The organism is Haloplanus sp. HW8-1, assembly GCF_023703795.1.
Lineage (GTDB): Archaea > Halobacteriota > Halobacteria > Halobacteriales > Haloferacaceae > Haloplanus > Haloplanus pelagicus.
In genome coordinates this window covers 1-57,671 of the sequence record NZ_CP098520.1, presented here as the reverse complement: position 1 = coordinate 57,671, position 57,671 = coordinate 1, and the positions used below count along the sequence as shown (strand labels likewise).

At 58.1% G+C, this 57,671-nt stretch carries 46 protein-coding genes, 11 tRNA genes and 3 pseudogenes (1 of these 60 running past the window's edge); 28 read left to right on the top strand and 32 right to left on the bottom strand.

Translation table 11 applies throughout. From position 1 onward, the window contains the following. On the top strand, positions 1 to 17 hold the end of the coding sequence (locus tag NBT82_RS19275; protein ID WP_127341293.1) for a hypothetical protein. It extends 529 nt beyond the left edge of the window; the window shows 17 of its 546 coding nt (coding positions 530-546); its start codon lies beyond the left edge, outside the window; it ends in the stop codon at positions 15 to 17. A gap of 350 nt (positions 18 to 367) precedes the next feature. On the opposite strand, the gene NBT82_RS19270 is transcribed toward NBT82_RS19275, so the two are convergent. Next, entirely contained in the window at positions 368 to 1,672 is a 1,305-nt protein-coding gene (locus NBT82_RS19270; protein WP_112077662.1) for an RNA-guided endonuclease TnpB family protein, read from the bottom strand. A gap of 44 nt (positions 1,673 to 1,716) precedes the next feature. Between NBT82_RS19270 and tnpA the strand changes: the two are divergent. Next, positions 1,717 to 2,124 (top strand): annotated as a pseudogene (gene tnpA, locus NBT82_RS19265) (IS200/IS605 family transposase). Positions 2,125 to 2,378: 254 nt separating this feature from the next. On the opposite strand, the gene NBT82_RS19260 reads toward tnpA, so the two are convergent. The 7 genes from NBT82_RS19260 to NBT82_RS19230 form a co-directional block, all read right to left on the bottom strand. Beyond that, positions 2,379 to 2,861, bottom strand: coding sequence for a hypothetical protein (locus tag NBT82_RS19260; protein WP_251331587.1), 483 nt, complete (start codon positions 2,859 to 2,861; stop codon positions 2,379 to 2,381). Continuing rightward, entirely contained in the window at positions 2,858 to 3,742 is an 885-nt protein-coding gene (locus NBT82_RS19255) for a ParA family protein (RefSeq protein ID WP_251331586.1), read from the bottom strand. Before NBT82_RS19255 ends, NBT82_RS19260 begins: the two co-directional genes overlap by 4 nt. A gap of 384 nt (positions 3,743 to 4,126) precedes the next feature. Beyond that, positions 4,127 to 5,368, bottom strand: a complete 1,242-nt coding sequence (locus tag NBT82_RS19250; RefSeq protein ID WP_251331585.1) for a tyrosine-type recombinase/integrase — start codon at positions 5,366 to 5,368, stop codon at positions 4,127 to 4,129. Positions 5,369 to 5,827: 459 nt separating this feature from the next. Further along, the gene (locus NBT82_RS19245; RefSeq protein ID WP_251331509.1) at positions 5,828 to 7,504 is read right to left on the bottom strand and encodes a transposase; all 1,677 of its coding nucleotides are present in this window, start codon (positions 7,502 to 7,504) and stop codon (positions 5,828 to 5,830) included. Positions 7,505 to 7,772: 268 nt separating this feature from the next. Continuing rightward, positions 7,773 to 10,220, bottom strand: coding sequence for a PAS domain-containing protein (locus NBT82_RS19240; protein ID WP_251331508.1), 2,448 nt, complete (start codon positions 10,218 to 10,220; stop codon positions 7,773 to 7,775). A 145-nt stretch (positions 10,221 to 10,365) separates the two neighbouring features. Then, entirely contained in the window at positions 10,366 to 11,142 is a 777-nt protein-coding gene (locus NBT82_RS19235) for a DICT sensory domain-containing protein (RefSeq protein ID WP_251331507.1), read from the bottom strand. Between the two features lie 87 nt (positions 11,143 to 11,229). Then, positions 11,230 to 12,987 carry a globin-coupled sensor protein gene (locus NBT82_RS19230; protein WP_251331506.1) on the bottom strand — a complete coding sequence of 586 codons (1,758 nt, stop codon included), beginning with the start codon at positions 12,985 to 12,987 and terminating at the stop codon, positions 11,230 to 11,232. Between the two features lie 213 nt (positions 12,988 to 13,200). Here NBT82_RS19230 and NBT82_RS19225 point away from each other — a divergent pair, with 213 nt between their 5' ends. The 6 genes from NBT82_RS19225 (at position 13,201) to NBT82_RS19200 (ending at position 22,927) form a co-directional block, all read left to right on the top strand. After that, entirely contained in the window at positions 13,201 to 15,438 is a 2,238-nt protein-coding gene (locus NBT82_RS19225) for a HAMP domain-containing methyl-accepting chemotaxis protein (RefSeq protein WP_251331505.1), read from the top strand. 4 nt (positions 15,439 to 15,442) lie between these two features. Then, on the top strand, positions 15,443 to 15,868 hold the full coding sequence (locus NBT82_RS19220; RefSeq protein WP_251331504.1) for a chemotaxis protein CheW: 426 nt from the start codon (positions 15,443 to 15,445) through the stop codon (positions 15,866 to 15,868). Beyond that, on the top strand, positions 15,865 to 17,670 hold the full coding sequence (locus NBT82_RS19215) for a PAS domain S-box protein (protein ID WP_251331503.1): 1,806 nt from the start codon (positions 15,865 to 15,867) through the stop codon (positions 17,668 to 17,670). Before NBT82_RS19220 ends, NBT82_RS19215 begins: the two co-directional genes overlap by 4 nt. A 95-nt stretch (positions 17,671 to 17,765) precedes the next feature. Continuing rightward, positions 17,766 to 19,283 carry an ATPase domain-containing protein gene (locus NBT82_RS19210; protein ID WP_251331502.1) on the top strand — a complete coding sequence of 506 codons (1,518 nt, stop codon included), beginning with the start codon at positions 17,766 to 17,768 and terminating at the stop codon, positions 19,281 to 19,283. Positions 19,284 to 19,303: 20 nt separating this feature from the next. Then, positions 19,304 to 21,502 (top strand): PAS domain S-box protein, encoded by a 2,199-nt coding sequence (locus tag NBT82_RS19205; RefSeq protein ID WP_251331501.1) that lies wholly within the window; start codon positions 19,304 to 19,306, stop codon positions 21,500 to 21,502. A gap of 3 nt (positions 21,503 to 21,505) precedes the next feature. Continuing rightward, the gene (locus NBT82_RS19200; protein WP_251331500.1) at positions 21,506 to 22,927 is read left to right on the top strand and encodes a PAS domain S-box protein; all 1,422 of its coding nucleotides are present in this window, start codon (positions 21,506 to 21,508) and stop codon (positions 22,925 to 22,927) included. A gap of 81 nt (positions 22,928 to 23,008) precedes the next feature. Here NBT82_RS19200 and NBT82_RS19195 read toward each other — a convergent pair whose 3' ends face one another. The 5 genes from NBT82_RS19195 to NBT82_RS19175 all read right to left on the bottom strand — a co-directional run bounded on the left by NBT82_RS19195 (position 23,009) and on the right by NBT82_RS19175 (position 26,714). Next, positions 23,009 to 23,506 carry a PIN domain-containing protein gene (locus NBT82_RS19195; RefSeq protein WP_251331499.1) on the bottom strand — a complete coding sequence of 166 codons (498 nt, stop codon included), beginning with the start codon at positions 23,504 to 23,506 and terminating at the stop codon, positions 23,009 to 23,011. 3 nt (positions 23,507 to 23,509) lie between these two features. Further along, positions 23,510 to 23,878, bottom strand: a complete 369-nt coding sequence (locus NBT82_RS19190; RefSeq protein WP_049934546.1) for a DUF7317 family protein — start codon at positions 23,876 to 23,878, stop codon at positions 23,510 to 23,512. 130 nt (positions 23,879 to 24,008) lie between these two features. Next, the gene (locus NBT82_RS19185) at positions 24,009 to 24,431 is read right to left on the bottom strand and encodes a PIN domain-containing protein (protein ID WP_049934543.1); all 423 of its coding nucleotides are present in this window, start codon (positions 24,429 to 24,431) and stop codon (positions 24,009 to 24,011) included. Beyond that, positions 24,428 to 24,730, bottom strand: coding sequence for an AbrB/MazE/SpoVT family DNA-binding domain-containing protein (locus tag NBT82_RS19180; RefSeq protein WP_251331498.1), 303 nt, complete (start codon positions 24,728 to 24,730; stop codon positions 24,428 to 24,430). The genes NBT82_RS19185 and NBT82_RS19180 overlap by 4 nt, the downstream gene beginning before the upstream one ends. A gap of 307 nt (positions 24,731 to 25,037) precedes the next feature. Next, complete coding sequence (locus NBT82_RS19175) at positions 25,038 to 26,714, bottom strand: transposase (RefSeq protein ID WP_251331584.1); 1,677 nt, start codon at positions 26,712 to 26,714, stop codon at positions 25,038 to 25,040. A 1,065-nt stretch (positions 26,715 to 27,779) separates the two neighbouring features. Between NBT82_RS19175 and NBT82_RS19170 the strand changes: the two genes are divergently transcribed. Beyond that, positions 27,780 to 29,696 carry a beta-CASP ribonuclease aCPSF1 gene (locus tag NBT82_RS19170; protein WP_251331583.1) on the top strand — a complete coding sequence of 639 codons (1,917 nt, stop codon included), beginning with the start codon at positions 27,780 to 27,782 and terminating at the stop codon, positions 29,694 to 29,696. Positions 29,697 to 30,184: 488 nt separating this feature from the next. Then, the gene (locus NBT82_RS19165; RefSeq protein WP_251331582.1) at positions 30,185 to 30,874 is read left to right on the top strand and encodes a DUF7504 family protein; all 690 of its coding nucleotides are present in this window, start codon (positions 30,185 to 30,187) and stop codon (positions 30,872 to 30,874) included. A 983-nt stretch (positions 30,875 to 31,857) separates the two neighbouring features. On the opposite strand, the gene NBT82_RS19160 is transcribed toward NBT82_RS19165, so the two are convergent. The 3 genes from NBT82_RS19160 to NBT82_RS20375 all read right to left on the bottom strand — a co-directional run bounded on the left by NBT82_RS19160 (position 31,858) and on the right by NBT82_RS20375 (position 33,921). Beyond that, positions 31,858 to 32,367 (bottom strand): macro domain-containing protein, encoded by a 510-nt coding sequence (locus NBT82_RS19160; RefSeq protein WP_251331581.1) that lies wholly within the window; start codon positions 32,365 to 32,367, stop codon positions 31,858 to 31,860. A 337-nt stretch (positions 32,368 to 32,704) separates the two neighbouring features. Continuing rightward, positions 32,705 to 33,628 (bottom strand): ribonuclease Z, encoded by a 924-nt coding sequence (gene rnz, locus NBT82_RS19155; RefSeq protein ID WP_251331580.1) that lies wholly within the window; start codon positions 33,626 to 33,628, stop codon positions 32,705 to 32,707. Positions 33,629 to 33,762: 134 nt separating this feature from the next. Continuing rightward, positions 33,763 to 33,921, bottom strand: a complete 159-nt coding sequence (locus NBT82_RS20375) for a DUF7563 family protein (protein ID WP_425601781.1) — start codon at positions 33,919 to 33,921, stop codon at positions 33,763 to 33,765. A gap of 290 nt (positions 33,922 to 34,211) precedes the next feature. On the opposite strand from NBT82_RS20375, the gene NBT82_RS19150 reads away from it, so the two are divergent. Continuing rightward, positions 34,212 to 34,400, top strand: a complete 189-nt coding sequence (locus NBT82_RS19150; RefSeq protein ID WP_251331579.1) for a DUF5786 family protein — start codon at positions 34,212 to 34,214, stop codon at positions 34,398 to 34,400. 347 nt (positions 34,401 to 34,747) lie between these two features. On the opposite strand, the gene NBT82_RS19145 is transcribed toward NBT82_RS19150, so the two are convergent. Further along, on the bottom strand, positions 34,748 to 35,065 hold the full coding sequence (locus NBT82_RS19145) for an RPA12/RPB9/RPC11 RNA polymerase family protein (RefSeq protein WP_251331578.1): 318 nt from the start codon (positions 35,063 to 35,065) through the stop codon (positions 34,748 to 34,750). A gap of 247 nt (positions 35,066 to 35,312) precedes the next feature. Next, positions 35,313 to 35,723, bottom strand: a complete 411-nt coding sequence (locus tag NBT82_RS19140; protein ID WP_251331577.1) for an NUDIX domain-containing protein — start codon at positions 35,721 to 35,723, stop codon at positions 35,313 to 35,315. 140 nt (positions 35,724 to 35,863) lie between these two features. Between NBT82_RS19140 and NBT82_RS19135 the strand changes: the two genes are divergently transcribed. Then, positions 35,864 to 36,106, top strand: a complete 243-nt coding sequence (locus NBT82_RS19135; RefSeq protein ID WP_049938059.1) for an amphi-Trp domain-containing protein — start codon at positions 35,864 to 35,866, stop codon at positions 36,104 to 36,106. A 62-nt stretch (positions 36,107 to 36,168) separates the two neighbouring features. Here the strand turns inward: NBT82_RS19135 and NBT82_RS19130 are convergent, their stop codons facing one another. From NBT82_RS19130 to NBT82_RS19120, 3 genes are all read right to left on the bottom strand, one after another. Then, positions 36,169 to 37,566, bottom strand: coding sequence for an FAD-dependent oxidoreductase (locus NBT82_RS19130; protein WP_251331576.1), 1,398 nt, complete (start codon positions 37,564 to 37,566; stop codon positions 36,169 to 36,171). A gap of 151 nt (positions 37,567 to 37,717) precedes the next feature. Beyond that, a complete protein-coding gene (locus NBT82_RS19125) occupies positions 37,718 to 38,953 on the bottom strand; it encodes an MFS transporter (RefSeq protein ID WP_425601785.1) in 1,236 nt (411 codons plus the stop codon). 108 nt (positions 38,954 to 39,061) lie between these two features. Beyond that, the gene (locus tag NBT82_RS19120) at positions 39,062 to 40,900 is read right to left on the bottom strand and encodes a cation:proton antiporter domain-containing protein (RefSeq protein WP_425601784.1); all 1,839 of its coding nucleotides are present in this window, start codon (positions 40,898 to 40,900) and stop codon (positions 39,062 to 39,064) included. Between the two features lie 417 nt (positions 40,901 to 41,317). Here NBT82_RS19120 and NBT82_RS19115 point away from each other — a divergent pair, with 417 nt between their 5' ends. Together NBT82_RS19115 and hisI are read left to right on the top strand one after the other, a co-directional pair. Next, positions 41,318 to 42,661 (top strand): ribonuclease J, encoded by a 1,344-nt coding sequence (locus tag NBT82_RS19115; protein ID WP_251331574.1) that lies wholly within the window; start codon positions 41,318 to 41,320, stop codon positions 42,659 to 42,661. Positions 42,662 to 42,727: 66 nt separating this feature from the next. After that, positions 42,728 to 43,104 (top strand): annotated as a pseudogene (gene hisI / locus NBT82_RS19110) (phosphoribosyl-AMP cyclohydrolase). A gap of 19 nt (positions 43,105 to 43,123) precedes the next feature. Here hisI and NBT82_RS19105 read toward each other — a convergent pair. The 8 genes and pseudogenes from NBT82_RS19105 to NBT82_RS19065 form a co-directional block, all read right to left on the bottom strand. Further along, positions 43,124 to 43,198, bottom strand: a tRNA-Met gene (locus NBT82_RS19105). 242 nt (positions 43,199 to 43,440) lie between these two features. Continuing rightward, positions 43,441 to 43,908 (bottom strand): annotated as a pseudogene (locus NBT82_RS19100) (YbhB/YbcL family Raf kinase inhibitor-like protein). Positions 43,909 to 44,547: 639 nt separating this feature from the next. Continuing rightward, on the bottom strand, positions 44,548 to 44,898 hold the full coding sequence (locus tag NBT82_RS19090) for a type II toxin-antitoxin system PemK/MazF family toxin (RefSeq protein WP_251331573.1): 351 nt from the start codon (positions 44,896 to 44,898) through the stop codon (positions 44,548 to 44,550). Then, the gene (locus NBT82_RS19085; protein WP_251331572.1) at positions 44,895 to 45,266 is read right to left on the bottom strand and encodes a MarR family transcriptional regulator; all 372 of its coding nucleotides are present in this window, start codon (positions 45,264 to 45,266) and stop codon (positions 44,895 to 44,897) included. The genes NBT82_RS19090 and NBT82_RS19085 overlap by 4 nt, the downstream gene beginning before the upstream one ends. A 190-nt stretch (positions 45,267 to 45,456) precedes the next feature. Then, positions 45,457 to 45,807, bottom strand: coding sequence for a type II toxin-antitoxin system PemK/MazF family toxin (locus tag NBT82_RS19080; RefSeq protein ID WP_251331571.1), 351 nt, complete (start codon positions 45,805 to 45,807; stop codon positions 45,457 to 45,459). Beyond that, positions 45,804 to 46,181, bottom strand: coding sequence for a MarR family transcriptional regulator (locus tag NBT82_RS19075; protein WP_251331570.1), 378 nt, complete (start codon positions 46,179 to 46,181; stop codon positions 45,804 to 45,806). Before NBT82_RS19075 ends, NBT82_RS19080 begins: the two co-directional genes overlap by 4 nt. Before the next feature lie 157 nt (positions 46,182 to 46,338). Then, complete coding sequence (locus tag NBT82_RS19070) at positions 46,339 to 46,959, bottom strand: hypothetical protein (RefSeq protein WP_251331569.1); 621 nt, start codon at positions 46,957 to 46,959, stop codon at positions 46,339 to 46,341. Positions 46,960 to 47,079: 120 nt separating this feature from the next. Further along, positions 47,080 to 48,330, bottom strand: coding sequence for an RNA-guided endonuclease InsQ/TnpB family protein (locus tag NBT82_RS19065; RefSeq protein ID WP_251331568.1), 1,251 nt, complete (start codon positions 48,328 to 48,330; stop codon positions 47,080 to 47,082). A gap of 710 nt (positions 48,331 to 49,040) precedes the next feature. Between NBT82_RS19065 and NBT82_RS19060 the strand changes: the two genes are divergently transcribed. From NBT82_RS19060 to NBT82_RS19040, 5 genes are all read left to right on the top strand, one after another. After that, a tRNA-Gln gene (locus tag NBT82_RS19060) sits at positions 49,041 to 49,116 on the top strand. A gap of 6 nt (positions 49,117 to 49,122) precedes the next feature. Then, positions 49,123 to 49,196, top strand: a tRNA-Asp gene (locus NBT82_RS19055). A 249-nt stretch (positions 49,197 to 49,445) separates the two neighbouring features. Further along, positions 49,446 to 49,518, top strand: a tRNA-Pro gene (locus tag NBT82_RS19050). A 4-nt stretch (positions 49,519 to 49,522) separates the two neighbouring features. Continuing rightward, a tRNA-Ser gene (locus NBT82_RS19045) sits at positions 49,523 to 49,609 on the top strand. A gap of 460 nt (positions 49,610 to 50,069) precedes the next feature. Continuing rightward, a tRNA-Trp gene (locus NBT82_RS19040) sits at positions 50,070 to 50,140 on the top strand. A 728-nt stretch (positions 50,141 to 50,868) separates the two neighbouring features. Here NBT82_RS19040 and NBT82_RS19035 read toward each other — a convergent pair. After that, on the bottom strand, positions 50,869 to 51,099 hold the full coding sequence (locus NBT82_RS19035; protein ID WP_251331567.1) for a hypothetical protein: 231 nt from the start codon (positions 51,097 to 51,099) through the stop codon (positions 50,869 to 50,871). 473 nt (positions 51,100 to 51,572) lie between these two features. Here NBT82_RS19035 and NBT82_RS19030 point away from each other — a divergent pair. From NBT82_RS19030 to NBT82_RS18990, 9 genes are all read left to right on the top strand, one after another. Continuing rightward, positions 51,573 to 51,699 (top strand) — tRNA-Thr (locus NBT82_RS19030). 33 nt (positions 51,700 to 51,732) lie between these two features. Further along, a tRNA-Glu gene (locus NBT82_RS19025) sits at positions 51,733 to 51,805 on the top strand. A 103-nt stretch (positions 51,806 to 51,908) separates the two neighbouring features. Further along, positions 51,909 to 51,979 (top strand) — tRNA-Met (locus tag NBT82_RS19020). Between the two features lie 12 nt (positions 51,980 to 51,991). Further along, a complete protein-coding gene (locus tag NBT82_RS19015; protein ID WP_251331566.1) occupies positions 51,992 to 52,396 on the top strand; it encodes a hypothetical protein in 405 nt (134 codons plus the stop codon). A gap of 47 nt (positions 52,397 to 52,443) precedes the next feature. Then, positions 52,444 to 52,519 (top strand) — tRNA-Glu (locus tag NBT82_RS19010). Between the two features lie 425 nt (positions 52,520 to 52,944). Next, positions 52,945 to 53,075: transfer RNA gene (locus tag NBT82_RS19005), tRNA-Arg, on the top strand. 113 nt (positions 53,076 to 53,188) lie between these two features. After that, the gene (locus NBT82_RS19000; RefSeq protein WP_251331565.1) at positions 53,189 to 54,718 is read left to right on the top strand and encodes a TROVE domain-containing protein; all 1,530 of its coding nucleotides are present in this window, start codon (positions 53,189 to 53,191) and stop codon (positions 54,716 to 54,718) included. Positions 54,719 to 54,751: 33 nt separating this feature from the next. Continuing rightward, positions 54,752 to 55,171 carry a hypothetical protein gene (locus tag NBT82_RS18995; RefSeq protein ID WP_251331564.1) on the top strand — a complete coding sequence of 140 codons (420 nt, stop codon included), beginning with the start codon at positions 54,752 to 54,754 and terminating at the stop codon, positions 55,169 to 55,171. Between the two features lie 160 nt (positions 55,172 to 55,331). After that, entirely contained in the window at positions 55,332 to 56,282 is a 951-nt protein-coding gene (locus NBT82_RS18990; protein WP_251331563.1) for a phenylalanine--tRNA ligase subunit alpha, read from the top strand. 69 nt (positions 56,283 to 56,351) lie between these two features. Here NBT82_RS18990 and NBT82_RS18985 read toward each other — a convergent pair whose 3' ends face one another. Both NBT82_RS18985 and NBT82_RS18980 read right to left on the bottom strand, forming a co-directional pair. Further along, on the bottom strand, positions 56,352 to 56,741 hold the full coding sequence (locus NBT82_RS18985; RefSeq protein ID WP_248898450.1) for a DUF8115 family protein: 390 nt from the start codon (positions 56,739 to 56,741) through the stop codon (positions 56,352 to 56,354). Then, complete coding sequence (locus NBT82_RS18980) at positions 56,734 to 57,600, bottom strand: ParA family protein (RefSeq protein ID WP_251331562.1); 867 nt, start codon at positions 57,598 to 57,600, stop codon at positions 56,734 to 56,736. Before NBT82_RS18980 ends, NBT82_RS18985 begins: the two co-directional genes overlap by 8 nt. Between the last annotated feature and the right edge of the window lie 71 nt (positions 57,601 to 57,671).

Sequence of the window (57,671 nt, the reverse complement as noted above, 5' to 3'; positions counted from 1 at the left end):
TACCAGATCTCTGTTAAATTATGCCAACAGGTTCAAAACTACGACACTTACCGGAGACGTCTGCTGCGTAGTGGCCCGTACTCCTCCAAAAGCACCGGCCACAGGGGAACACCCTCCAAGAAGTGCCTGAGTGACGAAGCCCACTCTCATTCTAACGGGAGCGAACCTGTCACTCGTCCGCGCAGACGTTCCTGACCGGGTGTCGTAGTCCTGTCGGAGTTGAATATACTGACTCACATGGTATATCCTTTGGCCCAATCGACAGCCGATAGGCTGTTCCAGGGGAGGATCGACGAGACTCAGCTGATGATTGTGGGACTCACGTAAACAGCCTCGGGCCACCGCGCCCGAGGCTTTTCTAATTCCCTCAGTCGTGCGCTAACACTCCCTGCTCGGCAAGCGAGCGGGATGAGGTTGGGCGGCTTACACGCCCCGACCCGGACAGACGCACCAACCGAACCTGCGGTTGGGTTTTGTGAGTCCGGTAATTCGATTCGTCACCGTCGAGCTTCGCCTTCTCGCGCCACGCGATGTTCACTGAGGCATTCCGGTCGGCGTGGTCTTGCGCTACATCACACTCGTCGTTCGTACACCGAAACCGCCGTCCCTGCCGACTGCCACGTTCACCACAGCACGAACACGTCTTCGAGTTGTAGTACGCGTCTACCGTATCCGTAGGAATCTCTCGCCACGTCGCCTTGTACGAGACAAACTTCTCGAACTTGTGGAACGGCAGTTTGTGCAACCGGCGGTTCATATATGTTCCGTACTTGATTTCGTCGCGGATACCGCTCATATCCTCGAACACGATAACCGGATTCGAGAACTGCTCTGCGAGCTCCACGACAGCACGGGAAAGCCGATGCAACACCCACTCGGTGAACCGCTCCTCCTTGTCACCGAGTTTCCGATGAATACTTGTCTTGCCGTGTTCCTGACAGCGTTTCGTGATCGTGTGGTAGCGTTGGCGTTCCTGCTTAACCCATCCGTAGTCGAGGACGAGTGTTCCCTTCGTCCGCATCGTCTCGCGGTCGAAGGCGGTGAGTGCGACGTTGCGCTCGTTGATGTCCACACCGACTACCGTATCGGCGGTATCGGGTTCGGGCACGTCGAACACGCGTGTAACCGTGACGTGTAAGTAATACACGCCATCGCGGTACAGGAGTTCGGCCTGCCCAACATCCACCTCGTCCGACGTGAGGGCGTCTCGCAGTTCGTCCATTGCGTCTGGTTCGCCGCGCAGGTGTCCGTTCACGTTCTTGTAGGGTTTCGGGCTGATGCGGAACTGGACGCGGTTCGTGTCGTCGTCCACGGTGAGGCGGTAGCCTTCCGTGTGCGCCATCACAAGTGGATACGCACCAGATTTGTCCGTACTCGGCGGAGTCGGCTTCCCTCCGTCAGGGTCGTCTTGGTTCTCCCACCAGTCTTTGAGTGATTGGTAGGAGTCCCATGTTTGGAGGGCTTTGCCGACGACCGCGCACTTGTTGTTCCGTAGGAAGTCGTTGCGGTCAACCCCCTTCTGTATCTCGGTGCGATTGTACCCTTGTTGTTTGAGGCGGATGGTTTGGTTGAAGATCTCGCGTGAGGCGAGGCGGGCGTTGTGAAGCCACGATCGTTCACCAGACGCTATGTGGAGGCGCGTCCGGATCGTCTTCGTGGCTTCTTCACCCATGCTTTGACAATCGTTCTAACTCATCATAAATATAGGGATTAGAGATAGAGGAGTACCGCAGTCATGCACATTCGGTTAGTTCCTGTAAGTATCATTTTGTCTGGTGTCACAAGTACCGTCACCCGGTTCTCAACGTGGTTGAAGACGATGTGCGAGAGTTGTTTGGTGAGACTTCCGACCACTTCGGGCACAAAATTCTGGCGTTGGAGATTGCAGACGACCACGTACACCTGTTCGTCTAGTGCGACCCAAAACACAGTCCAGCCGACCTCGCTCGGCAGTTCAAGTCGTACTCGGGTAAGCACTTGCTGGAGCGGTATCCCGAGATTCGGGAGTCGTATTTCTGGGGTGGCGGATTCTGGAAGGTTGGGTACTACGTGGGAACGACAGGTGCGGTGTCGGAGGAAGTGGTTGAGCGGTATATCGAAGAGACGGAACACGCGCCGGAGTGACGCGCCCCACCCCCGCCCACGATGGGGCAGGGAACTCGCGCTGCTTTTCGTTTAGAATGCCTATCGCCACCTCTACAACCCGAGATCTTGATATCGATTCGCGAAGTCTCTAACTCACTGGCCGCATAGTTGTTTGCGGTATCTACGGTATTAATCATACTAACGTTACTACCACTGTTACCAATATGAGTGTTCACACCTATATACCGAACACATAAACAAGTGATATTATTGGCCAGGAGAGAACGCTGAGATTACTCCTCAGTGTCCATACCAAGTTCGTCACGGATGAGATTGGGATTGTCTAAGATGACCCGGAAGCAGGCCATGTAGAAGTCCCAGTTCTTGTTGAGTTCTGTGTCGTGAGACTTCTTCCATTCATACTCGACGTCATCCCAGAGACCCTCAACGGCGTCGACGACCTCGGGTGAGAGGAATACGTTATTATTTACATAGACATCAGCAAGCGCTCCCAGCTCCCTATCTGGGTTCGGGTATTCGTGGGTATCAGGTCCTCCAGTCGTGCGTGACTCTTGTTCAACTGCCTGCTGAGCAGCCGATGGATCATCAGAATCCACTTCGGCTATCTCCTCAGTGTCACCCGTGGTATTTTCGGGCAACGATTCAGCGCCCGAACTCGAGCTTGGGTCCGAACCGGAGACTCCGAGCTTCTGTGCCCGCTCTGAAACATCGCTCATCTGTGCCTCAAAGTCGTCTTCAGAGGGATCGTCACTCATGCTTCCACCTCTTGGTCGGCCGCCACAGCGCGAATATCTTCGACGGTCATCGCCTTTGCCGCTTCAACATCCAATCCAAGCGTCGGTGGTGATGTCTGCTTAAGAATCAATTGAAGGAGTTCGTCGTATCGTTCGACTTCGTCGTTCCGGAGCGATTCTGGGTGAGCGTAGATTGACTGCTGGCTCTTTTTGGCCCTCGCGAACGCCGCTCGATGGTCAGTAATAACGCCCTTCTCGTCGAAAGTTTCATTGAACCACTCGACCATTCGCTTGTTCTCGTTGGTCATCTTCGTCGAGTTAACCGTCATCAGGAATGCGAGATACTGAATCTCGAGATCGTGCATCATTCCAAGGACCTCATATTGGTCGAACAACAGATCTGTCGAATGCGGCATCTCCGTCTCCGGCTCCATCGGCACGACGATCTTCTCGCCGGCCGTGACCGCGTTCTTCGCGTATGGTGAGAAATCCGGTGGGCAATCACAGACAACGTAGTGATAGTCGTCTTCAAGTCGTTCTAAGAGTCGCCCCAATCGGTTCTCGCCGGCATCAGCCGAGTCTAGGGGTGTTTTATTTCCATTATAACTCTGGTTGCTGGGGATAAGATCGAACTCTTCGTGGTCGGTGTGGATGAGGTCGTTCACATTATCCCAACTTTTCGGATCTAAAAGGATTTCATCTAGTGAGAGCGCGTTCAGGTCTTTGTAGAGGTCTCGCTTCCCAAGGTTTGCGGTGAGAGTGCCCTGTGGGTCAAGGTCGATGGCAAGCACGTTGAAGCCGCGAGCTGCAAGACCGCCCGCAATGTTCAACGAGGTGAATGTCTTGCCAGTGCCACCCTTCTGAAACGAGATGGCGAGTACTTCTGGGTAGGTGTCGGTCATAACTACCCTCAAATTGAATTCATACCGTTATAATTGTTCGTCAGACGATTACCGTTCAGAACGGTACTACCGTTAATAATGCTATTATTGATCTGCTTCTATTTCTCCAATTCGGCATTTTAACCTATGTAGGGCCTATTCTGATGCGACAATGATAACGGTAATACCGATTTTAACAGTATATGCGGTATTATCATTATCACTACTATTGTCAGTAGTACCGTTATTAGCGATATTACCGTTAAAAAGGCTATTGCTGTTAGTACTATTTGTTACACTATTTCCATTATTCACGGTAACTACATTTTGAACATTCAACATGTTAGCACTACTATGACAGACATTAAGATCGCTACCGACTGGGGCACAGTGGATCGATGAGTGCTACCCGTCGGAGTCCTGGTCGGGCACATCTTTCTGGCTAGGTCGCTGATTCTGAAACGCCGTCTCAGCCATCTGAGCGCGTTCACTCGCCTCGATATGTGAGTAGTGCTCGCGAACCACCTCCTCGGAGTTATCTAGGTGTCGTGCAGCCTCCGTGTACCCGAACTCCCGAACCATCACCTCGCCAGCTCCCCGACGAGCGCCGTGCGGCGCCAGATAGCCGTGTTTGTCGTCATCCAACTCGATGTCTGCGTCCTCTGTGAGTCGCTGCAAAATCCGCCGTGCGCTGTGGGTCGTCAACGCCGGAGGGTCGACATCGTACTCGACACAGAGTTCGATCATCGAGACGTCCCCATCGTTCACCCGCTCGCGATGCAGACTTTCAGCCTCTTTGCGCGTATAGTCCCGCTCAACGAGTTCGTCTTTGAACGTCTCGACAAGGGTGGGATACGACAGCGTCGTGAACACGGGCCAGTCGTCACTCGATGGGTTCAGTACTGACCGGAGGCGTTCGAGTGACGGGATCGCAGACGGTGGGACAGCCCTATCGCTCCATTCACCCTTCTTCCCGAGGACGGTGATTGTGTTGTCCTCGAGGGAAACGTCCGACCACCGGAGACCGTCGCGACCGCGCCGGGCGTCGGCGACATCGCCTAGGACTTCCGCGCCGCGGACGCCCGAGAAGCACAGGAGATAGACGAGCGCCCGGTCGCGACACGCTTTGATCGCCTCGTAGCGGTTCTCACCTACTTCGTCGATGGCTTCGTGTGCCTGTTCGTCGACGTACTTCAGGAGTGCCGTTCGCTGCTCGGGTGACCACGCCTGTTGGCGCTCGGTCTTACGTCCGTCGTCTTCTGGAAGTGGCTCTTTCGCCCGTGATTTTAACGCCGGATTCTCGTCGAGATATCCCTCGCGTACTGCCCATCCGCAGAACGCTGAAATGTGGGCGTAATAGTTCTGCTTCGTGCTTTCAGTCCAATCCTGTGTCCCGAGATGGCGAGCGTATTGGCGGATATCCCGGATAGTCAGCTCCTCGAATGTCGTAGGCGAACGCGGGCGCTCATGTTCGAGGAAAGTGAGAAAGCGGTCGAGTTCGCGTTTTGCATCCCTCCTGTACGTCCCGCTCTTTCCTTCCGCTCCTTTGCCCTTGTCCGTGAGGTAATCCTCGACGACGTCCGCGACCTCGACCGGCCGATCATCCTGGCCGTCCGTGTGGCCCTGGCCGTTGCCAGAAGAACTCATCTCACTCACCGCCTCCGTGGAACCGTGCTTCGAGGGCTATCTGGGCGGGAATACCTGGGATGTCGGGTGGAGTCATGGGATTCGCTTTGGTAGACGGCGGCCACCTGCTTGAAAGTACGTACTCTTATCGAACTAAGAGTACCTACTCGAATCTCGAAACTATGACTCGGTAAACGCACGATACAGAGCCACTAACGCAGAAATACCGTGTTTTAGGGATCCAGATTTAGTTAATAAACGGTATGCTGCTATATCGAAAATTTCTGCTGGGAAGTTGAGACTATACCGGGTTCAGCGGGGCTGTGATGCGTGAATTTGGCCGGGTCAGTCAACGCAGACCACCTCAAATCACTCCCCAAGCGGTCATTCCTGTCATACTTCCAATCGTATGGACGAATTTTCGCGACTTCCAACAGTGTAGCCACTCAGACGGCGCGCTAACCTAAACAGAGTGTCTCTCTACCCAATTCCAGTCTCCTTCTTCAGCAGCGTCAGCGTGTTGTCGGCTGTTACGATCGGCGAATGTTCGTACTCACCAGTCAACTCAACCTGCACGAGCAGATCGACAGCTCGCCAGATCGAGTATAACAGACAGGCGAATGCGAAGTAGAAGAACCGTAGCCCGAAATCTTTCGATGTCGTCGCCGCCATGAACCGCTTTATCGATCTGTAGCCGCTCTCAATCTCCCACCGGTAACCGTACTCCGTGAGATGCCCGCTCCCGCAATTCGTCATAAACACCGAGTACTGCCGATGGTCGTCCTGCTCGGAGTCTTCTTTCCGGCGGTAGATCAGCGTCGTTTCGTGCCATTCGTTCTTCCCGAGGTGGAGCTTTCGGTCAGTCTCGTATCGGTCTTGGTCGCGCTGAAGCAACCGCTTCGCCTGAGCCTTCTCGCTGGACTGCATCCGCTTGGGAACGACATACGACAGGCCACGCTGGCTGAGCATCTCCAGGACGTGCTGACTGTCGAACTCCCGATCCATCAACACGTTATCAACGTGTACCATCTCTTCAGCAGAATCCAAGAGGTCCTTGACGATTTCCAAGCGGGACTCTCCCTTTCGAACTGGCCGTGCGTCCAGTACAATCGGAACGGCATTCCCGACTAACTGGACGGTAGCCCACTGGTAGGCGTACTCGTCAGTTTTCTCCTTGGTGCCGATGATTTCGTCTTCGTGGCCCGTTCTATCGCCGGTGAACGGGTCAGCCTCGGTGATATCGATTGCGACGATCCCGGCTCGGAAGAACTCCTCTGTCTCCGCGACTTCGCTCAGGAGCCTGTTGACGGCCTGCCGGTACATCTCGCGAACCTGTTCAATCGAGAGGTCTCGAATCTGCTCGCGATGGGCGTGGCCCAGCGGTGTCCGTTCCCGAGTCGACTCGTAGGTGAAGCTACGAGCGCCCTCGTTCGCAGCCAGTCTCTCACGGAGTCCGAGATAGGTCTGCAAGCCCAAGTAGGCGTTCTCGTGGATCTCACAGCCGTCCCCACGGTCCAACGAAAACGCCGGGAACACGATGCGGCTGACGTGGTCGGTAATCTTCTCTGCCTGCTCCAACGTAGTTTGATCATCCGGGTCTGACTCACCGGACTCGTTCCCGTGGTATCGGGGCTTTTGTGTCGGTTCACGCGGAACCTCAACACCCGCATCCTGGGCTTTGATGAGGATCGTTCGAGCCGCCGTCTCGACAGTCTCCCTGAGGTCAATGGTAAACCGCTCGTGCCAGCTTCGCCACAGTGTCGACTGGTCTGGAATCGTCTCGAAACCGAGTTGCTCGCAGAGTTCAGGACGGGTCCCGAGGTAGTTGACGAGTGCTGTTTCGTGCTCCCACCCGTGGAGTTCTTTCAGTACAAACACCCGAAAGAGGGTGTCCATCCGGTAGCGTGGCGACCCCTCATATCGGTCGTGGGCGCTGAACCGGAAGTAGGCCAGGGGGAGTGCACAGACGAACCCCTCGACCGAGTCGTGGCTTTCGTGATCGAACCACGTCGCCGAGACTGTCCGGATATCTGATTCCAGCCCAGCGAGCGACGTTCGATCGTACAGCGGTGTCGTATCATAGACTGGCCACGCAACGTGCGGCTGGCGTGCGATCCGTCGAAAGACAACACATCGAGACTCCCGAGAAGTTGTCACTAGAAGCCTTTGACCATGACATGCTCAAAACACCATCGTGCCACTAACCTCACGGACTCATAGGTTGAATCTCCTGATGCCGGATTCGTTGACGCTGGCCCGATCGGGGAAGAAGAACGTAGACTCGAATAGGCCCTAGAAAGCACAGGGTGTAATTGGATGCCAAACGTCGAGATCCCCTGAGAACGTGTTCCAGATGCCCCCACAACGCACAATCGGGTATTCTTCTCCATGGATTTTCGCATACTAGCCAGGGAGATGATAATTATCACTGCAATCGGTCGAATAGTCTCTCAAAAAGTGTTTGCTGCGCGTTTCGTAAATGATAGGAGAAGGTCGATTGGGTCAGTGAGAGCGCGTCGGCGATCTCGGTTGCCGTACTTCGTCGCGGTGATTGGAAGTACCCACCGTACATCGCAGCTCGCAGGACCTGTTGTTGCCGGTCTGTGAGTTCGGTTTCGAAGATGTCTCCCAGGACCCGACCGACTGCGTGTGCATCCGACTTCGCAGCGGGAGTGTATTCACGTTTTGAGACCAACGTCGTTTCCGGGAACGACTCCTGAACACGTGTCACGAGCGAACAAATATCGGTACCGAGTGGCACTTCGCAGACGACCTCGGCCCGGCCGTCAGTTACCGTATCCGTCGTGACGACTGCACCCTCTGTGACGAGAGTCTGTGCCAGGGATTGTCGGTGCAGTCTGATTTCGACCTCTCCACCTGGCGGGTCCTCAGTGTGACGGATCTGTCGCACCTGGGCGGCCCAATCTCCGTTCTCCGCGATATCACCCAGAGCATCCAACGAAGCGTCCTGAACGGACGCATAGTGGACGAGCATGCCATCCGAAGCCGGAATCGTGTCCCTAATCTCGATCGTACAATCCAGCTGTTCGGAAGCGGAGATGAAAAACGACGCCGAGTCAGTGCTCTCGAACGTGAGTGTAGCCATTGTGTCGGCGTGGAGAATGCGCTCTGTCCTAAGTGAGTGAAGAACTTGCCCAATCCGCTCACCGAGCGTCGTCAGGAGTGTCTGCTCGCGGCTCCCGAACGCCTCTCCACGGTCTGTATACAGGACGAGTAGATCGTAGACGCGTCCCCTATGCTGAAGGGGAACGATAGCTCCGCCCTGGAACCCCTGGTCGAGTGTGTCTGCTCGCCACCGGTCAAACCGTGAGTCGGTTCGGTTCCTCGTAACGACCTGTATATCGCCTGTTTCAACAGCGACCTCTGCCGGAGCGACCTCTGTTTGCGATTGTATCGGGAGGGGAACAGACTCGTTGGCAGCGACAGCCCCCCTCCCCTCCAAGAGATCCGACTCGGTTGGTGCTGTGCCTGGGGTGTGTTCACTGACCCGTGCGTACTGGTATTCCCGCGTGTCCGTCAGCAACTCACAAATGGCCTGTTTGGTCTCCTCGTCTGCGGTTGCACTGTTGAGAATCTCGTTGACTGGCTGGAAAGTCTCGACGAGCTGTTCGAGGCGTTTGGTAACGGTGATGTCTTCCAGCGCAACGATGATCTGTTCAATGGATCCGTCTTCAGTTTTGATCGGGGCGACGTTGCTTGACAGCCACCGTTCGGAGCCGTCCGGGAGCGTGATTCCGTGGGTGAACCCCGTAATAGTCTCGCCGGTTTCGAAGACACGCGTGATCGGATGGTCCTCGCGTGGGATCGGATTGCCCACCTCGTCCCAGATATCCCAGTCGGGGTGGTCGTACGCCGTTTCACCTATCTTGCGTCTGGATAAGCCGAGTAACTCCTCGGCACGGGAGTTTGCGCGGGTAATATTTCTATCGGCGTTCAGGAGGACGATTCCAACGGGAGTCGTTTCCAGAACGTGTTCCAGTTCTCGTTCGGCTACCTTCTTGTTGGTGATCTCTGAGAAGACGATAATGACGCCGTCGTCGCTCGGGTAGACTGTGGCTTCAATCCACTGCTCTTTGTCGGCGTTATATCGCTCGAAGGACGTCGGCGACTGCGTGTCGAGAGTCGTCTGGATTTTCTCTTCGGCGATGGTGTCTGCCGCTTCAGGAAAAATGTCCCAGACGTATTCGCCACGCAGTTCCTCGCTGTCTTGACCGAGAAGCCGTGCAGCCTGCTGGTTCACGTATACGTAGTTGAGGTTGCTGTCGAGTACAGCAATACCATCGGACACGCGCTTCAGACTGTCTATTTCCCATCGATCGATTCCTTCTTTAACGAGTGAAACGAGCGTCTCAACGAGTTCTCGTTCTGTTGGGAGCCATTCCCGCTCTCCGGTGTCGGGTCGCTGATCCGCGCACACGACCGTCATCGAGACAGCCGTGCCAGTGCGTGTTCGGGCCTCCGCCGTCTGAGGATCACCAGTCCGCTGGAAGCCGTCGGTTTCGAACAGGTCATTGCCGACTCGCATTCTGACCTCAATCGTTTCAGGATGCTGGAACCACTGTGGAAGTTCGGTGACGAGCGTGCGGACACTCTCGTCAACAGGGGCGGACAGACCGACGAAGAGGTCACTCGCCCGTGTGAGTGCTTCCAGTGCTTTCGTCCGCGCTCGCAGTTCTCGCGTGGTTTTTGACTCTCCGAGCCCGTGGGAAGCGTCTGCTGTGCCGGCTCTCTCCTGTGTGGCCTCTTCGGATACGAAGGTATCGCGCCACGAAACAGAACCAGTCTCGACGGATTCGGCCTGGTTCGACTTCTTCCCTTCCTCACCTCCTCTTTGTCGGTTCTGTTCTACCATTATAGACCAAGTCTATCAACCAGAGATAAATAACATTCTACTGATTTCATGTTCTGAGAACGTTCCGCTAATACCACCAACGGAGTGTTTGTCGGTTTCTGTATCCAGGCGCCCGATTTCGGTATGAACTCTCGATTTACTGGCGTCAGGGGCCGGAGAGTACGCCGTCGGAGGGGGATCCGTAACTCCGATTCAAATATTCGAGGATGTGGTCGACGAATCCCGGGTCGTACGTCAAAACGCCGTGGAACGCGTCCTTGTCGCGTTCGTGGGCGAGTAAGGCAGTCTTCTGGGTATTATTGCCACCCCCGTCGAAGACGACGAACCACGTCTCGGCTACCTCGTCTGTCGAGACCGCATGAACGTGACCGGAACCGAGATCCGGCGGCGTGGCGTCGGGGACGCCGTAGGCGCGCACGGAGACGCCTCGGCGAGCGAGGTCAGCGTAAATCGACCGCTGTTCTACGATGACTGAACATCGCTGGAACCCCGTGTGAATCGAACCCTGGCCGACCCGACGAGCACGGTCCTCGATCTCCCGGGACGCGTAGAGCAACTGTTCCGTATCGCATGACGTGAACGTGGTTTCTTTGAGATGACGGAGAACACTCTCGTATTCTCTGTCGGCAATGCCAAGGTCGCCGGTCCCTGTTGAAACGTCTTCGAGTAACTCCCTGAGAGTCGACACATCGACGACAGCGAGGACTTCGGTCGCGTTGCTGAGAACTGCGAGCTCTTCCGGTTTTCCCGATGCCGTTCGATTGACGGTAATTCGCACGTTTTGTGTGTTGAAGAACGCGCCGAGTTCCTCGTGTATCGTGTCGGCGGGATCGACGTTGAACAGACGGAGTTCCTTCTCGTGGTCTCTTATATACTCGATACTATCCCGTAGACCCATCGACGCATCCGAATATGAAACCATCCAGTACTCCTCTCTTGTTTCTATCTCCGGCGTCTGGTGCCGCCTTTGTCACTGTCGATACGTTCCTGTTTCCGCCGGAAGCGCCCGTCACAGCAGGTCTGTCGGATCACGGTTCCCGATAGCCACCTCCCGCAGCTGCTCCTCCGAGAGCGTTTCGATCACGAAGTCCGGCATGTCGTCGGGAAGGTCTTGTGGAATCGACACCTGTTCGGAGTTAGTCGTGGTGACGATTTCCCGCCCGCCGTCAGTCGCGGAGCGGTCACCAGACAGACGCGTTACTGACGCCTCCACTTCGGAGACCATTGCCGCCTGTTCCTCGTTCGCCGCAGCCAAACTCTCGATTTCCTCTGCGACGCGGTCGGTCCGATCGACTACCTCGTCGACCATCGACGCAATCTCTTCGGCGGCAGCCGCCTGGTCGTCGGTCGCGTCTGCGACTTCGCTGATCCCGTTCGCCGTTTCGGTGACGGCCTCGACGATTTCAGTCAAGCTATCCATTGCATCCTGAACCCGCTCGATGCCTCGATCGACCTGTTCGGTAGTGTCGGCGAGATTCGCCGCCGTCTCCTCAGTATCGGTCTGGATGCCATCGACCATCGTCTCGATGTCGCTGGCGTGGGTCTGTGATTCCTCGGCGAGTGACTTGATCTCGTCGGCGACGACGCCGAACCCCTCACCGGCTTCGCCGGCACGCGCGGCCTCGATCGAGGCGTTCAGCGCGAGCATGTTCGTCTGCTCTGCGATCTCGTCGATCGCATCGACGAACTCATCTATCTGCTGGACACGGTCCTGTAAGGAGGTGACATCGTCCGCGACGTCGTTGACTGCCTCACCGATACCGTCCATCACCCCGGCAGCAGTATCGGCGGCTTCCTTGCCGTCTTCCGCGAGGGCTTCCGCCCGGTCGCTCGCACTCTCGACCTGGTCGGCCGTCGAGGCGACCTCTTCGATCGTCGCCGAGAGGTTCGCTACCTCGGACGAAATCTCGTCCACCCGTTCGGACTGTTGGGACGCTGCGTCGCTGATTGCGGTGGAACTCTCGGCGACGTCCTCGGCGCTCGTCTGGAGGTCACTCACCGGTTGTTTCACGTCTTCCTCGACCTCGGCCATCAGTTGTCTGTTGCGCTCGATCTCCTCTTCGAGTTGCTGGCTGTAGGAGTGAATGTAGGTGTCTGTGACGACTTGCATGTCGAGATTGATGATTCGGAGAAGCGCAAGAATATCCCCCACGGCGTCGTCGACCTCTTCTTCGACCGCTGTTTCGATCGCGCGACGCGAGAGGTCGGCGGGGTTCAGTGCATCCTCTTCCTCGGTAGAGGCGGCCTCCATCCCTCCGTCTGCGACAGTATCTGTCAGGCGGTCAGTGAGTGATGCGACGAGGCGGTCGCCCACCAGCGGAAGGATGAGGTCGTAGTAGACTCCGTACTGGCCGAGGTAGTGTTTCATCGGCATATCCAGTATATCATGGAGTTTGCCGATACGGGCCCGGTCACGGAAGTAGTCCCTGCCGTACTCCCCCTCCACGAGCGTCGTGAGATACGCCGATTGCGTTCGCTTGAGTTGTTCGACGTTCTTGGGCGACCGCCCGATGACCTCGACTGTCTCCTCGTGGTCGGTCAGATTGTCGTAGAAGTCCTCGGCCACCTGGTCGGCGTTGTCCGCGAAGTCATCTCGATACGTCCGAAGACGACGGACATCGTCGTCGGTGAAACCGATGAAATCCTTCCGCCACCGGATTTCGGATCTATCCAGGCCGATTTCCTCGACTAAGGAGTCCGCGTCCAGCTGGTCGTTGAGACCGCCCCGTCCAAAATCGTCCCGGCTATACTCTGGTGAACCGGACATGGGGTGAGTGTAGACTAAATGTGGTCATAAGTCCCTCATCTAGATAACCGGATACTCTCAGGAGCGCGGTCCGGAAGGCGTTCTCGGATGCGACCCCCGGGAACGGCTCGAACGGAGAGGTTGGCGAACGAGACCGTCGTCGGTTCTCAGGTGTGATACTCATCCCGTCATCTAGAGACATTAATTATAGCGATAGTCAAGAGACGATGACACATGCTAGAGAAGGTGACAATCGATCGGTTCGACCTGCGGCCGAAGCTCATCCTGGCGTTCGTGCTCGTGGCGGTACTCGTGGCCGTGACAGGGTTCGTCGGATATACGAGTGTCACGACTGTGGACAACCAGCTCGAATCCGTCGTCCACGACGACGTCGCCGAGGCAGACGCAGCGATGGAAATGAAGTACGACCTCGAATCGGAGCGGCTGGCACTGCACGAAGTGTTAACGGGCGAGATGGAGGCAGCCGAAGAATTCCGTGCCTCCCAGGCAGACTTCGAAGAGTGGTACACGACGCTGGCAGAACGTGACGACCTCACCGAGGAGCAACAGCAGTTGCTTTCGGAGATGAAAACCGAACACGAAGAGGCGAAAACCAAGGGCGAAGAAATCATCGCCGCGATGGAGGCGGGAGACGAGGAGCGCGCAAACCAGCAGATGGACGAGCTAGACAGCGTCTACACTGAACTCGACGAAGACACCACGGCCTTCGAGGAAGACGCCGACGCGAAAATGGAAGCGTCAGTCGCGTCGGCGGCGACGACGACGAACAATAGCCACATGACGATTATCGGACTGACTGTCGGAGCGTTCGTCGCGGCTACCCTCATCGGCCTCTTCGTCGCCAGCCGCATCACCACCCCGATCAAACAACTCTCCGAGGCCTCACAAGCCATGAGTGAAGGCGACCTCACCGCCGAAGTCGACGACCACCTCGAAGACGACGAACTCGGCCGTATGAGCGATGCATTCCAGCAAATGCAGGCCAATCTCCGCAGTGCCTTCGACGAAATCGACACCTTCAGCACCAACCTCGCAACCGGTGACGACGCCCTCGAGACCCGGGACCGCCGGACCGACTTCCCCGGCACCTACGGCGACATCATGACCAACCTCGACGACGGTGCTACCGAAATGGTCAGCAGTTTCGAAGAGATCCGCACCGCCAGCCAGAACCTGAAAACCGGTAATCTCGAGCAGGACATCGACACCGACCGCGCCGGCAACTACGGGGAGATCCTCACCGCCTTCGACGACGGCATGGGGGCGGTCTCGGGAAGTTTCGACGAGATCGCCACCGCGAGTCAGGGACTGCGAGACGGACGGCTCGCCCAGGACATCGACACGGACTACCCGGGAGCGTTTGGAACTGCGTTGAGCGACCTTGCGGACGGGATCGAACAACTGAATGCGAGCGTCGAACGCGTTCAGGCGATCGCAGACGACGTCGCGACGTCAAGCGAGGAAGTAGCGGGCAGTTCGGAGGAGATCGAACAGGCCAGCGAACAGGTCGCGGAGTCCGTTGAAGAGATCTCACGCGGTGCGGACACGCAAAGCGAGAACCTCCAAGAGGTGGCCGGCGAAATGAACGATATGTCGGCGACCGTTGAGGAAATCGCTTCCTCGGCCGAAGAGGTGACTTCGACTGCCAGTACGGCCGTCGAGCGTGGCGAGACGGGGCGGCAGTATGCCTCGGAGGCGACCGAGGAGATCCAGTCCATCGAAACCCGGGCCGACGAGGCAGCCACGCAGGTCGAAACGCTCGACGAGAAGATGGACCAGATCGGTGAGGTGGTCGAGATGATCACTGAGATAGCCGAACAGACGAACATGCTCGCGTTGAACGCGTCGATCGAGGCCGCCCGTGCCGGCGAAGCAGGTGAAGGATTCGGGGTCGTGGCAAACGAGATCAAATCCCTGGCAGAGGAGGCTGCCGAGGCGACTGCCGACATCGAACAGCGCATCGAAGAAGTCCAGGGGACGACGGAGGATACCGTCGAGGGGATGCAGCAGATGAGCGATCAGGTGCAACGCGGGTCTGACACGATCGAGGACGCCATCGAGATGTTCGACGAGATCGCCAACGCCGTGCAAGAGGCCGAAAGCGGAATTCGGGAAATCAGCGACGCCACCGACGACCAGGCGGCCTCGTCGGAGGAAGTGGTTTCCATGGTCGACGAGGTCTCCAGCGTCAGTCAGCAGACTGCAGCCGAGGCGAGCAACGTCTCTGCCGCGACAGAAGAACAGACCGCTTCCCTGTCCGAAGCCTCCGAGAATATCCAGCAACTGTCCGGTCTCGCCGAAGACCTGCACGACCAGGTGTCGGATTTCGAAACCGGATCGGGCACCGGTCGAGCAACTGAGGCGAGAGCGGGATCGCCGGCCGCGGCTGACGGCGGGCACCACGCGTCGGACACTGCGGGCCGGACGCCGGATCACGACGCGGAGATGTGAACCCATGGGATCACACCAGGTCCTTGAGTTCACGCTCGGGGAGGAACAGTACTGCATCGATATCGAGTACGTCACCGAGGTCGTGAGTCGCTCGAAAAAAGACGTGACTTCGATCCCGGATTCGCCCCCGCACGTCGAAGGGGCGATCGATCTCCGAGGTGAGACGACGAGAGTCATCGATCCGAGTGCCAGGCTCTTGTCAGATAGCCACGAAGAGAATGGGATCAGCCAGGACAGGATGATCGTCTTCGATACCGAAATGACGACGGGCGAGCGTTCCGGCTGGGCGGTAACGGACGTGCGCCGGATCCTGACGATCGATCCTGACTCTGTCGAAGCAGTCGATGAGGAGATGGTCAACGGCCTCATCGCCCGGGAGGATGGACACATCGTCTGGATCGATCCGGAAACTATCTCGGCTGAAACATGAGTGAGGCAAGGGCCCTGACTGAGACGGAGGAAATGATGGAGGTTCTTCACGTCGATGACGAACCCGATTTCGCCGACCTCACCGCGATGTTTCTCGAGCGAGAGGACCACCAGTTCACTGTCGAGACAGCGACGACCGCCGACAGTGGGTTAGAGAGGATAGATGATCGTCGGCCCGATTGTGTTGTCTCGGATTACAACATGCCCGGCATGAACGGGTTCGAGTTCTTGCAGGCTGTCCGAGAGCGGTATCCCGACCTGCCATTCATCCTGTTTACCGGCAAGGGAAGCGAGTCCATCGCCAGCGACGCCATCTCTGCCGGCGTTACCGACTATCTCCAGAAGGGCTCCGGCACCGAGCGGTACGAACTCTTGGCCAACCGGATCCGCAATGCCGTCCAGGCACGACGCGAGGCACAGCGGGTCGACAGACAGCGACAACTGACCCGGCTGACGGAGTTTGCCGGCGACACCGGTGGATGGGAACTGGACAGAGAGAGCGGGACTGTCCTGCTGACGGCTGGCACCCGGCGAATTATCGGTCACCCTGACCAGGCCGAAATCTCTCTGGAGGAGGCGATAGCACTGTTCCATCCGGACGACCGCGAAGACATTCAGCAAACACTCACCAGGGCCTTCGAGACGGGCGAGGAACTGCACAACACGTGGCGACTTCAGCCAGGGGACGGCGACGAGCGTCTGATCGAGATGACGATAACTCCGGTCGTAGAATCCGGTGGGAAGGTAACGAAACTCCGTGGAGCTGGTCACGATATCACCGACCGCAAGGAGCGTCGGCAGGAACTCGAAAAGCACGAGACGATCATCGAGGCGTTGACCGACGCCGTGTACGTGCTCGACGAGGAGGGGCGATTCACATATGTCAGCGACGAACTCGTCGAGTTGGTCGGCTACGACCGGAAAACCATTCTCGGAAGCACGCCGTCACTCATCAAGGACGAGGATGCCGTCGAACGGGCAGAACACCACTTGGGTCGGTTGCTGTCGAGTGACGGCCCGGAGACGGTACAATTCGAAGTGACGATCCAGCCATGTGACGGCGACCCGATCGTCTGTGAGGATCACATGGGTGTCCTTCCCTACGAAGGTGACGAGTTCGACGGGTCAGTCGGGACACTCCGAGATATCACAGAGCGCAAAGAGCGTGCACGGAAACTTGAACGGCAAAACGCCCGTCTCAAAGATTTCGTAGGCATCGTCAGCCACGATCTCCGAAATCCGCTCATGACTGCCCAGGGCCGCCTCGAACTGGCACAGGCCGATTGTGACTCCCCTCACCTCGATGAAGTGGGTGACGCGGTCGATCGCTGTCAGGCGCTCATCGATGATCTATTGGCACTTGCCCAGAGTGGGAACGCAGTCGGAACGACGGAACCGGTCACCCTGTCGGAACTGGCCGAGGAGTGTTGGCAGACGACGCCGAGTGCGGACGCAACGCTCGCTGTCGAAACAGACCAGACGATATCGGCTGACCGGAGCCGACTTCAGCAGTTGTTCGAGAATCTCTTTAGAAACGCCGTCAACCACGGAGGCGGTGAGATAACGGTGACCGTCGGGGAGATAGCTGACGGGTTCTACGTCGCGGACGATGGAGCGGGAATCCCCGACGAAGAACGCGACGATATTTTCGAGGCCGGCTATTCGACCGCTGACGATGGCACTGGATTCGGTCTCGCAATCGTCAAGGAGATCGTGGAGGCACACGGCTGGGAAATCCGCGTGACTGACAGCCAGACAGGCGGCGTCCGCTTCGAGATTATCAGCGTCGAAACCGCACATTGAGCGAACCCATTTTTTAGACACCTTCTCCGCCGAATCCCGTTATCTAGACTGTCGTCTTATCTCCCTCGGGGCCGGTTGGCAAAACATGATACACGATGTCGGATCACTCTCGCGATGCGGCGACCGAAGAAATCAAGCTGGTGGCGTCGGGTATCCCCGAGCTGGACGAACTGCTCAACGGAGGGTATATCCGGGGCCGTACGTACCTCGTCCAGGGCGCCTCAGGAACGGGGAAGTCCCTGCTCGGCCAGCACTTCCTACGAGCGGGACTCGATGCCGACGAGACAGTCGTCTACATCCACGGCGAAGAGTCCAGACACGACATTCTCGTCAACGCAGCACGGCTCGATGTCGACATTCGGGACGCCGAGTTTTTAGACATCGGGCCCGGAACGGACTTTTTCGCCGAGGACAAGTCATACAACCTAGTCGAGGCGACCGAAGTCGAATCCGAGCAATTCACGCAGGATATCAAACACGTAATCGAGGAGGTCGACCCGGCCCGGATTCTCATCGACCCGATCACACAACTCCAGTACGTCGAACGGGACGAATACCAGTACCGGAAGCGCTTGCAATCGCTCATCCGCTTTCTCCGGGACCGGCAGGTGACGACAGTCGCAACGCGAACACTCGACAGGGAACGGACTCGCGAGAGCACGCACGACGATTTCGAATCGCTCAGCGACGGCGTCATCAACCTGTACCTCGATGAGCATGAACGCCGGATCGCGGTCCCGAAACACCGTGGCCTCGGACAGGTCGACGGCACCCACGGACTCGAAATCCGCGAGCACGGGATCGAAGTCTACCCACAGACCATCCCGGAACACGACAACCGAACGTTCGATCCGGAACTCGTTTCTACCGGACACGCATCCCTCGACGGTCTCCTCGGTGGCGGAATCGAACGCGGGACCGTTTCGTTTATCAGCGGTCCGACCGGCATCGGCAAATCGACCACCGGCGCACAGATACTTTCGGGCATCGTCGAAGACGGTGGGACAGCGCTCGGATACCTCTTCGAGGAGTCGATCGACCAGTTCGTCCATCGCTCGGAAACCCTCGGACTCCCGATCTCGGAGATGCGGACGCAGGGATCACTGGGGCTGACAGAGACCGAACCGCTCGTGCGTTCCGCCGAGGAGTTCGATCAGCACGTCCTCGACCAGGTCGACGAGCACGCACCGGACGCGGTGTTCATCGACGGGCTCTCGGGCTACAAGATCTCACTCCAGGGCAGCGATCAGCGACTCGTTCGCCGGCTGCACGGTCTCACCCGGATACTCAAAAATCGCGGTATCGCGGTCATCGTCACGGACGAGGCGGACCGTCTCACCGGCATCCCGGAAGCCACGAGTACGAACACCAGCTACATCGCGGACAACATCGTGTTTCTCACTTATGTGGAGGTCGACGGCGAACTGGACCGAGCGATCGGCGTTGTAAAAAAACGGCTCGGGGATTTCGACAGCCGGTTCCAGCGGTTTGCTATCGAGTCCGGCGAGGGGCTGGTTATCGAAGGACCGTTCGATACCGTTCGGGGGATCATGCAGGGTAGTTCAACGCATCGCATTCCAGACGAGTACCACCAGACAACCGACCAATCATGACCGACCGGTCGAGTCGCGAAGTGAGTGAGCGACACACGGTACAACTCTTTATTCACGGGGACAACGACCGGGAAGCGCTCGAAGAATTCCTCGACGACCGATACGACGTCATCGTCGATGACACCCTCCAGCCCGTCGATTGTTATCTCGTTGGTGAACAGATGGTACCGACGTACCGCGAGGCGTTACGCGAGCACAAAAAAGAGGCCCATCCGACCTTCACGCCCGTACTGTTGATCCAACAGGAAGGGTCAAGGGGAACGGTCCCGCTGCCGTCAGAGCAGAACGGCGACGGCCCACCGCTCATTGACGAAGTGGTGGCTGCACCCGTCGACCGGACGACCCTGTTTCGTCGTGTGGGGAATTTGTTGGCGAGGCGTGAGCAGTCGGTGGAGTTGTCCACGCGCTACGAGGACGTGCAGATTCGATTTCAGCGGCTGTTCGATTCGACGAACGACGCGATCTTCGTTGTTGCTCCATCTGGCGACGAGATCACCGAGTGTAATCCGGCAGCGTGTGACCTCGTGGGATATTCGCGCGACGAATTGCTCTCTGTATCCCCGACTGAGACGATCCACGCCGACGATCGAGAGCGGTTTCGGTCCTTTCTCCAGCAGGTACAGGAGGCGGGGCAGGGATCGACCGACGACCTCACGTGTCAGACGAAGGAAGGAGAAACGCGACAGTTGGAGGTGTCGGCCGCGACGCTCGAGGATTCCGACCAGTCACCGGTAATCCTCTCTGCACGCGACGTGACAGACCGGAAAGCGTACGCACGAGAGCTCGAACTGAAGTCCCAGGCGATGGACAAAGCGCCCGTCGGGATCACCATTACTGATCCCGATCAAGAAGATAACCCGATGATCTACGTAAACGAGGGATTCGAAGCGCTGACGGGGTATTCTGAATCGGAATCGCTCGGGCGCAACTGTCGGTTTCTCCAGGGTGAGGCGACTCGAGAGGAACCCGTCGCCGAAATGCGCACGGCAGTTGAGAAGGACGAACCGGTGTCCGTGGAACTCCGGAACTACCGGAAGGACGGCAGTCAGTTCTGGAACCGCGTCAGTATCGCGCCGGTGAGAGACGACGCCGGAACCGTCGAGAACTACGTCGGGTTCCAGGAGGACGTCTCCGAGCGCAAAGAGCGCGAAATGGACTTACAGCTGTTCAAAAAAGCCGTCGAGAACGCAGGACATGCGGTCTTCATCACTGACAGGGAAGGAACTATCGAGTACGTGAATCCGAAATTCGAAGCCCGAACCGGCTATACTCGTGAGGAAGCCGTCGGTCGAACCCCCCGCATCATCAAATCAGGCAAACAGGACGAGGAGTTCTACGATCGGATGTGGCAGACGATCCTTTCGGGCGAGCAGTGGAATGCAAGTCTCATCAATCAGCGCAAAAACGGGGAGCTGTATCACGTCGACCAGACGATCTCGCCCATAGCGAACGACGACGGAGAGATCACGCACTTCGTCACGATCGAGTCCGACGTGACGAATCGTCGGTTGCGCAAACAGCAACTCGACGTGCTCAATCGCGTCTTGCGCCACAACCTCAAGAACGGGATGAACGTGATTCAGGGCCGGGCCGAACTACTCCGCGAATCGCTGGGCGATGACGAATCGCAGGCGCACGTGCGGGCGATCGAAAGACGATCGGATGCCATGGAGTCGCTGGGTGACAAAGCCGAAACTGTGCGCTCATTGTTCGAAAAAGAAGTATCAGCTGAGACTGCTACCAATGTGACGGAGTTAGTTAGCGATATCGCCACCACCGTTTCTGAAGAGTATTCGACCGCTTCATTCGATCTTGATGGTTCTGACCCACTCTACGTTCGAGCAGATAGCCGGTTGAAGCTGGCAGTGAAGGAACTGCTGGATAATGCTGTCGTCCACAACGACCAACCCGAACCCGAGGTGACGGTCACCACCAGACCGTCCAGGGAAAAGCAGTCTGAACGGTGGATCGACATCGAAATTGTGGATGACGGACCGGGCATTCCGGATCAAGAACTGGAGACGATCAAACAGGGCGAGGAAACGCCGCTCCAGCACGGCATCGGACTCGGGCTCTGGATCGTCTACTGGACTGTCTCGCTGTACGGTGGCGAAGTCACATTCGTGGATAACTCACCGCGTGGAACAGGCGTCGTATTGAGCCTTCCCCGGGTGTCTGCCGACTCATCCGTTCGGGGAACACCCGTCGAACACCACTGACCAATGGAAGACACTGAGACTTCGGACACACGGATCGAGAATCAGGCGGATCGGTATCGGATGCTCGTCGAAGAGTCGAGCGACGTCGCCACGATCATCGACACTGACGGAACGATGACATACGTGAGCCCCGCGGTCACCCGAGTGCTCGGCTACGATCCCGAGGAATTAGCCGGGAACTCTGGCTACGAATACGTCCATCCCGACGACCGGGAGAAAAACGCCGAGGCGGTCGAAGCTGTTCTTGAGACCCCGGACGAACCCCGGACCGTCGAAGTCCGATTCAAACACGCCGACGGGTCGTGGTGCTGGATCGAGGCTACGATGCGGAATCGACTCGAAGACGATGTCATCGACGGTATTCTACTCAACAGCCGGGAGATTACTGAGCGGAAAGAACAGGAACGCGAACTCCGCAAACTGGCTGAAGAGTACGAGGCCCTCCTCAACAATGCAGAGGATGCGATTTTCTTCGTTGATGTCAACGTTTCAGACGACGACATTACGTTCGAGTTCGACCGTCTCAGTCCGGCATACGAGCAACAAACCGGTCTCACGACCGAAGAGGTGCGGGGAGAAACACCTCCCGATGTATTTGGTGAGCAAGCGGGAGCCGAACTCGAAGCGAACTATCACCGGTGTGTCAAGGCTCGTGAGCCGATCTCGTATCAGGAAGAGTTAGAAATCGATGAGGAGGCACGCATCTGGCAGACGAATCTCGCGCCGGTACTCACTGACGGCGACGTAACCCGTCTCGTGGGAATCACCCGGAACGTCACCGACCGCGTCGAACGGGAACGACAGCTTCGCCGTCAAAAAGAGCGTCTCGACGAGTTTGCGAGTGTTATCTCCCACGACCTGCGCAATCCGCTCAACGTCGCACAGGGCCGCGCAACAATCCTCGACGAACAAACGGAGAGCGAACACCTCGATCCACTCCTGCGGGCGCTCGACCGGATGGAGGCGATCATCGCGGACACGTTGACGCTCGCTCGGCAGGGCGAGACGATAGACGAAACGGAGTCGGTCAGTCTGACCGATCTCGTCGGGAAGTGCTGGGGAACGGTAGACACAGACGCGGCGACCCTCGAAATAACTGATAAGATGACCTTCCAGGGCGATCGCGACCGATTACGGCACGTGTTCGAGAATCTGTTCCGAAACGCTATCGAACACGGTGGCACGGACGTGACCGTTCGTGTCGGACGTGTCGATGAGGACACTATCTACGTCGAAGACGATGGGTCTGGGATCCCCGCAGATCGGCGCGAGGAGATTTTCGAACCGGGCCATTCCTCGACGAGTGGCGGCACCGGATTCGGACTAACCATCGTGAAGCGGATCGTAGAAGCTCACGGGTGGACGGTGTCTATGACAGACGGGTCTGAGGGCGGGGCGCGGTTCGAACTCGTGATGTCACAATAGGAGGGATGGCCAGTACTCAGGCACGCCCTGTCGTCCATGCATTAAGACGGCATCCGCTATGGAGGGAGCGGTATGCGTATCTCACCGATATTCCGAAATCGACTGGTATGGCACGTAGTACCCCATTTCATCGATCCATGTCGACAGCCACTCATCGGCAGTTGGCTCATCAATCTTTCCAGCATCGATCGCAGCCAACAGCACCCCGACCGACCCGACAACGGTCACGCCTCGATCTTTCGCAAACGATCGGGCATCCCCGTCGTCGGTCAGTAGACGACCGTCCGCAGCATCTACCAAAGCAAATGCCTGTGCTTCACCAGGATCGAGATGGTCACTGACAACCGCCTCTCTGTTTGCGACGGTGTCCGAAATCGTCGCGACGGGAATCTCGTCGTCGAGTGTATCGAGTGCCGACTGAAGATATGGATGGTCATCAACGCCGTGTTCAAGCTCCTCACGGACGACCGGTACCGTACAGATTCCAGAGAGGTCAGCAACAACCCACAGCTGGTCGATATAGGCGAAATTCGAGAGGACAGTCGTGTTCAGGACGCTCCGGTTCGCTGGAATCGTCATCTGTCATTTAGCACGTGGCTCCTCATCAGACGAGTCCTCATCACCGAAGTCGAGTTCGCTCGCTGCCTCTACTTCGTAGGCTGCGTCGTCTTCGTCAACGAGTCCGAGGCGGAGCTCAACACCGTGCTCACGGAGGAGATCCCGCATCGTCCACCGATCGACATCAGCGAGTCTCGCAGCATCACCGAGTGTGATCCGCTCGCGTTCGTAGAGGGCGACCGCAGCTGCAACGCGCTCGCTTTCGTGGTCCTCGAAGTATTCACGCACGAACTCTCGCAACGCATCGCTTTTGCCACTAAACACACCAGCCTCGACAGCGCCCTCAATGAGGAGGTCGAGATCATCTGGGTAGGAGCCGGTGATTCGAGCCATCGTTCTATCCCAGACTACATCTTCATACTATTTATGAACTACGTCAGACTGCCATATTCACTGAGAAAGTCAGTCTCATCTTCTGTTTCTGGTGGGGTCGGGGAGCCTCAGGATCGACGTCTTCAGTCATCTATGCGGAGCCGTCACGGAACCGCTCTAATGGGACTTCGGAGACTTCGTCATAGTCGTCGTCACCGCCGACCAGGAGCGTCGCCTCGACCTCTTCAGCGGTCGCCAGTGCAAAGGAGTCACCGAGCGCCGGGTTGTACCGAAGGATGTACTCTGAGGCCTCCTGCCAGGAGTCACCGACCGCCATGGTCTCGATTCCGAGATCGGTGAGCCAGTCGAGATACTCGTCAGCGGTGGTCCGGTCGTACTTCCGGGCGATAGTATAGCGGATTTCGGCGAGGTTCACGCAGCTGGCGTAGCCGGCGGTGTCCTCGACGGCGACTGCGTCGAGATACTCCTCAACCACGTCGCTCCCGGGTTCATCATCAGCGTGTGCGATCAGCGGCTCAGCGTCAAAGACGACGCTGTCAGGGACCACCGTCACTCCTCCGAGGGGAACTGCGCGTCACGTTCCTCTCGATCCTGTTCGCGCTTCTCTTGGAGGATCTCGGTCGCGGGCCTGTCGGTGGACGCTTCGCTGCGGGCGGCAAAGCCGCGCATCTCACTCGGCGAGCGGACGTGTTCGACGATCACCTCGCCGCCCTCGGTCTCCCGGAACAGCACCTTTCCGGGAGCCTCGATCCCGAGCTTCTCGCGGAACCGCTTCGGAATGGTCGCCTGACCGTGCTTGGTGACAGCAACGACTTCCTTCTCAGAGTTATCCAAGCGTTCTGACTTACTCATTATTCATAGTATTGGTTTTATTCATAGGTAAGTCTTTCCCCGCCTCACTAATCCGTGGACGTACCGAAAGACGAGCCATATGCATTGAGAAAACCAGTCTCAACTTCTGTTTCTGTCGGGAAGTTGAGACTACGGCGGGTTTAGCGGGGCTGTGATGCGTGAATTTGACCGATTCGGCCAGCGGAAACTGCTCCAGATGGCTTTCCAGGCGGCTATTCCTGTCACACACTCAATCATATGGGCAAATTTTCGAGACTTCCAGCAGCGTAGCCACTCAGCGGCACGCTAACCCGAATAGAGTTCCTCACTACCCGATTCCAGTTTCCTTCTTCAGCAGCGTCAGCGTGTTGTCCGCTGTAATCACCGGTGAGTGCTCATAATCGCCGGTCAACTCGACCTGAACGAGCAAATCGACTGCTCGCCAGATCGAGTACAGCAGGCAGGCGAATGCGAAGTAGAAGAATCGGAGCCCGAAATCCTTCGATGTCGTGGCAGCCATGAATCGCTTGATCGATCTGTAGCCGCTCTCGATTTCCCATCGGTAGCCGTACTCCGTGAGGTGACCACTCCCGCAATTCGTCAGGAACACCGAGTATTGCCGGTGATCGTCGTGCTCTGAGTCTTCTTTTCGACGATAGATCAGCGTCGTCTCGTGCCACTGGTTCTTGCCGAGGTGGAGCTTCCGGTCGGTTTCATACCGCTCCTGGTCACGCTGGAGCAATCGCTTCGCCTGAGCCTTCTCGCTGGTCTGCATTCGCTTGGGAACGACGTAGGAGAGCCCGCGCTGGCTGATCATCTCCAGAACGTGCTGGCTATCGAACTCTCGATCCATCAGGACATTATCGACGTGGACGAGCTCTTCAACCGAATTGAGCAAGTCTTCGACGATTTCCAGTCGAGTCTCCCCCTTTCGGACGGGGCGCGCGTCCAGCACGATAGGGACGGCATTGCCGACCAACTGGACCGTCGCCCACTGGTAGGCATACTCGTCGGTCTTCTCCTTCGTGCCGATAATCTCGTCTTCGTGCCCAGTCCTATCACCAGTGAAGGGATCAGCTTCGGTAATGTCGATTGCAACAATCCCAGCTCGGAAGAACTGCTTTGTCTCCGAAACTTCGTTCAGAAGCCTTCCGATGGCCTGTCGGTACATCTCTCGGATCTCCGCAATTGAGAGGTCACGAACTTGCTCGCGATGGGCGTGCCCTAACGGTGTCCGCTCACGAGTTGACTCGTAGGTGAAGCTCCGAGCGCCCTCGTTGGCCGCGAGGCGCTCACGAAGTCCGAGATACGTCTGCAGGTCCCAGTAGGCGTTCTCGTGAATCTCACAGCCCTCACCTCGATCCAGTGAGAATGCCGGGAAGACAACGCGACTGACGTGCCCCGTAATCGTTGCCGCTTCATCAAGGACAGCTTGATCGTGTGGGTCCGATTCGTTCTCTTCGTCACCGTAGGATGGAAGACGCTGTTCTGGTTCGCGTGGGACGGCAACACCCGCGTCCTGGGCTTTGATGAGGATGGTCCGCGCAGCTGTCTCGACTGTACTGCGAAGCTCGGCAGTGAACCGTTCGTGCCAACTGCGCCACAGCGTCGACTGGTTCGGGACACTTTCTAAGCCTAACTGCTCGCAGAGTACCGGGCGACACTCAAGATACTCGATCAGCGCTGTCTCGTGGTCCCACCCGTGGCATTCTTTCAAGATGAAGACGCGAAAGAGGGTATCCATCCCGTAGCGAGTTGACTCTGCGTACCGGTCGTGCGTGTCGAATCGGAAATACGCTAGCGGGAGTAGCCGGACGAAGTTCTTGACCGACCCGTGGCTGTCGTGTCTGAACCAGGTCTGCGAGACAATTCTGATATCCGATTCCAGCCCATCTAGCGAGCTTCGCTCGTACAGCGGCGTCGAATCGTACACTGGCCAATCAGCGTGTGGTCGGTCGGCGATCCGTCGAAAGACGGTTCTGCGAGACTCACGAGTTGCAGCCACTACGAGACACTGAACACGACTCGCTCAAAAACGCCGCTCTGTCGATGGGCTGTAATCGATGGACTCATCCTTCCTCGCTCACCGGCTGAAGGAACTCATCAACATCTCAATATGACTTCCGAACCCGTTCAACATCCTCTGTGACCACCTAGATTAGTACAAGCGGACTGGCGATGAGAAACACGTCGAAGTATTCGAGAAGATGACCAACTAGATGGAACGGCTTATTAAGGACTTTCTCCGTGTCGTCCAATAGAGACCGGTAGTCGAGTACTCCTAACCAACCGATTTTGTCAGTGTTCTCGAAATTACCAAGGGGGTGCTTCCCGTAACTACGATGCACCGATACGACTCGGTTCCGAAGGTAATGCCCGGCTTCGACCGACTGGTGCAGACGTACGAGGACCTACTCAGGTCCGCCTCGATTCTTCATTCGAAACACAGAGCATGAACTCATCACACAAAGGTATTCGATTCAAACGTCATTTCGGCCCGCGAGAAGTTATTAGCCAATTCTGATAGCTGAAAGAGCAAAAGCAGGTCCGGGCCGGGGAGCAACTCCCGGTGGACCTCCAAGCTGGTCGTTCCCACGTATGGCGTCCGTGGGGCCCACGGTGTGCCTGCGGATCGAATCACCGGTGGCGGTCTGTGCGTGCCCTCAGCCGCGATGGCCTCATCGGGCGATATCCCCGAATCTCGGCACACTCTTGCGGCTCCGAAAGGTTGTGACACCTTCTCGTATATCTTTGGAGCGCTTAATCGTTGGGATTTCTGCTCCCGACAGCTGATCTGGCGCCCCGAGAGAGGGGTCGGAAAAGGTTTATACTGCCCCTCGGGTAGTCTCAATCGAACGATTTCATCCGTTCGCACGCTGGAGAGTGCGCTGTATCGGTTTCCCCTATCTCGGCACCGCAAACGTATCGGAGGAGTACCGGTCAGCGTGCATGTCTCCCGTCACTCGAAAATATATGGTCATGGAGTCCACCCGTCGACCGCCATCCCGGTTGGGAGACGGCCGTATCCGTCGCACAGTATCCCGTTCACCGTTCGTACCCTCGCCAAAATATGAGTTCTGACGACGACAGCCCGTTGGATACCGTTCGCGCTCAGGTAGAGGCAGAGATTCCCGACGACCTGAACGTCTCACGAGTAACGTACGAAGGGCCAGAACTCGTCATCTATACCGAAACACCCCGAAAGTTCGCCGAGCGGGAGGGATTGATTGGGACGTTGGCGAGCACCGTTCGAAAGCGAATTACCGTCCGACCGGCCGCGGGAACGCAGGCGAGTCCGGCCGAAGCAAAGCCCCAAATTCTAGATCTCATCCCGGAGGATGCGGGCATCACGAACCTGCAGTTCTATCCGACGACGGGCGAGGTCCTGATCGAGGCGGAAAAACCCGGACTCGTCATCGGCCGTCGTGCGAGCACGCTTCGAGAGATCACGCAGAAAGTCGGATGGACTCTCGAAGTCCTCCGCACGCCGCCGATGGAGTCGTCGACGGTCGATAACGTCCGGAACTTCCTGATACAGGAGCGCGACGAGCGTCGTGAGTTTCTCGAACGCGTCGGCGATCAAATCCACCGCGAACCGACACACGACACCGAGTGGGTTCGCGTCACGACACTCGGCTGCTGTCGTGAGGTTGGCCGAGCGAGTTTCATCCTCAGTACCCCCGAAACGCGGATTCTCATCGACTGTGGTGACAAACCCGGAGCGGAAGGAGAGGTTCCGTACCTCCAGATTCCGGAGGCCAATCCGATCCCAGACCTCGACGCAGTCGTCCTGACTCACGCCCATCTCGACCACAGCGCCTTGCTCCCGCTCCTCTTCAAGTACGGATACGACGGGCCCGTGTACACGACCCAAGCTACTCGTGACCTGATGGGCCTGCTCCAACTCGACTATCTCGACGTTGCAGCCAAGGAAGGACGCACGCCGCCGTACGAGAGCGCGATGGTTCGCAAGGAACTCAAGCACACGATCACGGTCGACTACGGCAACGTCACCGACATCGCGCCGGACATCAAACTCACGTTCCACAACGCCGGCCACATCCTCGGAAGCGCCGTCGCACACTTCCACGTCGGTGAGGGCTTCCACAACGTCGTCTTCTCGGGCGACGTCCACTACACGGACACTCGACTGTTCAACGGGGCGTCGAACGACTTCCCGCGGGTCGAGACGCTCATCATGGAGTCGACCTACGGACGACGCAACGACTACCAAACCGACCAGGAAGACAGCGAGCGCAAGCTCATCCAGTTGATCAACGACACGTACGAGCAGGACGGCAAAGTCGTCATACCAGCGTTCGCCGTCGGTCGATCGCAGGAACTCATGCTCGTCCTCGAGGAAGCGATGCGAGAGGGGAGGCTCCCCACGATGCCGATCTATCTTGACGGCATGATTCGGGAGGCGACGGCGATTCATACGGCCTATCCCGAGTTCCTCCGAGACGGACTGCGACAGCGCATTCTGCACGACGACGAAAACCCGTTCCTCGCGGACCAATTCCAGCAGGTCGACGGCGGCCAGGAGATGCGAGAGGACATCGCCGGCGGCGAGCCCTGTATCATCCTCTCAACGTCCGGGATGGTGACGGGCGGCCCGATAATGTCGTGGTTGGAACTGCTTGGGGGTGACCCAAAGAACACGCTCGTCTTCGTCGGCTACCAGGCTCAGGGGACACTCGGACGGCGGATTCAGAGTGGCCGTCGGGAGATTCCGTTTAGCGATCTGGGGAGTCGCAGCGAACAGCTGACGCTACGCTTCGACGTGGAATCCGTCAGCGGTTTTTCGGGGCACGCGGATCGGAATGGACTCGAGAAGTTCGTGGAAACGATGCATCCCCGGCCGGAAGAGATCCTCTGTGTTCACGGAGACGAATCGTCGACGGACCAGCTCTCGTCCGGCCTGTACCAGAAATTCGACGTCCGAACGTACGCGCCGAAAAATATGGAAACGTTCCGATTCGATTGAGGTACCCGTGTATTAGGCACGAGGGGATCGAGCGTCCCACGGTCGATTGGTCACTCCTTGGGGCAGATCATGCGAAACCTATTTACTCCAGACGGGGCAATTCTGTTCGTACTAAGGGCTCCGTCCCGTCCTTTCTTCGCTCGCCCATCGGTTCGCCGCCACTGCGGGGGCGTCCATCGATGGCACTGCTCTGAGATGCGCCGTGCCGGATGCCGACCGTCGGCGGTGGCCTTGGGTCTCACCGACGGGACCGGGTACGACCCACGACACCATCCATGAACGAAACAGACATCCCCTGCGCGGACTGTGGCACGGAACTCGTTGAACAGACAGTACACGTACGGGACCTTCCAGTCTCGACAAACTGGCAAGGACCGGTTCGGATCGCTCACTGTCCAGCCTGTGAGGCCCGATACTACCCGGAGCAGACAGTATCCCAGCTTACGGAATCGGCGAGCAATCCTCGTCCGCGTGGGGAGAGCTGACTGATGGGCGAAAACGCCGACAGTGTCGTCGACAGAGAGGCCGTGCAGGTCGATCCGCTTCCGGAGAGCCTCAGTGGTGGATCGACGGTCCTCGTCGCCAGTGCCGGTGATCCATCCCAGTACGCCGTGAATCTCCGTATCCTCTGTGCGCAGGGGACGGCGGAGGATACGGCCTTCGTCGTCACGACGACGGAGAGTGCCGACCGGACCATCGAGATCTATGACTCCCTCGGTGTCGATTCGGAGCGACCGTCGCTCCGGATCGTCGACACGGTCTCCGTACAGCAGTCCGTCTCGGCGGTCTACGACGAGATTCCGGTCGTTTTCACGCCCTCGGCGAGTGACCTCGAACGGCTGGTGATGGCCCTCTCGAATCTCGTCGATACGACACCGCCGACGAGAGGGGCGCGTCACCTCGTCGTCCGCTCTCTCACACCGATTCTCGCAGCATCGTCCGTCGATCATCTGAGTACGGTGCTCGACCGAATCACTGGCCTTCGCTCGGAGACCGGACTCGCCCTCCTCGGGATCGACTACACCGCTCACGATGAAGCGACGATGACGGCGATTGCAGATCTGGTCGACGGCGTGCTCTGGGTTACCCAGCCCTCTCCGGACCGCCTCGCCTTCGACTATCAGCCGACTGGAAGTCGTCACGGCAAATTCGCTCCCGGCGGTGAGACGGGTGACTAAGGGCGACAGTGGCCTTCCACCGGAGTGGACCGAACGGCACGATGAAACACGGCATGGCGCCGCAGTAGTGGAGTATCAGCACGAAACAGCTGATGAAACGACATTTATCGTCTCGGTAACACCGAGGACAGACACCGGGGAATTCACACTACGGCTATCGACGATCGATCCAGCGTCGACGCACGTTCGACACGACTACCCCGTCGACGAGTACGACACGGTAGAAGAGGCCGCTGAGGGCGCGGAGTCGTTTGTCGAGACGCTCTCGCAGCGGTTACGAGCGGGGTCGATTTCGTCCGCGGACCCCAATATAGACGCGATACGTGAGACGATTCAGGCATTCAGAGGGAATCGGGGCTTCCCGTCGGTTAGACAGTTACTTCGTCGATTTCGCTGATAGTTCATCGTCGTCGATCACTTTGAGTTCGGGTTCCGCGTCGTCGTCTCGTCCATCGTATCCTAACTCGTAGGTGACTGCATGGCCCTCCGTAGCTACCTCGATCGTCGTCCGCTTCCGCCCGTCTTCGGACGTATAGGTGATAGAGATTGTGTCTGGGTGATCGAATGACTGAGCGATCGTATCTATCGCTTCCTGTAGTTGGGAGGTGTTTTCCGACGGTTCTCCACGTTCATCGATCATTCTGAATGAACTCACTCTGCGTACGCGTCGATAATCTCATCGAGGGATTTCTCGTCGTCAGAGGAACGATCCGAAGCGGTGGACTCCTCAGACGTCTCGTCATCCGAATCCTCGATTTCTTCTCTCGCAATAGCTGGAACACGAGATTGCATATATGTCCCTACTCGCGCTCTTGCTATAACGGTGCAGGATATTTTGGGTCGTTCCTAGCTAGACCCAGAATCTCGTTATCGATAGGCCCGGAGAGTGCGACCTCGATCTCTAGTTGGGACTCCCCGTTCTATCGAATTCGATACCGAATTCGATGGGAGGCCGAACAAGAATCGAGTCCGCTGAAGGACATTCACGACGACTGGAGTCGCTCCGCGATGTCGATGACGGTCCGATGTTCTGGCTCCGAGTACGCGATCACACGAACATCGGTGAGCGTCGTGGGCTCGTACGACCAGATTTCTTCACAGACTAGTTGTGCACCCGTCTCGAAGTCGAAGCCAGCAGCACCCGTTCCCAGAATCGGAATGACGAGTGACATACAGCCGAGTTCGTCGGCCTTTTCGAGCGTATTTCGAGTGGCTTCGTGAATACTCTCCGAGGTCGCTCGACCGTCGCCGTAGTGGGGCATCGCCGCGGCGTGGATCACGTAGTCGGCGTCGAGGTCGTATGCGTCGGTAACGGCCACGCCACCGAGGTCGACCGGACCCTTCGAGACGGCCTCCTCGTTGATCGGTCCGTTCGCACCACGTCGGAGCGCGCCGGCGACACCGCTACCCATCTGCAGGCTCGTCCCGGCGGCGTTCACCAGTGCATCCGCACTCTTGGCCGCGATATCGCCTTGAATGACGGTGAACTCCATGCGCGGAGAAACGTGGACTGGACAGTAAAATCCACTCGACGATCAGCGCCACTCCGCGACACAGCCACGAGAACAAAACACGACTTCGCCTGTCTCCGTCGGCGACGAGCAGGTGGACTCAAGCGTCACACAGTAGTGGGTCGTTGAAAGATCGACGGTCGAGCTACACTGCTCACACTCAGTCATCTCAGAGTCCAAACGGCTCGTCGCGTGACTTCCGCTACTTCCCAGGATTCGTCACCATCGGCTCCTGATGAACGATCCCCCGTCACCTCCACTCGTAGCGTGGTCTCCTATACAACTCCTTCGAAGACTCGTGTACGCTCTCCGGACCCCCCTACTCGCCGTCGGGATAGGGAATCTCGATCGAATCCCCGTCTTCGGCAAGAAACGCATCGTCGCCAAACGTCTCGACGGCTTCGCTTTCGAGCGGTGTCGCGTCGGTCGCGTATCGCGAGGAGACGTGTGTCAGGGCCAGCCGTTTCGCATCGGCACGAGCGGCGACAGTCGCGGCTTGCCGGGCCGTCGAGTGTCCCGTTTGCTCCGCCCGATCACGCCGGTCGTCGGCGAACATCGCATCGTGGATGAGTAAATCGGCATCCGAGGCAGCTGCAACGACGGTGTCCGTCGGACGGGTATCACCAGTGTAGACGACGCGACGACCGGGCCGTGGGTCACCAACCACCGCTTCGGGCTGAACGACAGTTCCGTCGTCGAGTTCGACCGGAGATCCTTCGTGAAGCTGTTGGAACTTGGGGCCGACCGGAACGCCTAGCTCTTCGGCTCGTTCCCGATCGAACCGACCGTTGCGCTCGTCTTCGACGAGGGCGTATCCGACGGAGCGCGTTCGATGATCCGTTTCGAAGGTTCGGATCGCATACTCGTCGTGTTCGATGATCGATTCGCCAGAGGGAGCGTCGTGTATCGCGACGCGAAAATTCGGCGTCGTCCCCGTCGCGTCGAGGAGGTTATCGACGTCCGCAGTCGTGCCTGCAGGCGTGTAGATATCGAGCGGTGCAGTTCGGTCGTTGAACTCTAACGTCTGCAGAAGACCGGGCAGACCGAGGACGTGATCACCGTGGAGATGCGTGAGAAAGATGGCGGAGAGGTCGAATCCGGTCGAGAAGTGCATCATCTGTCGCTGTGTTCCCTCTCCAACGTCGAAGAGAAATCGGTCCCCTTCCCGGCGGAGGAAAATCGAACTCGGGTTCCGCTGTGTCGTCGGAACCGCCCCGCTCGTTCCGAGAAAGGTGACGTCCATGGTCTGATTCGGATGTCGAGGCTGAAAGCAACTTCGAGATTGATGGAATCGAGGTAGGTATCACGCCATCGATCGGACCGTTACTCGTCTCCTCCCGATTGAGTTCGTCCCGACCGAAAAGAGCGAAATCGGAATTACTGCTGTCGCGTTGCACGGGCTGTGCGAACGTCAGCCCCGTCGCGGACTTTGTCTTCGCAACTGGGACACACTCGAACAGTCTCCATTCCGTCGGGCGCAAAGACACGCACGTAGGCATCCGTCACGAACGAACCGCAGTTCTCGCAGGTCGGCATCTTGTGTACTGCTGACTAATCGGCGGATATAGAGATTCGGGTCGCAGGCTACCCGCGTCACGCGCGCTCTATCGTATATTGACAGACGGGACACGTCCGCTCGTTTTCGTCTTCCTCGAAGTCCGCGTCTTGCCCCGTCCAGCCACACTGGGGACACTGTACGTAGTTAACAGGCATGTCTGTTGACCTGTGAGTCTCTGCCACATCTAAGTTGGCATGAGAATTCGCGGTATTGATTTCCAAAAGATCACATCGGTTGCTTTTAGTCCAGGACAGCTGTATGATCACGTATGGGTTTTGGGAGCTATGACGAATCCGAACAGCAGAACCAGGAAGTTAACGCTGATGACGACGACAGTGAAGGCGTAAGCGTCCACGAGAACGATCACGAGGGCAAGATTACGTTCGAGACGGACGCCTCCACCGATGAGCTCATGGATCAACTCGCAGACATCAAGGACGGCGCTGAGGAAGAGTAAGACGCACACACCGTCACTTTACTTCGAAATCACGCACCCGCCGACCGCACGGCGTCTTCGACGCCCTCCCAAACCGCTTCGACGGACAGTTCGCTGTCAAATCCGATTACAGTAGCGTTTGTAAGTTATTGCAAAGCTGATCACAAGACCCCTTATGATCGGCTGTGCAACCAGCTCCAAACGCTACTGTCGTTCTACGCCTCTGGAGGCTCTCGCCGGGACTGTCCGGCGAGAATCTATCGAAAGTTACGATACTCCGGCTCTGTTGAAATCCTCAGCGATTGATACAAATGGCGTGCTGAATAGAGAGGGTTCATGCAGCACGGTGGGGTTCGCGAGATGCGTCGTCAGGACTCGCGCCACTTGTGGCCGCACTCGATGCAGGTGAACAGCCGAACCTCGTAGGAGCCGCCCGGCTTCGGCAGCATCTCGTAGGAGGCCCGGTCGCTGTCGCAGTCCTCGGCCGGACAAGGCTCCTGCATCGTCTCGGTGGAGTCCTGAGTCGCGTCGGCCACGTCGGGTGCCCCGTCGTCCCGCTGACCATCCTGAGTCGTCATCGCCGCTTCTGCTCGCGAGTTCCGTGGCTCCTCGTTCTCACAGGAGCGGCACACCCACGTATCGCCCTCCGTGTGCATCATCGAACCACACTCGTCACAGAATCGCATATAAAAAAGAATACACGGGTGTCGAATATATATGTTAACTTCCGATCCGCCGTGGATTTCAGGCAACTGCTCATGCTGACTGTACTGGCCGACTCATACTGTCGGCTGTAACTGTTTCAAGACATTCACCATTCAGGGATGGCGAATATCTTAATTGACGTACAGCCGACAGTATCAGACAGCTTCGGTTCTCGGTGTACGGCGTGCTGCATACGCGCTGTGTATTCAGCGCTATCTTAACGAGCTGTCAACAGAACCGATGCTCCCTCTCACACAGCGCGTCGGTGACGATCCGTTCATGATCGAAGCCCATCTCGGGGAGATTTTCGGGATCGAACGTCTCGACTCTGGAGGCCTCCTCGCGAGGTGTCGGTGTTTGCTCACCGAGAGGTGTACAGCGATAGGCAACACTCACGTTCCCGCGTTCGTCTCGGTCGGGATCGTCGTAGAGACCGACGAACGCTCCGATCGAGACATCGAGGCCGACCTCCTCTTTCGTTTCACGGGCACACGCTTCTCGCGCGGTTTCGTTCCGCTCGACGAGCCCACCGGGTAGCACCCACGATCCTTCGAACGGGGGATGATTTCGTTCGAGGAGGAGAACATCTCCGTCGAGTTCGACGACTGCGTCTGTAGTCAGGGCGCGAACCTCGACCATGCGAGACGATCAGGGAACGGACCCCAAAGAAGTCCGTGACCCGTTTCAGAGCGTTGCAGTGGACGGCGTGCCGTCTCGGATTCCCAACAAACGAGAATGCCGAATGTGCTATTTCCGGTCAGGGAACACGAGTTGAAATGATGCCTGAAGAACAACTCTTCAAGACCGAAGACGTACACACCCGATCGGAGATCGCACAGACGCTCACCGCGGCCGCGGAACAGATCGAGTCCGGAACGGTGGAGCTAACGAGCGCGACACAGGAGCAGTCGGTATCGATTCCGGACGAGCCGACGCTCGAAGTGGAGCTAGAGCGACTGACAGACTCGGAAACGGGCGAGCAACGATACGAACTCGAGTACGAACTTCGCTGGACGGAGTGATCGACCCCTCGGCCACGTGATCACGCGCTCGTACGATCTATTGCTCCGATCGGGACGCCGAGTCAATCGTCCATCGCAGGGACTCCGTCCACAGTGTCGTCCCCGGCGAGGCTATCAGCAGCGTCACCGCGTGGGAAGTTGTCGATCGTATCGGCACGGAAGGCCGTCTCGTCGAACGCGTAGTCGCCGTCGAGGAACTCGAGTAGCATCCGCGTGTCTCGCATGGCATTTTTCAGGCAGGTCGAGGCACCCGGCGACGGTGTGATGTTGAAGATGATGTCGTCGCCGACGATCTTCGCCTCGCCCATGTCGAGAGATTTCTGGCTCGTGTCGACGATCTGTGGTCGAACGCCACCGTAGCCGGTCGCCCGTTCGAGATCCTCGAGGTCGACGTTCGGCACGACCTTCTGGACGTGCGGGAGGAACTGGCGCGGACCGACCTCCGGAAGGTCGTACACGAGATTTCGCAGGACGTAGGGAAGGAGTACTCGATCAGAGAGGATGTTGGCGTAGCTGAGCGCCGCCGCCGCGTTCAGTCCGAATACGTCGAGGAAGTCCGACACCGTCGAGAACCGACCGCGTTCGAGCGTCGGAACGAGCTTCGCGGTCGGTCCGAATCGCGTCACGCTCGGATCGTGGACGTCCGCGTCGCCGTGAACCGCAGCGAAGGGCAGTTTCTTCATCTGCAGGGTGTACACCTTCCCGTTCAGGAGGTCGTCGGCGAGGAAGAAGCTCCCAGCAACGGGGAGCAACACCTTGTCCCCCCCGTAGCCGAGCTCTTTCGCGATCTGGAGGCTGTGGGAACCGGCGGCGACGACGGCCGCCTCACAGTCGAAACGGCCGTCCGTCGTGTCGATGGTGTAGCCATCGAGCGTCGGCGTAACGTCCGTGACTTCCGTGCCGGTGTAGACGTCGACGTGGGGTTCTTCGGAGGCACGGTCGACGAACGATCTCGTGGTCCGACCGTAGTCGACGACGTAGCCGTCCGGCGTCTGGAGTGCGAGGAGATCGACATCTGGATCGCGCCCCTCGACGACGTTCGGTTCGATTTCCGCGATCTCCTCGCGTTCGATCGGCCGCAGTTTGGGAAAGAGGTCGCCGAACCCCTCCTCGTCGTACCGCCGTTCGAGTTCCGACACCTCTTCGTCGCCGACCGCGAGGACCATCTTGCTCCGCCGGGCGTGCATCTCGCCGTCGGGGTCGTGGGCCTCCAGGTAGCCCGCGAGCAGCTCCGCCCCCTCTTTCACTTCTTTCGCCTTCTCGAGCGTGTAGTTGGTCTCGATATCGCCGAAATGGAGCGTCTGGGAGTTGTTCGTGTGGTGGGAGTTGATCGCCGCAATCTCCGACTCCTTCTCGATCAACGCGATCGAGTCGATATTCGTGAACTTCGCGGTCGTGTACAACAGCGACGCGCCACTGATTCCACCGCCGACGATGACCAGATCGTATTTCCCTGCCATGGCTGTTCCGTGGTGACTACGTCCACGGTAAGAGTCCAGACGGATAACTCATTATTTTCTCGGATTTGAAATCGACAATTAACGAGAGGAGGTATCGACAGTACGTCTCATCGGACCGGGGTCCAGAACCTCATTCCTCGTAGCAGGGTAGCTACCACCGATGGAGTGCACGCGACCCGTGATTCCACGACAGAATGCCGAGAAACGTCGCGACGCCCGACAGCGCGGCGAGTCCACCCGCAAAGAACACCCACTCGATACCGAACTGGCCCATCACCCAGCCACCGACCAACGGAGCGAGGACGCTCCCTGGTTTCCAGACGAGTGACCGGACCCCGAAGCTACTCGTGATGCCCTCGCCTTTCCCCTCGTCCGCGAACAGCGCCATGCTCGCCGGTTCCCGAAACGCGTCCGCGATCCCGAGAAGGGCGTTGAGAACCAGCGCCACTACGACGGCGCTGGTGATTTCCCCAGCCATCGGAACGGAGAGCGTAAGCAGTCCATCGAACGACGGGGCGAACGGGAACGCGAGCGCAATCAGCCCGTACGCTCCACCGCCGAGAAAGACGAATAGTGCCCGACCCTGTCGATCCGAGAAGCGTCCCGTAATGGGCTGACAGAGCATATTCGTCAACTTCTCTGCCGCAAGGACTGCACCAACGACGACGGTACCGGACGCCAGCCCGCCTTGCGCCGCCGAGACACCGACGAAGATCGGCACCCAATTCCGAACGAGCGACACGGCGACGGCGTACTGAGCACGAAAGCTGGTGAGCGTCACGATCCGGCGATTTACTGCGAGATCGGTGAACGCGAAGCCCGTGACCGTGGTCTCGTCGCCATCGACGAACAGCCAGACGCTTGCCGCGGCAACGATCAGGAGGATCGCCAGCAGCCCAAACAGGATATCGAACCCGGTGAGCGCGAAGAGGATGCCAGCGCCTATCGTCCCCGCGATACCGGCGGCCATCCGAAAGGCGTTGTACTTGCCGATGAGATTGGCGCGACCGTCGTTCGGTGCGAGTTCGCCCACCAAGGCGAGGCTCAACAAACCCGTGCCGGTGAGACCGAGGCCCTGAAGGAATCGCGCGACGAGGAATCCGGGGATCGTCGTGACGCGAGCAAACGCCAGATACGCCAGCGCACTCACGAGCAACGATCCGACGAGGAGCAGCCGCTTGCTGTATCGATCCCCGGCCCACCCGAGCGGAACGATACCGACCGTGCGCGCGAGTTCGAGGGCGGTAATGAAGAGACCGATCGTCACACCGGTCGCTCCGAGTGCATCGATGTAGTCCGGGAGGAGCGTCAACACCGTCATGAACCCGAAGCTCCCCGCGAATCGGGTGAGATAGAGCGAGGAAAACTGCAACTCGTCGTTCGTCAGGGCCATCTCAACTCCAGATTCCAGCGGCATCCCAAAACGGGTACCGAAACCGAATTGCGAGTTGGATAGGAGTGGATCATCGACCCTCGACACCTCATTTTCGGTGACTTACCCGTGAAGTTCGGGATGACACCGTTCGATCGCCTCGTGAACAGCATCTCGCCGCCCGACAAAGGTGAGGTGATCCCCACGGTGGAGGGTGAGATCCGGTTCGGGAATCTGGGAGTCACCATCGCGACTCACCAAGGCGACGAGCACGCCGTCAGGGAGCTCAGTGTCGAGATCACCGATCTGCATACCGACCAGCGCGTCCGCCGTGACCTCTATTTCCTGGACATCACCCGTTCGGCCGAGTTCGGTCATCCATTCGGAGAGTGCCGGTCGCTCGATCTCGTTGTCCATCGACTGGGCGATCGACTCGTCAGCGGCGATCGCACGAACACCCAGTTCCTCGAACGCCGAGGCGTTCCCGGGCGTGTTTACCCGGGCGATCACGGTGTCGACGTCGAAGTTCGAGTTCGTGAGCTGAGCGACGAGTAGGTTCGAATCGTCGTCGCCAGTAGCTGCTGCGACTATTTTCGCGTTCGCAGCCCCAGCAGATCGGAGCACATCGACATCAGCACCGTCCCCGTGGTGAACGGTGAAGCCGCGATTACGAGCCTGTTCGACCTGCTCCTGATCTTTGTCGATGAGAATGACGTTCTCTCCACGATCCTCCAGCCGTTCGGCGAGGCCGCGACCGACGCGACCGGCGCCCACGATGATGACGCGCATTGGTAGTACGTTGAGTGTTTGTGCGATGTGACGGGCGAATCCGCCCTGCAGAACCACCGTCGTTAGAATGACCAGAAACACCGTCCCGACAAGGAGCGCCGCAGCCTCGGGATTCGACGAGCGGAGTTCGAGCGCGAACAGTGTCGCGACGCTCGCCGGGATGATCCCACGAGGGCCGACTGCACTCATGAACAGCTGTTCGCGGACCGAGAACCGATCGCCACGCGTACAGAGCAGTACAGCGACGGGACGAATGACCGCCACGACGACAACGACGACGACGACCCCACCGAGACCGAGAGATAGGAGATCCTCGAACGACAGGAGTGTGGCGAGCGAGATGAACACGAACGAGAGGACGATCAGCGTGATATCGCCCTTGAACGCTGCAATCTCGTCTTCGTAGGGCATCTCGACGTTGCCGAGAATGATACCCGCCGTTGCGACGGCTGCGATCCCCGCCTCCGAGGCGATCCCCTCGGCAATCCCGTACGTTGCGATCGCTCCGATGAGAACGATGAGCCGGGAGTTCCGCACGGCGTTCGACGGCGAGAGATCAACATGGTTGAGCAGATACCACAAGATACCAGCCGCCAAGACGCCGACGAGGAGGCCAGTCCCGAGTCGGGAAATGAACGAAGTCACCAGCAACTGAAGTTGCGTCCCGCTTCCGACGACGACCTCGAAGATGGCGACGGCTAGAATGGCGGCTGTGACGTCGTTGACGATCCCCTCTGTCTCGAGTGCCGCAGCCACTCGGTCTCGCACCGGGACGACCTCCAGAATGGGCGTGATGACGGTCGGCCCGGTGGCGATAAGGAGCGAACCAATGAGAAAGGACAGTTCCCACGACGCGTCCAGAGCCAGTCGGACGGCTATCGCCGTGCCGAGAAGGGCGATACCCGCCCCGAGAGTGATCAGTCGGAAGGCCTCGCGAGGGGTCTGTCGCAGTTTCGAGAGCTTCAGATGGAATGCACCCTCGAAGATGATGATCGCGACCGAGAGACCGACGATGGCCGAGAGCGGTTCAGGGCCACCGAAAGCATCGAGACCGACGATGTCGAGGCCCTCGGGACCGACGAGAATGCCGGCGAGAATGAGAAAGAGGACGCTCGGGATTTCCAGCCGGTCGGCTAACACCTGGGCGGCGACACCCAGCCCTAAGATGGTCACGACGAGCGGAATCAAACCGGACCCGGTACTCACAGGGATCGCACCTATTTGGACGGAACCACTCCCAGTATAAAACTGCCGTGAAGTCTCCGTCCAGCGATTCGAGCAAGGATACAGAGGATGTGTCGAAAATCGACAATTTGTTTGTGTTTTTGACAGCGGTGTCTTGACGGACACCTGACCGCGAGACAGTCGTCGACGACGCCGGGTTCGGTAGTCCAAATCCACGGGTATATACGCCCAGGCAGTCAGTTACCACATAGCCGAAACACGCGTTGTCCCCGAGAAGGTCGTTTACTCTGGACACGTCGACGAATGGTCCGATCCGGACGGGGCGTCGAAGCCAGAGTCACACCGGCTCTCCTTCACCAGGCGGACTTTGACGAGTTCTGGGATCGCTCTGATCGGACCCCAACTATGGAAATCGAAATCGCAACTATCGGTGGCTACGAGGAAGTCGGCCGCCAGATGACGGCCGTCCGTGCCGGCGACGACATCGTCGTCTTCGACATGGGCCTCAATCTCTCTCAAGTACTGGTTCACGACAACCTCCAGACGGAGGAGATGCATTCGCTCGACCTGATCGACATGGGCGCCATCCCGGACGACCGAGTGATGAGTGACCTCGAGGGCGACGTGCAGGCCATCGTTCCGACGCACGGCCACCTCGATCACATCGGCGCAATCAGCAAACTGGCACATCGCTACGACGCCCCCATCGTCGCTGCTCCCTTCACGCTCGAACTCGTCAAAGAGGAGATCCAAGACGAGAGCAAATTCCTCGTCGAGAACGAACTCATCGAGATGGACGCCGGCGAGACGATGCCCATCGGCGACCGGTGTGAACTCGAGTTCGTCAACGTCACGCACTCGATCATCAACGCGATCAATCCCGTCCTCCACACGCCCGAGGGATCCATCGTCTACGGACTCGACAAGCGGATGGACCACACGCCGGTCATCGGCGATCCCATCGACATGAAGCGGTTCCGCGAGATCGGCCGTGAGGGGGAGGGCGTCCTCTGCTATATCGAGGATTGCACCAACGCGAACAAGAAGGGGCGAACCCCGAGTGAAGCCGTCGCCCGAGAGCAACTCCACGACGTCATCCAAAGCCTCGAAGACTACGACGGCGGGATCGTCGCGACGACGTTCTCGAGCCACATCGCTCGCGTTACGAGCCTCGTCGAATTCGCCGAGGAAATCGGTCGCCAGCCGGTCCTCCTCGGGCGTTCGATGGAGAAATACTCCGGGACGGCCGAGCGCATTGGTGCGGCGAGCTTCCCGGACGATCTCGGGATGTACGGGCATCGCAAGTCCGTCGACCGCGCGTTCAACCGGATTATGGACGAGGGTAAGGAGAACTTCCTCCCGGTCGTCACGGGCCACCAAGGCGAGCCACGGGCGATGCTCACCCGGATGGGTCGCGGCGAGACGCCCTACGAACTCGACGACGGTGACAAGGTCATCTTCTCGGCGCGCGTGATTCCGGAGCCGACGAACGAGGGGCAGCGCTACCAGTCTGAGAAGTTACTCGGGATGCAGGGCGCGCGAATCTACGACGACGTCCACGTCTCCGGCCACCTGCGACAGGAGGGTCACTACGAGATGCTGGACGCGCTCCAGCCCCAGCACGTTATCCCGGCCCACCAAGATATGCAGGGCTTCTCCGGCTACGTCGACCTTGCTTCGAAACAGGGCTACAAGCTGGGTCGTGACCTCCACGTCACCTCGAACGGAAACATCCTCCAGTTGGTCTAACTTCCCGCGAACCCATCGGATCGCAAAATAACGACTGGTTTCTCGAGTCTGTCGTATCGTGAGAATATGCAAGACGAACGCCTCGATGTGGAACTCGACTTCGGTGAGAATGGACTGATTCCCGCGATTGCACAGGACGCCGAGACCGGTGACGTGCTGATGCTCGCGTACGTGTCCTCGGAGGCGCTCGCCGAAACCCAGAACACAGGACTTGCTCACTACTACTCCCGGAGCCGTGACGAACTCTGGCAGAAGGGCGGCTCCAGCGGACACGTCCAACGGGTCAAAGAGATTCGCGTCGACTGTGATGGTGATGCACTACTCTATCGAATCGATCAGAAAGGAGGAGCCTGCCACACAGGGTATCGCTCCTGTTTCTATCGGACGACGAAGGCGAGACAGTCGGTGAGAAAGTCTTCGATCCGGACGATGTCTGCGAATAACGGTTCTGTCGGTGCGAAATAGCAGGAGGTGGATTTGAACCACCGATCTCCAGGTCATGAGCCTGGTGGAATCTCCGAGCTATCCTATCCCGCTACATACCCCTCTGTGAAAGTCGCGGATAAGCGTTGAGAAGTCGTCTTCGTGTGGGAATTAGTCACTCGATTTGTCACCTGGCTGCGTCCATCGCCAAACAACCTCGCCGGATGTAGCTGTGTATTCACCCTTCGAACGGGCGCCACAATTCTCACACACCAGCGTGAAAATTCCATACTCGTCGGTCTCGACCTCCTGTTGGGTACTGCAGTCGGGGCAGGTTACAGTCGAGTCAGGCATCGTCAGTAGCGCACCAATGGAGCAGCCGTACCCTCGAGCTTGGTTTTATCGAGAATATACCCGACGACCCCGTCAACGAGATCGTCTTTCTCAGTTGTAGACGGCAGTCCGAGCGTCGTTTCGAGGGCGTAGAGCCGAAATCGGTAGGTCTGTTCTTGTCCAGTTGGATTGGGTCCACCGTATCCGTGTTCTGCAAAATCATTCTGTCCTTCTGTCGGCTGCTCTGGAGCTCACCCTTCGGGAATCTCGGTCAGAGTGGGGGGAATATCCCACACGAGCCAGTGATTCCAGATCTCCTTCCTCGAAGAACGGGGATTCGGACGATCCACGATCAATACCAACGAGGCGGTTCCCGCTGGAATACCGTCGATGTCAAGTGGCGGATTGACGTTCTCCGCCGCGTATCCGTAGCGATCTGGTATCTGTCCCCCATCCTCGAAGGCCGGACTCCGTAAGATCAGGTCTGTCATGCTCATCACCGTCTGGCGTATCGAACCCGATACGAAGGACAAGTAGAATTTCTATGGCCGGCTGAAAAAGTTTCGTAAGCCGCTAAGAGCAATCACTGTATGAGACAGCAGATAATTCGATCACATATCAATTTCTTCGAGGGTTTCAGCAGCTACATCACCGAGTTCACTAGTCTCAATTTGGGGGTAACGCTCTCGGACCGTCTCCGCGGAATTGTCGAGTTACCGCACGGCGATCGTATAGTCGAACGGCCAGACGAGGATTTCACTCATCCCTCTTTGACTGCTGTGCGGTACGAGATAGTCGTGTTTTGGATGAGCGATATCGGTTTTCGTGTCATCTGTGACCTCTAGAGAATCGATTGTAGCCTATCTGTCGTGGTTGACGTGGCTGAAGATCCTCGTCGAGAACTAGCAACAGGTCACGAGCGTACTCGTTACGTCGCTCGTCGATGATATCCTGTCGTTTCCCCTCGATCAACTAGTTCGTCTTCGCTCATGTTCTCAAACTGTTACGGAACAATCTCGACGCTATCTGTCGTTTTCAATAGAGTACTATTCTCAACTACTGACGCACAGTGGAAGCTGAGACTTCGCTCAGAAGAAGTAACGCGTAGAGACGTGAGTACTCGAAAGTAGCTACCATAATTCTTTGACGAGAGCAGTAGTCGCGTTATCGACGATATCATCCGTCAGACGACCCTGCCAGAAATCGACATCCTCGTGGCCGATCGATTGCACACCCCACGGGACGATTTGGCTCTCGTCTGGCATACCGCCACGAAGCCAGCTCTCCTCAGGAATGGCGATGAGGCCATCCATCCAAGACTTCGACGTTAGTGTTACCGCGATATACTGCTCGCCGTGGAACGGACGACCTTCGTGGTTCGAGAGAATGAGCCAAGGCCGAGCGTCCTCGTCACCTTTGAACGGGTCATCGCCGTAGACGACGTCACCGCGTTCGAAAATCGGCGTCTCCTCGTTGGTCACTGTTCGTCCTCAACGCTCGGGTGTGACTCGCTGGGCGCGTGTTCGCGCCAAGATTTCTTGTCTTCTGTGCCGAGTTGCTCGTTGAACAGAGCAGTCGCCCGTTCGTAGCCGCTGTATCCTTCGAGTCGCTCGGTGTCGTCGGTGATCGCCCAGTACGTTGCCTTGTGTTCGACGAGATCACGATCCTTCAATCGTGAGAGAGCAGTGCTGACCGCGCCCTCGTCGATGCCAATCTGAGAGGCGATTTCGCGGGCCTTGAACGCCCGATCCTCGTTGGCGGCGAGAAATCCGAGGACTTGGTCAGGGACCGAAAGATCCGCGAGCTCGTCCTCGCTCGCGTTCTTGAATGTGTCTCGGTCGATGGACATGGTTGAAAGAAGGTACGTCATCCGCTGTGAAGAGTGTTAGGTGTGAAAGCTACGAAAATTGCTGAAGGCGAATCACTGTCCATCACGAAGGAGTTTGAGAACCGTATGCATTGAGACGATCAGTCTCATCTTCTGCCCGAAGCAATCGATATAGCGCATATCGATATATGATTAGCAACTACATCAGGTGCTACCGGAGCTCCTTAACAAGCGCTGTGACGGCTACATCGACTAGCTCAGCATCAAGACGTCCTTGCCAGAAATCGATATCATCACGATTGACTGATTGAACGCCCCAAGGAACAATTCTGCTGTCATCCGGCATTCCACCGCGAATCCAACTCTCCTCGGGGATCTCAATGAGGTCATTCAGCCACGATTTAGTGGTCAGTGTCAGCGCGATATACTGCTCGCCGTGGAATGGACGGCCCTCGTGGTTCGAGAGGATCAGCCACGGACGAGCCTCTTCTTCACCCTTGAATGGATCGTCACCATACACGACATCCCCTCGTTCGAAGATTGGTTGGGATGTGTCGCTCACTGGTCGTCCTCAGTATCGACGCTTGGATGCGCCTTCTCGGGTGCGTGTTCACGCCAAGCGTCCTTGTCCTCCGGTCCGAGCTGTTCGTTAAAGAGGGCAGTCGCCCGCTCATACCCGCTATATCCCTCGAGGCGTTCTTCGTCGTCCGTCACTGCCCAGTACGTTGCTTTGTGCTCGACCAGCACACGATCCTTCAACCGAGAGAGTGCCGTACTAACCGCGCCTTCGTCAAGACCGGTCTGAGACGCAATCTCGCGCGCCTTGAACGCATAGTCGTCGTTTGCTATGAGGAAGCCGAGGACCTGATCAGGAACCGAAAGATCGGCGAGCTCGTCCTCGCTCGTGTTCTCGAATGTGTCTCGGTCGATGGACATCGTTGAAAATAGGTACGTCATCTGCTGTAAAGAGTGTTAGGTATGAAAGTCGCGAAATTTTTGAAGGTGAATCACTGTCAATCGCGAAGACCGTATGCATCGGGCAGCCAGTCTCACCTACTGCGTCTCCTGGGGCGCTGAGACGACAGTCCGCGCGTCAATCGAGGATCGAATCGAACAGGTGATGATGGTCGTCAAGCCACTCGATCTCGTAGTGGGTCACATCATTCTGAATGTCGTATTCAATCGGGAGTGGATCCGAACGGTGGGCTGTAAACGTGAGGTTGATCTCGATACAGGGCCCATGCTCTGAGACGCACTCGAAGCCATCGTCAACGGGGTAGACAACGCTAAACCAGCGGATCTGGAACCCAAAATGGTCACACACATCTCTGACGACGGCAGCGTCACAATAGGGCGTGTGGACCCACAGTTCCCCGCCAGCGTAGGCCTGATCTTTGACACACCAGACTGCATCAAGAGAGCGGAGAAACTGGGCAGCGCGATTGTAGTGCGCTTCAGTCAGGCGGTCCCACCAGTGGTACTCCTCGACGTCGTCAACGAGGAGCTGGAGGCAATCTCCACACACATCATACGCCCGTTCACCAAGGGAGATTTCGTGGAGTTTGTCGTACTGGGTGGTGTCACACGCATCGCACTGCGGGGAAGCACCACTACCCTGGCATCCAGTGGATGATCGCTGTTCGGTGTGGTTGGAACACCCGCTGTGTGCACTCCCTGGCTTCCGAGATTCGTTTGAGTCGGTATTCTCGGTCATTGGTATCTAACCGAGAACCGTCAGTCACGCCGTGTGACTGGGCTCCCGGCTAGCACCGGACCGGCGATCGGCCACTCATCTCTCGTCACAGAGAGCAGGTTGGTGTGAACCGCCTCGGGGTCAAGCCCCGAGGCTTCCCGTTTCAACGACGCGACTTGCAGGAACCGACGAAGACTGACCTCCATCGGTTTCCACAGCGGTCGCAGTCTCCACGGGCGCGACTTCGGCCTGTCCCAAACCTAACTCCTGAAGCCCACGAGAAAGAATGTTGTACGACGCATTCGCGTCCCTGTCCGCCTCGAACCCACAACTCGGACAACTGTGTTCCCGAACCCACAACGGCTTCTCCGTCTCAACACCACACTCCGCACACTCCTTGGTCGTCCCCGCAGGGTTCACTTGGACGACGTGCGTGCCGTACAGGTCGCTCTTGTACTCCAGCATCTCGATGAATCCGCGCCACGCGGCGTCCTGCTTGTTCCGTGAATTTCCGTTGCTTTGGAGCATCCCCGCGACGTTCAAATCCTCCACGAGCACGGCGTCATACGTCTTGACGAGCCACGTCGTGAGCTTGTGCTGGAAGTCCTCGACCTTCCGTTTGATTCGACGCTTGACCTTGGCGACCTCACGGCGTTGTTTCTCCCAGTTGTTACTCCCGTGTTCTTTCTGGGAGAGATTGCGTTGTTCCCGACGTAGGCGTTCGTACTCGTCGGAAAGGTCGAGCCAGTCTACGCTGTCGCCATCGCTCGAGTAGATGTAGTTGTTGATGCCGAGGTCGATGCCAACGCAACCCTCTGCATCCAAGTCCTCTACGTCGGGTTTCTCGGGGAGTGGAGTGTCTTCGACTTCGAGACCGAACGTGACGTACCACTCACCAGTCGTCTCCTTTTTCAACGTGACTTCTTTGATAGTGGCGTTATCGGGGATTTCGCGGTGGTAGCGAATGGGGATGTCACCGATTTTGGAGAGCCAGAGCGTTGCAGTCCGACCACTCGTGTTTTTGAGTTCGAAACCAGACTGCGAGTATGTCATGCTCTGATATTCTCGCGGTGACTTCCACTTGAGCCACCCAACCTTGTGCCCGTTCTGCTTCTTTTCGGAGAGGGTTGAGAGGTTGTCGTAGAAGCGTTCGACGGTTTTCTGCAGCGCTTTCGAGTGGACTTCGGAGAATACGAGCCATTCGTCTTTCCACTCGGTGAGGCGTTTCTGGTGTTGGTACGCTGAACCGATGTTGTCTTCGTCGGTGTCGAGGGCGTTGTATTCGTAGCGGGTGTGGTTGTAGGCTTGGCGGTGGATATCAATGTGGTGTTCCACTTCCGCAGTCACGCCTGTTCGGTCAGGATAGGCGCGGAAGCGGTAGTCATACCACATCGCTGTACGTGATTATCGCTGTGTTGGTACTTGATTGTTAGTGTCGCGGAGTGTCAGCTTCAACCCCGGGGCATTCGCCTCGATAGCCTGTAAATAGTTTCTGTGGGTCCGACCGAGAACACCGGCCAGCGTCCGGCTATCGACGACAGCCAATGCTAGGACATTAAACGTCGTGTGCAACCGCATCTTGGAGTGTGACTGGCGTGTCTGTGGGTAACACACCCTAACTAATTTTAATACAATTGCCACGATATTCCAGGTTGACGTCCGATACACCCCTCAAACCGAGAGAGTTCAACACGATGATCATCACTCGCCTCACCCCGCGGCGTGCTCGTTCTCGCTTAGCCGCGGGTCCCGTGTTCGGCGAGTGCCTACAAGATCAGCGTGCGAAGAGCCCGGGCGCAAACCGCCGGATCCACGTCGACTTCGAATACGAGAGTTCGACGCAATCCGGCGACGGCCGGACACTCTCACCCGCATAACTCGGCCCCCATACGGACTACCCGTCACGGGTCGGGGAACACGGGATTGCCGCCTGCCTGTGCCCAGTACTCGCTCAGGACACAGCCTGATGCGAGTGCGGGATGCCAAGCTCGCGGCTGATTGGTTTCCGTTCGTTTCGATACAGGAGCGAGCGGACTCCGTCCGCGCTGAGCGTACGGAAGTCGTTAGCCAACAACTCCGCAGCGAGAGCTGCGGCTACGTCGAGCCCCGGAGTCTCCGCTGGCGAGGGACGCCGGACTTTGAATCCGGAGGTCGCCGGTTCGATTCCGGCCGGGGCGACTGCAGGCCGACGTGTTGTAATTCGGCGATCATACGGTCCTGTCACGGCCGTGATCCGGGTTCAAATCCCGGCGTCGGCGTGGATGCGTGGCGTAGCCACGTGGGGATACCCATCGAGGTAGGCAGCCCGTTGGTGCGATCAGCTGGATCGTTCCGACGATGCTGGGCCCAGCAGGGTCTGCAACCTACATGAGCCGGTGTGGTATTCCCGGGAACACCCGAAGTACGCCCCCGCGATGAGACGCGCAACCACGACTACTCGGTCGCGGTTGCGCAGTTGGAAAGTCGTACAGATAGATAATCAACTGCCGAACGCTCGGCAGTCCAGTGAGCCGATGGTCCAGCGGACGACGATCTGTGCCTTGGGCGCACAGGACCGAGGTTCGAATCCTCGTCGGCTCACTATGCCGCGACTGGGTATTGGGGAACCCAGCGGCCTGCTATGCCGTGGCCGTCTGCTATCGGTCTCCCGGTTCGAATCCGGGTCGCGGCGTCATGACAACAAATATCTGCCCTGCCTGCGAGGAGGAAGCGTTCCGTCACGTCCCGCTCGGTGAAACAACGTCTATCGACACGATTGGAAGCGTGGAAATCTGCGTCACCGAGGACGGCGCGTACTTCCACGGAACGAGGTAACCGTCATCCATCCCTGCCGTGAGTGGGTGCTGATGAGCACATTCGCCTCGGTAGTAAAGCTCAGAAGCTGAGTAATGCGCATCTTCCGGTGTCCTGGTGAGAAACGCGAGGCGGGCTCATCGGAGCAAGTTCCGACGGAGATGGTGAGACATGCGGATAGGCGACCGCGCTCGGTGTGAAACCGAGAGCCGCGGGGCTTCGGAGTTCGACTCTCCGTCTCACCGTTGGCGGGGTTTCCCTAGGTTGGTCAAGGGACTGCGTTGGAACCGTAGCGTCCGCAAGGACACGAGTGTTCAAATCGCTCTTCCGACGTGGTAAGGGACGTGGTCAAACGGCACGACACCTGCCTCCAGAGCAGGAGATGGCTGTTCGAATCAGCCCGTCCCCACTCGGCGGTCTAGGGCATTTCTGGAAAGGGATACGCGCGTATACATTCACCCTGCCCACCTGAGACTAAGTACCAGAACGAACCAACAATAGATGATGTCCACCCCATGCCCGCATCCGGAGTGCCCGGAATCCGACCCGGCAAGTTGGTTCAATTCCAAGCGCGGTATGCGAATCCACCACTCTATGGTACATGGTGAGTCCCTCACGAAGGAAACAGCGACATGTACAAGCGAAGGATGTAGCCGCGAGTTCGAGTACTATCCTTCAAATAAGCAGGGAAAGCTGTGCCCATCTTGCGTCAAGGAACGGAACCTCCAGTACAGTTCCGGTAACACACCCAGAGTCCGCGTAAATTGCGAACGATGTGATCAGGAATTCGAGAAAGTCCGTTCTTGGTTCGAGAGAACGGACGCCCACTACTGCTCTCGCGAGTGTTTTCTTGACGACTATACCGTCCCACGAATCACCTTGGAATGTGACGAGTGCTCCAAGGAGTTTGAGATTCCCGAGTGGCTCGCAGAAAATAGGAAGTACTGCAGCGTGGGTTGTCTTTATGGATCCGAGGCGCAACGTGATGTCGATTGTGAGTACTGTGGCGACCTGAAGTCAGTCCGCGAGAGCGAGTACCACGAGGGTAGAAACTATTACTGTTCACAGGAGTGTTACCAGGCGTATAGAACGGATCACGGTCATGTTGAGACCGCCTGTGAGAACTGTGGAGATGAATTAACTCTCAAACGTCACCGCGTAGAAGCCGTCGAGCGGGTGTTTTGCAACACGGAGTGTCGAACGGAATGGCAGACCGGTGAGAGCAACCCCCAGTACGTTGGCGGACTTCGTGGATATGGGGCTGGCTGGTATCGGGCGAGACAGCAGGTTCTCGTCCGCGACGAGTACGAGTGTCAGGTGTGTGGTCGAGGAATCGAAGAGATTGGACGGGAACCAGATGTCCACCATATCACTCCAGTAGCCACGTTCCACAAGCATCCGGACTACTCGAAGTCGGACGCACACTACGCAGCGAATCTCGTTTCGCTCTGTCGCAGGCACCACCGTATGGTAGAAGAAGAACGGAATCTGCTCCTGGACCGTCTGGACAGTTCACTCCTTGATCAACTCGAAATCGGTAATCCTCCTGAATTGGACTATAACTGATTCTCCCCGTTGTTACGGCCGCGATGTGGCCGTTTCGGTTGTCTGTTGAAAATCCTGTGACCTAGCAGACCCACGTTTGAATCGTGACACTGCGAAGTGATTTCCGCCGATGACCCGTTCAGGCGAGGCCAGTGTTCCAGTAGAGTAGCGGCCAAACTCACAGCCGACCTCTTGGTTCGAATCCTCGCGGCGACATTTTCTCCCTGTGGTCTAACGGCTACGATGCCTCCCTGTAGAGGAGGAGACGCACGTTCGAGTCGTGCCGGGGAGACTGCGGGACGGTGGAAGAGCCTGGCATTCACACACTCTCGCCGAGTTTTCACCGGAGACCCGGTGCGACGGTGAGAGTTCCTTCATCTCACTTGTAACGAGAACACGCAGGTTCGAATCCTGCCCGTCCCACTGGCGGTGACCCTTTCAAGGAGAGGCCAACCCGCTCCAGTGGAGTAGCGGCCAAACTCACGGCCCTCTCACGGCCGAGCCCCCGGTTCGAATCCGGGGTGGAGCATTCTCCAACAGTCCGAGACCTCTCACTTCCAGCCGACGAGACTGAGGGACGGACAGCTGTGGAGAACTGAGAGATGTCCATGAGTGAGTTCCGAATCGTGTGCTGCGGGATAGGATAACGGCAGTCCACGGGGCTCATATCCCCGAGGCCCAGGTTCGACTCCTGGTCCCGCAATGGAGGACAACAATGGGACTATTCGATACAGTCGAACTCTACGACGACGTCCACCTGCCAGAGTACCCCGAAGGGATTGCTCCTGCCGAGGACGTCGACTGGCAAACGAAAGGCATCGATCGACCGACTATGACCACATTTCGGATTACGGCGGACGGTCGGCTCCTCGAAGAGGAGTGGCACACCGAAGCGGTCCCTCCCGAAGACCGGCCATACGCGAACCGTGACGACGTCGACGAGGACGATTTTCGCTGCATGGCCGGCTGTCGGAACCGAGTCCACAACGGCTGGATCAAACGAGAGGACTACCACGGCCGCTTCAAGCTCAAACACTCCTTCGAGGATCTCGATACACTCGTCACGTATCAAGTGACGTTCACGCACGGGCAACTCGAGGGCTTCGAACGCCTGCGATAATCCGTGGGTGTCCGCCGCACCTCAGCGCTTGATTTCGTCCCTACCGCGCTCCCGGAGTCTCCGTTGGCGAGAGACGCCACCTCTTCAAGGTGGAGGCCAGGGGTTCGATTCCCCTCGGGAGCACTCGGGGAGGCTGGCCCTGACAGCGTTTTTCCGTGGCTGACATAGCGGGCAGCCACGGATCCGTGACGCTGTCACGGTCGGCTTTCCCCAAGCGTGTGGTCGTCCAGGTGGTGCGTTTCTTCGCCCGCAAAGCACACCAACGGGAGTCATAGCCCGTCGCACCACCGGTTGCCCGACCGCACGTGGCGACCGTCGAGTCGGAGCGTTGCTTCGCCAGGAACTCGCAGGTTCAAATCCTGTCGGTGGCGCAGTCCATCGAGAACATCCCGGACAAAGAGCGTCCGAGAGGACGCTCGACACCGGTCCCGCTCCGACAGTTTTCCGGTCGCCGTGTCGCCAGTGGCCGTCGATCTGGAGCGCTACGTCGATGGCACGCTACGGGTTCGAATCCCGTCGTTCGCTCCAGAAATTGTTCGGCCACTCGTGTTCCCGTAGCTCAGTCAGGACAGAGCACCGTCAGAGTGAACTCTGACGAGCCCTCGTTCGGGTCTTCGACCCTCACGAGGACACCGGCCCGCGAAGCCGGGTGTCGCACGTTCGAATCGTGCCGGGAACGTCCAGCCGAGCGATGCGAGGCTGGTTCGGGACGTTTTGCTCCCGAGACTCGTTGCTCACAGAGCGTGTGGGCAGCTGCCATCGGAGTCGCCTGTTGCGGCTCCGGGTGAGAGTATGGAATTCAACACGCCAAAGCAAACGGTCGCGGAGGCAACGCGGACCACCAACTACGAAGGTGGGGAAGCGTTCGAGCCTGCCGACCCCCGACTCGCACTGTACAAGCGCACGATCAACCAGCTGCTGGAGGGCTCGTTCTACGAGACCGATGACGAACAGCTCGCTGCTGTCGTTCGCCAGTTCGATGCCGCCGCAAACGAGGACCCGGAGTTCGTCCTGAAGCTCGCTGCGTACGCGCGTCAGGAACTCTACCTGCGGGACATCCCCCAGGTCCTGCTCGTGCTGGCAGCCAACGACGACCGGTTCAAGGACGACTCCCCCGAGTCGCTCATCCGGGAATGGGCGCCGGCGATCATCCAGCGGATGGACGAGACGGCCACCGCGCTCGCGGTCCACGATCAGCTGTTCGGCGGGACTGCGCCGTGGCCGCTTCGACGCGGGATCGAGGACGCGCTGGTGGAGATGGCCGACGCCTACACGCTGGGCAAGTACGACCTGTCGCGGCGCGAGGTGACGCTGCACGACGTCTTCAACCGCGTCCACCCCACGCCCGTCGACGCCGAGCAGGAAGCGCTCTTCGAGCGGTTCATGCGTGGTGGCCTTGACGACTATCCCGACGTCGACCCGTTGCCGGCGCCGAACACGTGGGAGACGGTTATTTCCGAGCGCGGCAACACCCAAGCCGCCTGGGAACTGCTCATCGAGGACGACGAGTACACGCTGCCCATCTTCGCGTCGATCCGGAACCTCCGGAATATGCTCGAAGCCGGCGTGCCGGAGGACACCGTCGTGGATCACCTCGACCTGGAGGCCGTCCGGCACGCGCCGCTGTACCCGTTCCGGTACTACCAGGCCTACACCGCGCTACAAGACGCGGATGTCCAGGCACCGGCGGTCGAGCAGTGGCTCGAAGACGCAATTGATGTCGCGGTCGAGACGGTGCCTGGCGGATTCGGCGATACCTTTGTCGCGGTCGACCTGTCGGGATCGATGGATCAGCCGCTGTCCGCGAACAGCACGCTCCGACTGAAGGAGATCGGTGCGTTGTTCGGTGCGATCCTGGCCGACCAGGGTGCCGAGGTCGGCGGGTTCGGCGACGACTTCCAGACCGTTCCGATGCACGTCGACACGCCAGTCCTGCAGCGCCAAGCGGCGGTGTTGGCGATCGACGAGGACGTCGGGAACTCGACGAACGGCTGGAAGGCAATCGATTACCTCCGCGAGCGAGGGGATGCTGTTGAACGCATCGTCGTCTTCACCGATATGCAGATCTGGGACAACACGCCGTTCACGGCCCGCGATTCCCAGACGGTCAGGGACGCGTTCGATGCGTATCGGGACGAGGTGTCTGCGGACACCGCGCTGTATCTCGTCGACCTCGCGGCCTACGGCGACCTGGTGACGCCAGAAGGCTACGAGAACGTCTACAACATCTCGGGATGGTCGGAGAACGTCCTCTCGTTCATCGAACACTCCGAGAATCCGAAGCAGATCATCGATGAGATCGAGGCGTTCGAGCCGACCTAGCCCTGTTCGGATCTTTTCTTTGAGGATGCGCGAGTGGTGGAGTTCGGAAACACGCGGTCGTGCCACGACCGAGACGGGCGTTCGAACCGTCCCTCGTGCACTCGGAGTACAGCTGTCGAACATCTGGCCCGTGAGACGCGCCTCAACGGAGATGATAATATGGCAGTATCCAATACCACCGACCTAGACTCGACGACAATTGCCGTCGTGACGATTCGAATCCCCTGCGGCGCAGACGGTGATCTCGTCACCGATGCCGAGGAGCGCCTCTCACGGGTGGAAGACGTGAATGCGGTCACGATTGACGAGCTCCACAGTATCGATCCGAAGCTTTCGGCCACGATCATCACGGTCAAAATCACGCTTCACTGGACGGCGACGATGACGGATGAAGAGATCAGCGACCGACTTGCCGAGGTCTCCGGACTGGAGTCAATCCAATGGGCCAAATGAGTCCGTCGGCAGAGTCCCTCCTCAACTTCTAGCCTGTGTTTAGTAGGGAATGTGACAAGCTATAGAAATTCATATAGGTATACCTAAAGCCCAATTATGGCTCAATTTTGTAAACTTATATCCTATATCACTTATAAGCGTACATGGATATTGTTCCACAGTGCTCTCGAAGGGCGAACTCACGATCGTCGACGCACTCATCACGGGCCGTGAAGCGACTCCTGAAGAGCTCGCAACAGACACAGGGTATACACGCGACCACATCTACCACCTCCTCGACGAGCTGATCGACACCGGGCTCCTTCGTGAAACGCGCCGACATCACAACCAGCGAGTGGTCCAGATCACAGAGCACCCCGTTATCGAGCAATATCGGAAGCTCACAGCGGAATTCAGTCACGTCGACTGGCCGGAGCTACTCACTCCCGCGACGATCCGCATCTGTTGGTATCTCGATGAACCACGCCGTATCACATCAATTGCGGACCGGCTGGAGATCTCTCGACAAAGCGTCCACAAGGCGTTATCGCCGCTGAAGAACCGAGCGCTGTTGTCCCCAGCTGGCCCGGAATACGCACTCAGTGACAGCATTCAACCACTATTGGAATTCATCCAGGCAGTCGTGGTTCACGATCACCTGAATCGCGCTCGAAACCTCGCTCCCAGCACCACGGTCGAATGGTGTGACCCTCACCGAGCGCTCATTCGTGTCCAAGAACGGCACGATACAGAGTCACTCTACGCGGCCGAAGAGTGGGAAGTAACAGGCCTGGCCCGGTTCGAGCAGTTCGGGTTACAGTTCTTCCTCGCCGGAGAGCCCGCGTTCTGGTATGCCCCAGAAGAGACGCTGACGCCGGCCGAGATCGTCTGCCATACCCTTGTCCTCGACAGCGGATCGCGACGAGTGAGTTACTCCCTCCTACTGATCGAGGCAGAAGCAATCGCCCAACAGGAGCTGATGGACGTCGCAGTGTGGTACGGGTTAGCGGATACTATCTCAGATATGTATCGGTACTTAGCTGGTGAAAACGAGCCACCAGCCGCAGATGGAATTTATTTGCCGAGTCGAACGGAGTACGAAGCACTCAAAGAGCAGTACGGAGTGGTCTAGGTAGTGACCTTAGCGGTAGATCCAAAGTTTGTCCTATAGGAATTACTATTGCTAAAACCATAGGGAACTCTAGAGACCCTTTGTCGCCTGTTTCCGGGCCGCTTCGCGAACCGCTTCGAACTCCTTGGGAGCAGCTTCCTGGAATCCAAGGCGGAGGGCAAGGCGGAGGATTTCACTCCGGTCAACGTCACCCTCCTCGATATCTAGCTGCCGCTGAAGCGCGTGGCCGACTTCCTCCAAGCGGTCAGGATTTTCCTCCAGCGCACGAATGAACGCCGCAAGAGGCCCGTCCCACACGCTGATGGTCTTCTGTTTGTCGCCGGCGTCGATGGCCTCCAACTCATCGAGGATGTCCTCGACGAGATCGCGCTTCGCGTCTTCGGCAGCCGCCTCTTCGATTCGGTCACCGTGGGACGTCTGTTCGCGAAGGGCCGCGAGATCGTCGTCGTCTTCAGCCATGGTGTTCACCTCCGAGCCGTTCGACAAGCGTTTCAGCGGCAGCAAGATACGCCTCACGGGCCCGGCGTGCTGTCGTCGACGGCTCTTCGAGCGCAAACGCAGTCTGGCCTCGGTCCGCAGCGTTTCGAATGTCTTGTGAATACGGGATGTAGTCGGGTGCGATAGCGTCCGGATACTCCGACTCAAACGCGTCCAAGTACTCCTCGGCGAGATTCGTTCGGGTATCGACCTTGTTCGGAAGTACGAGCGCGAGATCGATATCGACGGCGAAATTGTCGGCAATCTTCCCGAGGTCGCGACGTAGCGCATCGGCCTGCTCGGCCTCGAACGGCCCCATCTCGACGGGCGTGATGACGTGGCGGGCGGCCCACAATCCGTTGTACGCGACGTTGTTCGTCATCCCCGGAAGGTCGACCAAGACGACGTCATAGCCGAGCGGGTCGACGTACTCGTCGAGGAACTGTTCGAGACGACTATAGCGCTCACGCGCATCGTCGATATTCCCGAGTTCAGCGTCAAGTGTGTCGAGGCCGGGATGGGCCGGGATTAGATCCGGACCTTCGTCGGTGGGGACGACGAGATCAGCCAGAGTATCGTCGCCCAGCTTCTCAGCGATCGTTCCCCAGGCATCATCAAAGACCGTACTGATGTTCGGCCATGCCTCGTCGGCCTCAATCCGCGCCTGGTAATCGCCCCAAACGCCGAAGTGCTTCGCCAGATCGCCCTGCTTCCCAGCGAGGTCAATAAGTAAGACCTCGTGACCGAGCTCCTCGAGGGCGACGCCGAGGTGGGCGACGGTCGTCGTCTTCCCGGTGCCGCCTTTGTCGAGGAACGCGGCGGCGCGTAGTGTCTCGCTCATTTTAGGAATCCTATAGCGTCTCCTATAGAGAAGCCTGTAGTCTTAAAACCACGTCAGACATCTGCCCTATT

Excerpts from the sequence above, each read along its gene's own strand:
- NBT82_RS19145 (WP_251331578.1), bottom strand. The coding sequence starts at position 35,065 with ATGCGATTCTGTGACGAGTGTGGTTCGATGATGCACACGGAGGGCGAT.
- NBT82_RS19200 (WP_251331500.1), top strand. The coding sequence starts at position 21,506 with ATGGAAGACACTGAGACTTCGGACACACGGATCGAGAATCAGGCGGAT.
- NBT82_RS19260 (WP_251331587.1), bottom strand. The coding sequence starts at position 2,861 with ATGAGTGACGATCCCTCTGAAGACGACTTTGAGGCACAGATGAGCGAT.
- NBT82_RS18980 (WP_251331562.1), bottom strand. The coding sequence starts at position 57,600 with ATGAGCGAGACACTACGCGCCGCCGCGTTCCTCGACAAAGGCGGCACC.
- NBT82_RS19085 (WP_251331572.1), bottom strand. The coding sequence starts at position 45,266 with ATGTCCATCGACCGAGACACATTCAAGAACGCGAGCGAGGACGAGCTC.
- NBT82_RS19250 (WP_251331585.1), bottom strand. The coding sequence starts at position 5,368 with ATGAGTTCTTCTGGCAACGGCCAGGGCCACACGGACGGCCAGGATGAT.
- NBT82_RS19150 (WP_251331579.1), top strand. The coding sequence starts at position 34,212 with ATGGGTTTTGGGAGCTATGACGAATCCGAACAGCAGAACCAGGAAGTT.
- NBT82_RS19075 (WP_251331570.1), bottom strand. The coding sequence starts at position 46,181 with ATGTCCATCGACCGAGACACATTCGAGAACACGAGCGAGGACGAGCTC.
- rnz (WP_251331580.1), bottom strand. The coding sequence starts at position 33,628 with ATGGACGTCACCTTTCTCGGAACGAGCGGGGCGGTTCCGACGACACAG.
- NBT82_RS19140 (WP_251331577.1), bottom strand. The coding sequence starts at position 35,723 with ATGGTCGAGGTTCGCGCCCTGACTACAGACGCAGTCGTCGAACTCGAC.
- NBT82_RS19220 (WP_251331504.1), top strand. The coding sequence starts at position 15,443 with ATGGGATCACACCAGGTCCTTGAGTTCACGCTCGGGGAGGAACAGTAC.
- NBT82_RS19230 (WP_251331506.1), bottom strand. The coding sequence starts at position 12,987 with ATGTCCGGTTCACCAGAGTATAGCCGGGACGATTTTGGACGGGGCGGT.
- NBT82_RS19015 (WP_251331566.1), top strand. The coding sequence starts at position 51,992 with ATGGGACTATTCGATACAGTCGAACTCTACGACGACGTCCACCTGCCA.
- NBT82_RS19255 (WP_251331586.1), bottom strand. The coding sequence starts at position 3,742 with ATGACCGACACCTACCCAGAAGTACTCGCCATCTCGTTTCAGAAGGGT.
- NBT82_RS19180 (WP_251331498.1), bottom strand. The coding sequence starts at position 24,730 with ATGAGTAAGTCAGAACGCTTGGATAACTCTGAGAAGGAAGTCGTTGCT.
- NBT82_RS19160 (WP_251331581.1), bottom strand. The coding sequence starts at position 32,367 with ATGGAGTTCACCGTCATTCAAGGCGATATCGCGGCCAAGAGTGCGGAT.
- NBT82_RS19000 (WP_251331565.1), top strand. The coding sequence starts at position 53,189 with ATGGAATTCAACACGCCAAAGCAAACGGTCGCGGAGGCAACGCGGACC.
- NBT82_RS19240 (WP_251331508.1), bottom strand. The coding sequence starts at position 10,220 with ATGGTAGAACAGAACCGACAAAGAGGAGGTGAGGAAGGGAAGAAGTCG.
- NBT82_RS19170 (WP_251331583.1), top strand. The coding sequence starts at position 27,780 with ATGAGTTCTGACGACGACAGCCCGTTGGATACCGTTCGCGCTCAGGTA.
- NBT82_RS19210 (WP_251331502.1), top strand. The coding sequence starts at position 17,766 with ATGTCGGATCACTCTCGCGATGCGGCGACCGAAGAAATCAAGCTGGTG.
- NBT82_RS19215 (WP_251331503.1), top strand. The coding sequence starts at position 15,865 with ATGAGTGAGGCAAGGGCCCTGACTGAGACGGAGGAAATGATGGAGGTT.
- NBT82_RS19035 (WP_251331567.1), bottom strand. The coding sequence starts at position 51,099 with ATGGTGGACATCTGGTTCCCGTCCAATCTCTTCGATTCCTCGACCACA.
- NBT82_RS19130 (WP_251331576.1), bottom strand. The coding sequence starts at position 37,566 with ATGGCAGGGAAATACGATCTGGTCATCGTCGGCGGTGGAATCAGTGGC.
- NBT82_RS19270 (WP_112077662.1), bottom strand. The coding sequence starts at position 1,672 with ATGGGTGAAGAAGCCACGAAGACGATCCGGACGCGCCTCCACATAGCG.
- NBT82_RS19135 (WP_049938059.1), top strand. The coding sequence starts at position 35,864 with ATGCCTGAAGAACAACTCTTCAAGACCGAAGACGTACACACCCGATCG.
- NBT82_RS19225 (WP_251331505.1), top strand. The coding sequence starts at position 13,201 with ATGCTAGAGAAGGTGACAATCGATCGGTTCGACCTGCGGCCGAAGCTC.
- NBT82_RS19115 (WP_251331574.1), top strand. The coding sequence starts at position 41,318 with ATGGAAATCGAAATCGCAACTATCGGTGGCTACGAGGAAGTCGGCCGC.
- NBT82_RS19195 (WP_251331499.1), bottom strand. The coding sequence starts at position 23,506 with ATGACGATTCCAGCGAACCGGAGCGTCCTGAACACGACTGTCCTCTCG.
- NBT82_RS19065 (WP_251331568.1), bottom strand. The coding sequence starts at position 48,330 with ATGTGGTATGACTACCGCTTCCGCGCCTATCCTGACCGAACAGGCGTG.
- NBT82_RS18985 (WP_248898450.1), bottom strand. The coding sequence starts at position 56,741 with ATGGCTGAAGACGACGACGATCTCGCGGCCCTTCGCGAACAGACGTCC.
- NBT82_RS20375 (WP_425601781.1), bottom strand. The coding sequence starts at position 33,921 with ATGCCGACCTGCGAGAACTGCGGTTCGTTCGTGACGGATGCCTACGTG.
- NBT82_RS19070 (WP_251331569.1), bottom strand. The coding sequence starts at position 46,959 with ATGACCGAGAATACCGACTCAAACGAATCTCGGAAGCCAGGGAGTGCA.
- NBT82_RS19190 (WP_049934546.1), bottom strand. The coding sequence starts at position 23,878 with ATGGCTCGAATCACCGGCTCCTACCCAGATGATCTCGACCTCCTCATT.
- NBT82_RS19165 (WP_251331582.1), top strand. The coding sequence starts at position 30,185 with ATGGGCGAAAACGCCGACAGTGTCGTCGACAGAGAGGCCGTGCAGGTC.
- NBT82_RS19235 (WP_251331507.1), bottom strand. The coding sequence starts at position 11,142 with ATGGTTTCATATTCGGATGCGTCGATGGGTCTACGGGATAGTATCGAG.